Consider the following 49,232-nt stretch of genomic DNA (forward strand, 5'->3'; position numbering starts at 1 on the left):
GTTCGCGCCGCAACGCAGCCCGCGTCCGAGTTTCCAAACGGGCTCTCACGACCGGCGTCCAGCCCACACGCTGCGGCGCGGACGCAGGACTCGGCGCCGCCGGACCGGGATCGGCGAAAGCGATCGACGATCCGTCGTCGGCCTGGCCGGTGCGGCTTCCGGATGCTCCTCCGGAGCCCGCGCGTCGATATGGTCGCACGCATTTTGTGCGCCCGTATTTTGTCGGCCCGTATTTTGTTGCGGCGCCGGGATGTCGCGACGAACGCGATGTCGCAAGGAATGCGATGTCGCAAGGACTGCGATGTCGCAAGGACTGCGACGTCGCAACGCGGATGTCGCAACGACAGTCATGAGCTCGCTCGCGAGGCCTCGCCGGTCTCGCGCGCGAGCTTTTGTTCGTCCGTCTATCGTCCGTCGTGTCGCCCGAACCCGTGCGTCGGAACGTCCGGCGGCCGAGCGAACCCTCAGCGGACGGTCTTCACCGTGACGACCTCGGTGCAGTTGGTGCCGACCACGCCGGCCGGCGCGCATTTGCGGCTGGTCTCGTAGACGGTGACGGGCGCGGCCGGCGGCACCACCGACGGCTCGGCCGGCGCCGCCGCGGCGGTGGCGGTCGCGGGGGTCTTGCCGGCCAGGGCGGCCTGCTTGGAGGCGGTCGGGAATTTTCCGTAATAGGCGAGACCGGCCAGAACGGCGACGAAGACGATCAACAGAGCGCGCATGACGTCTCTCCAATGAGGGCGTCCGGCCAGCTCGAGGCAGCGACGAGGTTCGTTCGGCCGACCGCCAAAACCAAAAATGAGCAGTGCAGCAATTCCCACATCTGGCGGTAGCGAGAGACACCGGCCGGGTCAAGGGGCAAAGCGGCGGTCGCTTGCGGTTTTCGTGCGCCCGCGCGAGCCCGCCGCGCTCCGGTGCGCGCTCCCGTGCCGGTGGTGGCGATCGGAACCACACTCCGAAAACCCCGTTGTCCCGGAAGCGCTCCGCCTGCGCGCCGTCCGCGCGCGCCGAGTGCGACCCGCAGCCGACAATCCGAGGAGATCGACATGCAGATGCGACCCCTGGCCGTGCTCACCGGGGTGGTGGCCGGCGCCATCGTCCTGACGCTGCTGTGGCCGTTCCTGGCCGACGACCGCGGTCCGGCGCCGCAATCGACCCGGGTGGCCGATGCCGGCGGCACCACCGTGCCGCAGGGCGCGAGCACGTCGGACGCCACCACCGGCGCCGGCGGTGCCGGTGGTGCCGGCGACACCGCGGCGGCGCCGCAGCAGAACGCCTCGCAGCCGAACGCCTCGCAGCAGAGCGGCTCCCAGCAGAGCGGCTCGCAGCCGAACACTTCGCAGCAGACCACTTCGCGGCAGAACACGTCCCAGCAGGGCGGCTCGCAGCAGAGCGCGCAATCGAACGCCCCGGTGACGGAAGGCACCGGCGCCGCGACCGCCGCGCCGGGTGACTCCCAGCCGGTGGTGATGACGCCCGACGGACGGCGCACCGCGCTGGCGCCGATCGTGACGGCAGTGCCGCCCGGCCTCGCCGCCACCGCCGCCCGCTCGACGCCCGGCGAGCGCCGCCTCGGCCTGCACACCGGCACCGCCGAGCTGGCGCGGCAGTCGGCGACCGGCCCGGCTCCCACCGCGCCGCCGCCGGAGGAGTACATGGCCGCGCAGCGGGCCCAGCAGGCCCAGAACCAGCAGGCTCAGAACCAGCAGGCGCAGAATCAGCAGGGGCAGCCGCAGAACCAGCAGGCGCAGAACGGCCAGTCCGGCTCGAACCAGGGCGGCATGATCGGCACCCCGCTCGGCGCCACCGACGGCCAGCCGACCACCACCGGTCAGGCCTCGCCGCTGTCGATGCCGCCGATGGCCGACAGCGACAAGCAGGCGGTGCGGTTCAAGACGGGCCTCGCGTGCTCGCGCTTCCTGGCGGCGTACACCTGCACGGTGACCTACACCCGCATCTGACGCGCAAGCGGCTGGCCTGCACCGGCTCGCCGCAAGCGCCTCGCAGCGGCGAGACGACACGCACGGTCGGGCGGCTCGCCCGATCGTGCGAGCCGGATCGAGAAATCCGGATCGAGAAATCCGGATCGTGCGACTCTGAAAAAATCCCGGCGGCTCCGCTGGGATTTTTTTGCCGTTGCGCAAGGCCGTCGCGCGCGGCCTCAGCTCGCGGAAAACTTCAGCAGCTTGATCGCGTCGAAGTCCTGCACGCCGCCGCCGACCCGCTTGGTGGTGTAGAACAGCACATAGGGCTTCGCCGTGTAGGGATCGCGCAAGACCCGCACGCCCGCCCGGTCGACCACCAGATAGCCGCGACGAAAATCGCCGAAGGCGACCGCGAGCGCGTTCGCGCCGATGTCCGGCATGTTGTCGTCGGAGACCACCGGGAAGCCGAGCAGCGTCGCCGGCGCGCCGGCCTGCAGGCCGGGGCTCCACAGATACTGTCCGGTGGTCGCATCCTTGAACTTGCGGATCACGCTCTCGGTCTTGCGGTTCATCACGAAGGTCGCGTTGTGGCGATAGCCGGCCCGCAGCGCATAGACGAGATCGATCAGCACGTCGGCCGCGTGCTCGGCCGGAAAGGTCGCGCCGCCGGCGGTGACGTGGCCGAGCTTGCCCCATTCCCAGGCGGAGTTGGCGACCGTGGCGTAGGTGAGAAAGCCCTTCGGGCAGGCGACGCCGTCGCCCGTGACGAAGGCGGTGCCTTCCTGCTCGGCAAACACCTGGTCGACCTCGGAGGCGAGCCACTGGTCGACGTCGATCATCGCGTCGTCGAGCAGCGTCGAGGTCGCCGCAGGCATGGCGTAGAGCTCCATGGTGGGGAAGCTCAGCTCGGTCAGCGCCGGGGTGTCGGTCTGCGGGCGGGCGTCGGCCTCGCCGACCCAACCGACCGCCGGACCCGAGGTCATGAACGGCTTCTTGTAGACGCTGCCGCTGACCACCCGGTTGCCGGCGATCGCCCGGATCGGCGACACGTCGGCGAGCCGGCGGCCGATCTCGCGCTCGACCTCGGGCGGCACCAGATAGCCGCCGTCGCCGGACGGGCCGCCGCTCACCGGATCGACCGACAGCGCCTTGGTCTCGGCGGCGTGCAGGGCGCCGGCGTCGCCGCGGCGGAGATAGACGTCGAACGCCGCCTTGTGCTCGCGCGCGGCGGGGTCGATCTCCTCGCCGCGGCCGAGCGAGGGGCGCAGGCCCTTCAGCGCGATCTCGTCGACCCGCCGGCGCTGGCCGTCGAGAGCCGCGTCGATCCGGGCGAGCCGCTCGTCGACCAGCGGATCGCCGCCGCCGCGCTGCATCAAGCCCTCGAGGCGGGCGTCGTTCACCGCCTTGTACTCCTCGAAGCTGCGCATCAGCGCGTCGATCTTGCCGCCGACGTCGGGACCGGCCTTGGTCTCGGGCGAAGCCGGGACGCGGTCGATGAAATCGATGTCCATGGTTGCTCCTCGGGATGACGAAAGAGGGATCAGGGGTGGTTCGACTGCGAGCGCCGCCGTTCTCGCACGGCCGTCGGGGGACGTGATTTTCCGGCGGCCCGCACACGGGCGCCGGCGAGCAGCGGGAAGGTGACGATCGAGATCTCCCAAAGATCGATCGCCTCGAGTTTTCGCACCCGCGTGCGCGGGTCGACGCGACCTTTGACGGTCCGAAAACCGATCGACAGACCGTCGATCGCGCCCTCGCGGACGAGTGCCAACACCTCGCGGGCGCGCAACACCTCGGGGATCAGGCGGCCACGGGCGCGCAGCCCGCGAAAATCCTCCTGGAGGTCGAGCCACACGCCGATCGGCTCGGACGGATCGTGCTGGAACAGCATCGGGATGCGGCGCAGGCCGCGGGTCCGCAGCGTCTGCGCGAAGGCGCCGGGCATCACCATGTCGCGGGCCTGGTCGATCTCGCAGAACAGCGAGGCGTAGCCTTCGACGGTGCCGTCGTGCTCGATGGTGGCGAGCGGGCGCAACGAGGGAGCGAGCATGGCTTTTCGGTCCGCGACGTGATGTCGTGAGTAGGAAGACGGCCGGACGGCACGGTCCGGACCCCATCCTTCGAGACGGCCGCTTCGCGGCCCCTCGGGATGAGAACGGAGCCCGTTGCCGCGGCATCACTTGTCGCGGCGGCGGCGCGGCCTGGTGCGCTTGGCGATCGTGATCACGTGGCGCCGCTCGAGCCGGTCGGCCCGGTCGAGCCGGTCGATGAAGTCGCGAAACACCTCGGTGTGATCCGGGCGCGAGCGGGTGTCGCTGCGCAGGCTGCGCAGCACGGCGTGCAGCGTGTCCATCAGTGGAGCCTCCGGTTCCGATGCCGGTCGTTGAAGCGCGAAAGCGCCTGGACGAACTCGTCGAAGCGGCGGTTGGCGGCGGCGAGCTCGCGCAGCGCGACCACCAGAAGCGCGCTCGACGACGACGCCCACAGGAAGAGGGCGAGATGGGCGAGGTCGCCCCGCTCGATGACGGATTTCAGCGGATCGATCATTCGTCGCCGCGGTCGTCGGGCCGCTCGTCATACGAGGCGGCACCGGTCTGCCCCTCGGCGAAGTGATCCGCCGGGCCGAAGCCGACCATCGCCCGCTTCTCGTCGGTGGTGAGGAACGAGGCGCCGGCCACCCGCTCCCACAGCGCGGCGCGGTCGTCGGCGAGCGCGTCCACGCGATCGGTGTCGATCTCGAGCCGCAGCGAGGTGGAAAAGCTCGGGGCGAGCCATTGCGCGAGCGCGGCCGCGATGCGGCTCGCCAGCGGCAGCACCGTGTGGCGCCACAGCGCGCGGTTCGCCTCGTGATAATTCGCATACGTGTTGTCGCCCGGAATGCCGAGCAGCATCGGCGGCACGCCGAAGGCGAGCGCGATTTCGCGCGCGGCGCTGTTCTTCGCTTCCAGGAAATCCATGTCCTTCGGCGACAGCGACATCGCCTTCCAGTCGAGCCCGCCCTCGAGAAGCAGCGGACGGCCGGCATTCACCGCGCCCTGATAGCTCGTCTCGAGTTCACGCTTGAGCCGTTCGTACTGATCCTCGGCGAGCACCGCGCCGTCCGGCCCCGCATAGACCAGCGCGCCGGAGGGGCGCGCGGCGTTGTCGAGCAAGGCCTTGTTCCAGCGTGCCGCGGCATTGTGGATGTCGACCGCGACGGCGGCGGCCTCGAGCGCGCCGAGCCCGTAATGATCGTCGAGCGGGTTGAACTGCGCGAGATGCAGGATCGGCGGCACCTCGCCCGTCTGCTCGAACCGCACCGTGCGGCCGCACACCGTGTAGTCGTAGGCCCGCGCCCAGCCGTCCGGCCCCGGCACCACCCGCATGCGATCGGGCCGGAGCGCGAACAGCTCGCGCACCGCGCCGTCGAGCAGCACCGCCTCGACATAGGCGTTGCCGGAAATGATCAGATGCGCGGTGACGGCTTCGAGAAACGCCGCGCCGTCCTGACGCGGGTTCGGCCGGGCGATGAGATCGGTCAGCGGATGGCGGTCGTGCGGCGTGCCGTCCTCGTAGACGAGGAGCGGCAGCGCGGCGACGTTCTCGGCCACCAGCTTCACCGCACGGTGCACCACGGCGTTGCGGGAAAAGCCCTCGCGGGCGAGCGCGGTGTAGTCGCGCGTGGTCCAGCGTGCGAACCCCGCCCCCTCGATACGGATCATGCGGGCGGCGCGCGAGGCCTTCTGCTCGCGCGCCCACAGGCGGGAGAGTCGCTGCAGCATGACGATGTCCGATTGATGCGCGAACGCGGGAGCGGTGTGCCGAACGGCAAAAAAAGACCCGCCGGGCGTGTTTCACCCGCCGGGTCGTGGTCGGTCGTCGTGACGTCTCACCGGCCGGCGGAGGCACCGCCGGCCGCTCGAAACGATCAGCCGAACATCCAGAGATAGACCAGCGCCATCGCGATGGCGCCGAGGCCGACGCCGAAATAGAGCACGTAGCGCACATTGTGCCCGGTGGTGCCCTGGCGGGCCTCCGGAGTGCTCTTCACGATCACGGGCTCGTCGGTCGATCGGTCCATGATTTACCAGCCGGTCGGAGTTTTTGTTGTCGGAGTTTTCTCGCACGTCCCGTCGCCCTCGCGGCGGCCACCGCGAAGCGGGGTGACGCGCGCGCAAAAGCCGGCGGTGGCCGAGTGTCGCGGGTCAACGCCGCGGCGACGACGACGTTCCTTGCCGGAGGTTTGCCGGGGCCCAGGGAGAAGAGCGGTTCGGGCCGCTGCGGCGGCCCGCCGTCTCGACGCAATTTCGGAGCGTGCCGAAACCTTACCCGAGGAGCGTCACGCTGTCAAGGATCAAAATCCGTTTCGAGGATTTTTTTCTGGTGAGCGCACCCTCCCCGCGGTACCCCGCCGCGAATCGGCCTCGTCGCCGATCGGCGGTTGGCGCCGGCGAAGCCGCGGCGCCGGGCACGATCGGCAGGCGGTCGCGGCGCGATCCACAGAAATCGCGAAATTTTTCTCGACCACCGACCGACCCTGCGCCGGCCTCGAATTCCCGCAACACGTGTGGTCGCCAGATCACCCGGCCGGCGAGACTAGCCGTTCGCGCGTCACCCGCCGCCGCCGCCGCGGAGCCGGCGCAAGCCACTGTGCTGCGGGAGTTTCCGCAGCCGTTCGGCGCATGCACACGGTTCCGTGAGTATAGCCCGCCGCCGCGACTTCGCGAATACGCATCGTATTCGACGAAAAACCAGTGAAACCGAAACGTTCAGTTGCTTCTTGTCAAATCGGCATTTGGGCAAGGAGCGTCACTAACATGACACCCCGGTCGCACGCTCTGCGCCGCAGATGGCACGTTGTCCTCCGCCGGCGTGTCGCGGCCACCCCCGACGAGACCCAGATGACCGAGAGATGTCAGATCAGCACTTCGTCACACCCATGCGTCGCCGCTTCGGCCGCCGACGCATGACGCCGCACGCCGGCATCGCGACCGCCGAGCCGCATGCCCGCGCGTTTCTCTGCGAGACGCTCGCCGAGCTGGGGTTCGTCGTGCACGCCTGCGCCGACGCCCACGACGTCGCCACCGAGAACGCCGCGGTGCCGTTCGATCTCGTGGTGCTGCCGCTCGCCGGCGAGGCCCGGCCCGCCGCCGAGGTGCTGCGCGTGCTCGCGAGCGCCCACAGCGAGGCCGCGGTGCTGCTGATCGGCGGCCGTCACGCGCTGCCGCTGGCGGCGGCGTTCTCGCTCGGCGAGGAGCTGAAGCTGTCGATGCTGCCGCCGCTGACGGCGCCGTTCCGGGTCGACGAGCTGGCCGCGCGGGTCGCCCACATCTGCCCGCCACGGGCGCCGCTGCAGGCGCCGGTCGATCTCGACGAGGCGCTCGCCAGCGGCTGGCTCGAGCTGTGGTATCAGGCCAAGGTCGACCTCAAATCGATGCTGCCGCAGGGCGCCGAGGCCTTGTGCCGGCTGCGCCATCCGCATTGGGGCATCGTCGAGCCGGCGAGCTTCTTGCCGAACGGCGCCGATCCGCCGATGCGGGCGCTGTCGGAGTTCGTGGTCGAGCGGGCGATGGCCGACTGGCTGACCTTCGCCCGGCAGGACACCCCGCTCGCGCTCGCCGTCAACGTGCCGCTCGCGATCCTGCGCGAGCCCGACTTCGTGCGCTTCCTGTGGAGCCGGGTGCCGGCCCATCCGCAGTTCGGCGGCCTGCTGATCGAGGTGAACGCGAGCGAGATGGTGCGCGACCTGGACGGCGCGCGGGCGGTCGCCCGGCAGCTGCGCTTCGCCAATATCGGCCTGTCGATCGACGATCTCGGGCCGGAATGGCGCGAGTTCGCCGCCCTGCCCGACTTTCCGTTCGTCGAGATCAAGGTCGACGCCGCGGTGGCGAGCGGCTGCGCGGTCGATCCCGAGAAGCGCGCGGTGTGCAGCGGCATCGTCGAGCTCGCCGCCCGCCACGGCGTGCCGACGGTCGCCGAGGGCATCGAGTCCGCCGAGGATTTTTATGCCACCCGCGAGCTCGGCTTCGATCTGCTGCAGGGCTTCGTCTGCGCCCGGCCGATGGAGCCGCGAAAATTCGTCAAGACGCTGCCCCGCCTGCCGATCGAGGTGACGCCGAACGGCCCGCGCTGACCCGGATGGTCCGCGGCGATCAGGGCCGCGGCGATCAGGGCCGCGCCGAGCGTCGCGCCCGCGCCGGGATGCGGGTCGGCCAGGTGACGATCCGGTCCTCGAGCTCGTCGGCGCCCATGTCGTCCTCCGACAACCCGACCCGCCCGCGCACCGAGACACCGGCGGCGTGCACCGTCTCGGGGTCGCCCGACACCAGCGGATGCCACCAATAGAGGTCGCGCCCCTCGGCGATCAGGCGATAGCCGCAGGTCTTCGGCAGCCATTTCAGGCGCGGCACGTTGGCGGGGGTCAGGCGGTCGCAATTGTCCACCTGCGCCTGCCGGTTCGGATAGTCGCGGCAGCGGCAGCTGTCGCCGTCGAGCAGGCGGCAGCCGACGTCGGTGTAGTAGATCTCGCCGGTATCCTCGTCCTCGAGCTTGTTGAGGCAGCAGCGCCCGCAGCCGTCGCACAGGCTCTCCCACTCCCCCGCGGTCATCTCGGCGAGGGCCTTGCGCTTCCAGAACGGGAGATCGGCGGGCGCCGGATCGGCAGGCGGGGAGGCAACCGGGGAGGCGGGCATCGAGGCTCCTTCGGGGGCGGCCGGTTCGGCCGGGGCCGGCAGCGCTGGCGCCAGCGCTGAGATGTCACCGGATCGTGCCCGACGCAACCACCCGACGGCCGTCGCGGCGCGGAACGGGCCGCAGGCGCGGCCGTTGCGCCCTGGAGGTCCACCCCGGAGGGTGGAGCACGCCGGCCGGGCCGGCATCCCGAAAACGGAGCACGACATGTCGAATACGCTTCCCGTGACGATCGCCGCGGCCCTCCTGCTCGCCGTCGCCGGCCACTCCCCGGTGCGGGCCGACAATGCCGGCGGCATGTCGGCGACCTCGAGCGGCACCACCGACGAGGGCTCGACCGACGCCTCCCGTGCCGGCCCGGGACGCGCCGGCACCGGAGGCGATCAGAACCCCGGCGCGCGGGCACCGGCGAGCGCAGCGAGCCAGAGCGGCCCCGGCACCACCGATCCTGGCACCACCGGCGCGGCCACCGGCGGACGCATCGGCCCGCCCGCCTCCGGCAAAGGCCCCGGCGGCACCGGCTCGAACGCGGCGACCTCCGGCACGCCGGCCGCCGGCTCGACCTCCGGCACCCGCTGACCCGGCACCCCGACCCGGCACCGCCGACCCGGCCGGCGCGAGCGCGACGGCGGCCCGTGCGGCGGGCCGCCGTCACATCTGCACGAGGCGGGTGGCCTCGGCGAAGGCTTCGCGGTAGAACGCGTCCAATCGGCCCGAAACGCGCTGCTTGCCGGTCGGAACCCGCACCGACCGGGGCACGCCGGGCGACTGTCGCCACGCCAGGTTCTCCGAGGTTCTCCCATGCCGCAGTATCGCTCTCGCACGACGACTCACGGTCGCAACATGGCAGGGGCCCGCGGGCTGTGGCGCGCCACCGGCATGAAGGACGGCGACTTCGGCAAGCCGATCATCGCGGTGGTGAACTCGTTCACGCAGTTCGTGCCGGGCCACGTCCACCTGAAGGATCTCGGCCAGCTGGTCGCCGCCGAGATCGTCAAGGCGGGCGGCGTGGCGAAGGAGTTCAATACCATCGCGGTCGACGACGGCATCGCGATGGGCCACGACGGCATGCTCTACTCGCTGCCGTCCCGCGAGATCATCGCCGACTCGGTGGAGTACATGGTCAACGCGCACTGCGCCGACGCCATGGTGTGCATCTCCAACTGCGACAAGATCACCCCCGGCATGCTGATGGCGGCGCTGCGGCTGAACATCCCGGCGGTGTTCGTGTCCGGCGGGCCGATGGAGGCCGGCAAGGTGAAGCTCCGCGGCAAGACCCGGTCGGTCGACCTGATCGACGCCATGGTGATGGCCGCCGACGACCGCGAGACCGATGCCGACGTGACGGCGATGGAGCGCTCGGCCTGCCCGACCTGCGGCTCGTGCTCCGGCATGTTCACGGCGAACTCGATGAACTGCCTCACCGAGGCGCTCGGCCTGTCGCTGCCCGGCAACGGCACGCTGGTCGCCACCCACGCCGACCGCAAGCGGCTGTTCGTCGAAGCCGGCCATCTGATCGTCGATCTGTGCCACCGCTATTACGAGCAGGACGACGCCTCGGTGCTGCCGCGCGCGGTCGCGAATTTCGCGTCGTTCTCGAACGCGATGACGCTCGACATCGCGATGGGCGGCTCGACCAACACGGTGCTGCATCTGCTCGCCGCCGCGCAGGAAGCCGAGCTCGACTTCACCATGGAGCACATCGACGCTTTGTCGCGAAAAGTGCCGGTGCTGTGCAAGGTCGCCCCCTCGGTGCCGGACGTCCATGTCGAGGACGTGCATCGTGCCGGCGGCATCATGGCGATCCTCGGCCAGCTCGACCGGGCCGGCCTGATCGACGGCAGCGTCTCGACGGTGCACACGAAAACGCTCGCCGAGGCGCTCGACCGCTGGGACGTCGCCCGCACCAACAGCGAGGCGGTGCAGACGCTGTTTCGCGCCGGGCCGGGCGGCGTGCCGAGCCAGACCGCGTTCAGCCAGGACCGCCGATGGGAGGCGCTCGACCTCGATCGCCAGAAGGGCGTGATCCGCGACTCCGACCACGCCTTCATGAAGGACGGCGGGCTCGCGGTGCTGGCGGGCAACATCGCCACCGACGGCTGCATCGTGAAGACCGCGGGCGTCGACGCCTCGATCCTGACATTCTCCGGCCCGGCAAAAGTGTACGAGAGCCAGGACGCGGCGGTGGAGGGCATTCTCGGCGGCAAGGTTTTGCCGGGCGACGTGGTGGTGATCCGCTACGAAGGCCCGCGCGGCGGCCCCGGCATGCAGGAGATGCTGTACCCGACCAGCTACCTCAAGTCGAAGGGGCTCGGCAAGGTGTGCGCGCTGGTCACCGACGGGCGGTTCTCCGGCGGCTCCTCGGGGCTGTCGATCGGCCACGTCTCGCCGGAGGCGGCCGAGGGCGGCGCGATCGGGCTGGTGGAGAACGGCGACACGATCGAGATCGACATCCCGAGCCGCAGCATCCGCCTCGCGATCTCCGACGAGGAACTTTCGCGCCGCCGCGACGCGATGATCGCCAAAGGCGACAAGGCGTGGCAGCCGGAAAACCGCAACCGCAAGGTCTCGAAGGCGCTGCAGGCCTATGCCGCGTTCGCCACCTCCGCCTCGCGCGGCGCGGTGCGCGAGGTGCGCCCGGTGGCGCGATGAGGGCCTCGGCCCTATAGGCCCGTAGCCCGTAGGGTGGACAGAGGCGAGCAAAAGCTCGCCGTGCCCACCATTGTCGGCACACGATCGTCCGTCACCGGTGCGCACGCTTCGCCGTGCGCACCCTACGGTCTCGCCGGGCCCACCATCGCCCACCGAAGCTTCCCCTCACCCGGAGGCCTCGCCCCGCTCGGCCTCCGACCTCGCCCCGCAAGCGGGGCGAGGTGAAAAGAAGAGATCGGTGCAACTGCCCTTCACCTCTCCTCGCATGCGGGGCGAGGTGACGAGAGACGCGGCACGGCGCCGGGTCTCCCTCTCCCCGCACGCGGAGAGAGGGTCGGGGTGAGGGGCATTTTCCTCCGTGATCCGTCGCCGACGTGATCACACGAGAGACGTGATCACACGAGAGCAGCGCCTCAAATCTCCAGCTGGGTGCCGAGCTCCACCACCCGCTCGGTCGGGATCTTGAAGAACACCGTCGCGCGCGTCGCGTTGAGCGCCATGAAGGCGAACAGCCGCTCGCGCCACAGCTGCATGCCGGGATAGAGGCTCGGCACGATCGTCTCGCGCGACAGGAAGAACGACGTCCTCATCAGATCGATGTCGAGGCCGAACGCCTTGCAGGCGGCGAGCGCGGCCGGCACGTCGGGCGTCTCCATGAAGCCGTAGCGCACCGTCAGCCGATAGAAGCCGCTGCCGAGATCGGCGAGCGCCAGCCGTTCGGCCGGGGCGACATAGGGCGTGTCGGCGGTCTTGATGGTGGCCAGCAGCACGCGCTCGTGGACGGTCTGGTTGTGCTTGACGTTGTGCAGCAGCGCGGGCGGCACGCCGTCGGGCGAGGCGGTGAGAAACACCGCGGTGCCGCGCGCCCGCGAAATGTCGGGGCCGAGCGAGCGCAGCACCGAGTCGAGCGGCACCGACTGGCGATTGAGCTGCTTGCGCACCAGCTCGCGCCCGCGCTTCCAGGTGGTCAGCACGGTGAACGACAGGAAGGCGATGAACAGCGAGAACCAGCCGCCATGGGTGATTTTCAGGAAGTTGGCGGAGAAGAAGGCGAAGTCGACCACCAGCAGCACGCCGACCAGCGCGATAACCAGCGCGCGCGGCCAATGCCAGGCGAGCACCATCACGAAGGCGACCAGAATGGTGTCGATCATCATGGTGCCGGTGACGGCGATGCCATAGGCCGCGGCGAGATTGCTCGACGACTGGAAGCCGACCACCAGCGCGATCACCGAGAGAAACAGCGTCCAGTTGGTGAAGGGCACGTAGATCTGCCCCGCCTCGTCGCCCGAGGTGTGGACGATCACCATGCGCGGCAGCAGGCCGAGCTGCACCGCCTGACGGGCGACCGAGAAGGCGCCGGAGATCACCGCCTGCGAGGCGATCACGGTCGCGAGCGTCGCCAGCACCACCATGCCCGGCACCAGCCAGGCCGGAAACAGCCGGTAGAAGGGATTTTCCACCGCCGTGGGGTTCTGCAGCAAGAGCGCGCCTTGGCCGAAATAGTTCAGCATCAGCGCCGGCAACACGAAGCAGAACCAGGTGAGGCGGATCGGCAGGCGGCCGAAATGGCCCATGTCGGTATAGAGCGCCTCGCCGCCGGTGACGGCGAGCACCACCGCGCCGAGCGCGAAGAAGGCGAGCAGCGGATCGCCGGCGATGAAGGCGACCGCCCAGCGCGGATCGAGCGCGGCCAGCACGTCCGGCGTCGCGACGATGGCGTTGAGCCCGGAGACCGCGAGCGTCGCGAACCACACCAGCATCACCGGGCCGAACACGAGGCCGACCATCCCGGTGCCCTTGCGCTGGACGAGAAACAAGGCGCTCAGCACGACGGCCGTCACCGGCACGATGTAGGGCCCGAGCTCGGGGGTGATCACCTCGAGGCCTTCGACGGCCGAGAGCACCGAGATCGCCGGGGTGATCATGCTGTCGCCGTAAAACAGCGCGGCGGCGAAGATGCCGAGCAGCGTCAGCGGCACCGAGACGCGGTAACCGCGGGTGAGGTCGGTCACCAGCGCGAGCAGCGCCAGGCTGCCGCCCTCGCCGTGATTGTCCGCCCGCATGATGATGGTGACGTACTTGACGGTGACCAGCAGCATCACCGTCCAAAAGACCAGCGAGAGCACGCCGAACACGCTGTCGGCGGTCACCGCGATCGGGTGGTGTCCGGCAAATGTTTCGCGCAGCGCATAGAGCGGGCTGGTGCCGATGTCGCCGTAGACGACGCCGAGCGCGCTGACCAAGAGCCCGGCGAGCTTTTGCTGCTGCTTCTGTTCCGCCATGCCGCGGTCCCCCGGAGGCTGCCCCGCAGGCCATGGCGCCAGAATTCGCCGCCGCCACCTTGACGTGCGTCAAGCCGATGCTGCGCCGCATCGAAACAGGATGAAGGGGACGTGGACGGACGTATTTTTTTCCACCGGCCGTCCAGCGGCCCAGGTCGCGGCCGTCTGGAACCGGACCGGGGAGGCTCTAAACCTTCGGCGCGCTGGCAGGAGCCTTCCAGCGGGCGGCAGCGGTGTCGTCGTGATCCTTGGCCTCGACCCAGCCGGCGGAGGTGCCGTCCAAGCCCTCCTCCTTCTTCCAGAAGGGCGCCTCGGTCTTCAGAAAATCCATCAGGAACTCGGCCGCCTCGAAGGCGGCGGCGCGGTGCGAGGAGGTGGTCACCACCAGCACGATGAGGTCGCCCGGCTCCAACCGGCCGTAGCGATGAATCACCGTGACACCCATCAGCGGCCAGCGCGCCTCGGCCTCGGCGACCCAGCGGCCGATCTCGGCCTCGGCCATGCCGGGATAATGCTCGAGCGTCATCGCGGCGACCGCGCGGCCGTCGTCGGCGCCACGGCACAGGCCGGTGAAGGTGACGACGGCGCCGATGTCGGTGCGCCCGCGCGTGAGGGCCGCGACCTCGGCCGCGGTGTCGAACGGCTCGCGCTGGATGCGGACGGTCATGGCGAATGGGTCATGGCAAATGGGTCATGGGAGTGGGTCATGGGAGGTGGATCATGAGAGGAAATTCGTCTCCTCTGGCCGCTCGTCCCCGCGCAAGCGGCGACCCAGTAAAGCCAAGAGCCTGGGTTCCCGCTTCCGCGGGAACGAGCGGAGTATTCCTTGCTCCTCGATCCCGGCGAATCGAACCGCGGTCGATTGCACCGAGACGTCACCCCCCCGTCATCGGCGGGAAGAAGGCGATCTCGCGCGCACCGGCGATCGCGGTGTCGGGCTTCACATGGGTGCGGTCGATCGCCGCGCGGATGGTCTTGCGGCTCTCGAAGGCGTGGGCATAGGCCTCGTCGCGGCCGGCGAGCCAGTCCATCAGCGCGCCGACGGTGGTCACCCCCTCCGGCGGCTCGACCGTCTCCTCGGTCTTGCCGACCCGCTCGCGCACCCAGGCGAAATACAGCACCTTCACGGCCATTCCGGCTCTCACTCCTCGGTCAGATGCAGAATTCCGGCGCGGAAATAGTCGTAGCCGGTATAGAGCGTCAGCAGCGCCGACACCCACAAGAGCACCAGCCCGGTGTCGGTCACCAGCGGGAAGCCGAGATAGGAGCGCGTCATCACCAGCTCGTCCCCGGCAAAGCCGGCGAGCAGGAAGCCGATCGCGACCAGCTGCACCGAGGTCTTCCACTTGGCGAGCCGGGTCACCGGCACGCTGACTTGAAGCTCGGCCAAGTACTCACGCAGGCCGGAGACCAGGATCTCGCGGCACAGGATGACGATCGCCGCCCACAGCGACCAGCCGACGATGGTGCCGTCCGCCGCCAGCATCAACAGGCAGGAGGACACCAAGAGCTTGTCGGCAATCGGGTCGAGCATGCGCCCGAAGCTCGACTGCTGGCCCCAGCTGCGGGCGAGCCAGCCGTCGAGGAAATCGGTGATGCCGGCGGCAATGAACAGCGCCACCGCCACCCAGCGCAGCCAAATCCCCCCTTCGAGGACGATCTGCCCGTACATGCAGCCGACCACCAGCGGCACCGCGACGATCCGCCCATAGGTGAGCAGATTGGGCAGCGAATAGGGCCGGGCCGGCAGCGGGCGGGAACTCACGATCTCCATGGACGCCAAGATAACCGTTACGAGGGCTCTCTAACAGTCTCCGCCGCGCACGAGACGCATTCAGCGGGGCTGATCGTGAAAATAGTCGTAGATCCGCCGCGCCGTCTCGTCGCTGACGCCCGGCACATGGGCGAGATCGGCGAGCGAGGCACGCTCGATCGCCTTGAGGGTGCCGAAATGCCGCAGCAGCGCGCGCTTGCGCGCCGGCCCGACGCCCGGGATTTCCTGCAGACCCGCCTCACGGATGTCGCGCTTGCGCCGCGCCCGATGCGACCCCACCGCGAACCGGTGCGCCTCGTCGCGCAGCCGCTGCACGAAATAGAGCACCGGGTCTCGCAGCGGCAGCCGGAACGGCTCGCGGCCCGGCACGTAGAATGTCTCCCGCCCGGCGTCGCGGTCGGGCCCCTTGGCGATGCCGACCAGCGGCACCCCCGCAACGCCCATCTCGCGCAGCATCTCCTGCACCGCCGCCAGCTGCCCCGGCCCGCCGTCGATCAGCACCAGATCCGGCCACGGCGATTCGGCAGACTCGTCTGCACTGTTTTGGTCGGTCGTGGAAACGTCGGTTCCGTCTTCCCGTCTCTCGTCGTCCGGAGGGGCCTCTCCCCTCGTCTCTTCCACCTCTCCCCGCTTGCGGGGAGAGGTCGGATTCGATGCCGCAGGCATCGAATCCGGGTGAGGGGGCGTCTCCTCCGACACCGAAGCGCCGCCACCCCTCGGCCCGACCCTCTCCCCGCCAGCGGGGAGAGGGAGAGCCGGCGCCTCTCCCGTGGCCGAGGCCGAGTCGGCCCCCGAAAAAGATCCCCCCTCCTCCAGCAAGCGCTTGAAGCGGCGCTGAAACACCTCGCGCATCATGCCGAAGTCGTCGCCCGGGGCGATGTCGGTCGAGCGGATGTTGAATTTTCGGTACTGGCTCTTGCGGAACCCGTCCGGCCCGGCGACCACCATCACCCCGACCGGGTTCGAGCCCTGGATGTGGCTGTTGTCGTAGATCTCCACCCGGCGCGGCGGGCGCGGCAGCCCGAACGCCGCGGCGAGCGCCTCCAGAAGCCGCTGCTGCGACGCCGTCTCGGCGAGCTTGCGGCCCAAGGCTTCGCGCGCGTTGGCGAGCGCGTGGTCGACCAGCTCCTTCTTCTCGCCGCGCCGCGGCACCGCGACCTCGACCTTGTGCCCGCTCTTGAGCGACAGCGCGTCGGCGAGCAGGCGGCACTCCTCGATGTCGTGCGACAGCAGGAGGAGCCGCGGGCACGGCTTGTCGTCGTAGAACTGGGCGAGGAAGGCGGCGAGCACCGCCTCCGGCGCGAGCGTGCGGTCGGCCTTCGGATAATAGGCGCGGTTGCCCCAGTTCTGCCCGGCGCGGAAGAAGAAGACCTCGACGCAGACGAAGCCGCCCTCCTGGTGGAGCGCGAAGACGTCGGCCTCCTCGACGCCGCGCGGATTGATGCCCTGGTGCGACTGCACCATCGCGAGCGCCGCGAGCCGGTCGCGCAGCACGGCGGCGCGCTCGAAGTCGAGCGTTTCGGCGGCGGCGTCCATTTCGCGCGCGAGCTCCTCCTTCACCGCCCGGCTCTTGCCGGACAAGAAGGCCTTCGCCTCGGCGACCAGCCCGGCATAGTCGGCCTCGGAGATTTCGCCGGTGCAGGGCGCCGCGCACCGCTTGATCTGGTGCAGCAGGCACGGCCGGGTGCGGCTCTCGTAGACGGAGTCCGCGCACGAGCGCAGCAGGAAAGCGCGCTGCAGCGCGGTGATGGTGCGGCCGACGGCGCTCACCGCCGCGAACGGCCCGAAATAGGCGCCGGCCCGGTTGCGCGCGCCGCGGTGCTTGACGATCTGGGCCGGCAGGCCGTCGTCGCTGATCAGGATGTAGGGAAACGACTTGTCGTCGCGCAGCAGCACGTTGAAGCGCGGCCGCAAACGCTTGATGAGGTTCGCCTCGAGCAGCAGCGCCTCGGTCTCGGTCGCGGTGGTGACGAACTCGAGCGAGACGGTCGCCGCCACCATCCGGGCGATGCGGGTCGAGAGGCCGTTCGGCCGGGCATAAGACGTCACCCGCCGGCGGATGTCCTTGGCCTTGCCGACATACAGAACCTCGCCATCGGCGCCGAACATGCGGTAGACGCCGGGCGCGGTCGGCGCGAGCCGGGCATGCCGCAGGATCACCGCCCGCCCCGCCCCCAGGCTGCCCGGCGCCACCGGCGCGTCGAGATCGACGTCGGACAACTCGGGCAGGCCGGCGGCCACATCCTCGGTCTCGTCCTCGGTCCCCTCTTCGATCCCGTCCTCGGTCTCGGGAGCGGGCGCGGTCTCGTCCGCCGAAACGGTCGGGTCCGGGATGTCGGTCGGCTTCTGCATGGGCGTCATATGGCATGGCCGGGCGCGCGTTGCGACGGGGTTCGTGCCGAACGTTCGCGCAGCGAGGCCGACCGCACCGGCAGCGCATTACCACCCGGCAAATGCCCGCTCGCGAGTCGGAACGGCGGTTTCGGGCCCGCGTTGAGTCGGCGTTGTTCACGGAGTACCCCGCCATGGCCCCGCGTGCGAACTGGAAAGGTCATCTCCGCCTGTCGCTGGTCTCGTGCCCGGTGGCGCTCTATCCCGCAACCTCCGACAGCCAAAAGGTGCGTTTCCACCTGATCGATCGCGAGACCGGCCACCGCATCCGCATGCAGAAGGTCGATGCCGAGACCGGCGACCCGGTCGAGCCCGGCGACATCGTGCGCGGCTACGAGACCGACGACGGGTTCGTCGAGATCACCGACGAGGATTTGTCCTCGATCGCGCTGGACAGCTCGCGCACCATCGACATCACCCGCTTCGTGCCGCGCAGCGAGATCGACGACCTCTACAATGTGCGGCCCTATTACATCGTGCCGGACGGTGCGGTGGGCCAGCAGGCCTTTGCGGTGATCCGCGAGGCGATCCGGCAGCACGACATGGTGGCGCTCGGCCGCGTGGTCTTGTCCACCCGCGAGCACGTCATCGCGCTCGAGCCGCGCGGCAAGGGTTTGCTCGGCACGCTGCTGCGCTACCCCTACGAGGTGCGCGACGAGCGCGACTATTTCGACGACATCCCCGAGGAGAAGACGCCGAAGGAGATGATCGCGCTGGCCGGCCACATCATCGAGACGATGAAGGGCGACTTCTCACCCGACGAGCTCGAGGACCGCTACGAGACGGCGCTGCGCGAGCTGATCGAGCGGAAGGCGGGCGGCGAGACGATCACCCCGCAAAAGAGCGAGCAGCCGGCCAAGGTGGTGAGCTTGATGGATGCGCTCAAGCGCAGCATCGCCGCGCAGGACGACGGCGGATCGGGCTCTTCGGGATCGGGATCCCGGGAGGCCGGCTCCGGCGGGCGGAGCAAGGCGCCGGCATCCCGCAGCGCGTCGGGCTCACGGGCGAAATCGTCGCGCGGCCGCGCGTCGTCCCGCTCCGGCCAGACCCGGCGCAAGGCCGGGTGAGCCGGGTGATATGACGGGCGCCGCGGGGAAACGCTCCTGGGCATGGACTCCCGGGTCCCCGCTTTCGCGGGGACGAGCGGAGCCAATGCACTTGCGCGGCGGAGCCGATGGCTCGTGTGCCGCGCCGCCGTACTGCGCTACTTCGCCGCCTGAAACAGCTCGGTGGTCTCTTCGAGCTTCGCCGTCTGGTAGCTGCGGCCCGACGAATCGCGGTGATAGGCCTCGATCCGCTCCACCTCCTCGCGCGATCCGAAGATCAGCGCGATGCGCTGGTGCAGTTTTGTCGGCTTCACCTCCATGATGCGGTCCTGGCCGGTGGTGGCGATGCCGCCCGCCTGCTCGGCGATCATGGCAATCGGGTTCGCCTCGTACATCAGCCGCAGCTTGCCCGGCTTGCCGGGGTCGCGGGTGTCGCGCGGATACATGAACACGCCGCCGCGAATCAGGATTCGGTGACAGTCGGCGACCAGCGAGGCGATCCACCGCATGTTGAAGTCCTTGCCACGCGGACCCGGCTTGCCCTGCAGGCACTCGTCGACATAGCGCTTCACCGCCGGCTCCCAGAACCGCGCGTTGGAGGCGTTGATGGCGAATTCCTGGGTGGTCGGCGGCATCTTGATGCGCGGGTGCGTCAGCACGAACTCGCCGAGCACCGGATCGAGCGTGAAGCCGTGAACCCCGGTTCCGACCGTGATGACCAGCATGGTCGAGGGTCCGTAGATCGCGTAGCCGGCGCATACCTGCTTGACGCCCGGCTGGAGGAAATCCTCCGGCCGCGGCTCGACGCCCGGATTGGGCGCGCGCAGAATCGAGAAGATGCTGCCGACCGGCGCGTTGACGTCGATATTGGAGGAGCCGTCGAGCGGATCGAACAGCAGGAGATATTTTCCGCGGGGATAGCGCGCCGGGATCGCCCACGGCACGTCCATCTCCTCGGACGCCATGCCGGCGAGCTGGCCGCCCCACTCGTTCGCCTTGACGAACAGCTCGTTGGCGATGACGTCGAGCTTCTGCTGCTGCTCGCCCTGCACGTTGATGCTGCCGGCGGCGCCGAGCGCCCCGCCGAGCGCGCCGTTCGAGACCCGCCGGGCGATCGCCTTGCAGGCGAGACCGACGTCGATGATCAGCGCGCTGAAATCACCGGTCGCCTCCGGAAACCGGCGGCGCTCCTCGATCAAGAATTGTGAAAGCGTCGTGTGATCGGCGAGCATCGGTCTCTCCTGATCGAAACTGGAACGAGCGCCGTGCGGCGGGGTGCCGTTCCCCTTCGCGCCAGCGCCCCAACTCACTGCGGTACGAAGCACATTCTCCATGCGAACCGGTCCATTTCGCGACGAGAAGGCGCTCCTCCAATCCACGACGAGCAGGCTGCACGGGGGGAAAGCCGAGGGGGCATCATTGCTGCCGCCACGCGGACCGTGGTCGGCTTCGCTCGCTCGCGTTCGTGAATTTATAGTCCCGGGATCGCACGAAAACCACGATGATATTTGATCACGATCAAAAATGGTCTCGCTCGCCGGATCGTGACCGCAAGTAGGCCTCGGCCCTGCAGCGCGAGGCCGAGGCGGCAGAGGCGGTCGGCGACCGCCTCCGGCCGAAAGACGCCCGAAGGATGCGGGCGCAGACCGCCGATCAGGCGGTGGCGCCGGCCTCGCCGGGGCTTTTCGCCGCACCGTCGCCGCCCCGCTCGCCGGTCCGCCCGGCCTCGCCCGCCGGCGCGCGGGCCTCGCCGGTCTCGCCGGTCTCGCGCGCCTCGCCCGCGTCCGAGATCGCCGCGTGTGATTCCGCGAGGCCACTCCAGAACTCGCGATGCGTGCGGAAGAACTCGTCCGCCACCTCGAACTGCGGGAAGGCGCCGGTCGGATACACCTTCATGGTCCAGTTCGGCCGCGACTTCAGGATGCGCGCATAGGAGAAGTCGGTGAAGTCGCCGCGCACGCCGTGCGTCATCAGCACCGGCACGCGAAGCTGCTCGTAGACGCGGGTGATGTCCTTGCTGAACAGATAGCCGCCGACGAAGTAAAACGGCGCGTGCTCGGCTCCCGGCTGGTGCGAGGTGAGGTAACAATAGTCCCACAAGCCCTCGTCGATGGCCTTCGACCCCCAGGTCTTCTCGAGATAGTAGCGGGCCGAGACGCGGGTGTTGAGGAGATCGAACACCGCCCGTCCCCACACCGGGAAGGAGAACGCCCCGTACAGCACCGGCATGCCGCGGTTGCTCTCCGGCGCTCCGTAATACGGCCCGCGCGAATCGAGCCCGGTGGGGCTGACGAGGGCGATGCTGCGGAACTCGCCGGGCGCCTCGACCGCGGCGCGGGCGAGGAACTCCGACGACAGCGACAGCGCCAGCGCGTCGATCGGCCCGTCGCCGTGGATGCGGCGGATCTCGTCGATCATCGTGTGGATGGCGTCGGTCATCAGCCGCGGCGTGTAGTCGCGCGGGCTGCGCTCGGAAAAGCCGAAGCCCGGCAGCTCGAGCGCGTAGACGGTGCGCTCGCGCATCGCCCGCTCGTAGATCGGCTTCACCTCGTAGGCGGAGGCCGCGGCGTTGATGCTGTGGATCAGCAGGAGCGGCGGCAGCGTCTCGCCGGCGCGCTTCGCCGCGGCGTCGCCGGCGGCCGGGCCGGCCGTGTAGTAGGACAGCCGGCCGGCGATGCCGTCCATGTCGCGCTGGTCGCCCGGCAGGGCGGGCGGCAGGCGCAGCTTGTGCGGGATGAACAGCGCGCTCGCGCCGATCCAGCCGAGCGCGGCCACCGCCGGCGCCACCGCGAGGCCGCGCAACAGCCCGCTGCCCGAGCCGCGTGCGTCACGCCGTGAAGAGGTTCGTCGATCGATCATCGTGTGGGCAACCCTGTCGAGACGGCGCGGAACGCGCCCGGAGATCACCGCCTCAACGTCCGTCGCCGGCGATTGGTTCACCTTCGGGAACTTTTGCGGGAGCGGGCGCCCCGAGCACAGGCTGCTCCCTCTCCCCGGCTACGGGCCGCTCGCGGGAGAGGCGACACGCAGAACGCCGAAGTGTTTCGACCGGCACCGCCCCACACTCCGCTCGTTCCCGCGCAAGCGGGAATCCAGGATCCTTTCCGTAGAACTCTGGGTCCCCGCTTTCGCGCTACGGCATGCACACAAGAGCAAAAAAGCGCGGGATTGCGGTGAGAAAGGTGGAATTCGCCAAGAACTCCGCCGTCATCGCCGGGCTTCGACCCGGCGATCCATCACATTGAATTAAAAACTGTTTTCTGATTTTTGATGGATGCGCGGGTCGAGCCCGCGCATGACGGACGCATGTAATAGAGGTGACGGTCCGCCGGACCGGCAACCGCGTCGAACAACCGTCTCAGGAGGCGTAGAGGTCCTTGTTCTGCTCGCGAAGGACGTTCTTCTGCACCTTGCCCATGGTGTTGCGCGGCAGCTCGTCGACGAACAGCACCCGCTTCGGCAGCTTGAATTTCGCCAGCCGCCCGTCGAGCGCCGACAGGATCTCGGATTCGGTCACCGTGGCATCCGGCGCCTTCACCACCACCGCGGTGACGCCCTCGCCGAAATCGGCGTGCGGGCAGCCGATCACCGCCGATTCCACCACGCCCGGAAGGACGTCGATCTCGCTCTCGACCTCCTTGGGATAGACGTTGAAGCCGCCGGTGATGATGAGATCCTTCGCCCGCCCGACGATGTGGACATAGCCGGCGAGATCGATTTTTCCGACGTCGCCGGTGATGAAGAAGCCGTCGGGGCGGAATTCCGCCGCGGTCTTCTCCGGCATCCGCCAATAGCCGGCAAACACGTTCGGGCCCTTCACCTCGAGCACGCCGATCTCGCCCTGCGGCACCGGCTGGCCGGTCTCGGCATCGGCGACCCGCACCTCGATCTCCGGCAGCGGGAACCCCACCGTGCCCGGGACACGGTCGCCGTCATAGGGGTTCGAGGTGTTCATGCCGGTCTCGGTCATGCCGTAGCGCTCGAGGATGGCGTGGCCGGTGCGCTCCCGAAACGCCTCGTGGGTCTCGGCCAAGAGCGGCGCCGAGCCGGAGGTGAACAGCCGCATGTGCGCCGTGAGTTTCTTGTCGAACTTCGGATGCGTCAGCAGGCGCACGTAAAAGGTCGGCACGCCCATCATGGTGGTGACGCGCGGCAGCGCCGCGACCACCTGATCGGCGTCGAACTTCTGCATCCACAACATCGAGCCGCCGGCCAGCATCAGCACCAGCGCCGCGGTGAACAGGCCGTGCGTGTGATAGATCGGCAGCGCGTGCAGCAGCACGTCGTCCTTGGTGAAGCGCCAGTACTTCACCAGCGTGTCGGCATTGGAGACGAGATTGCGATGCGTCAGCATCGCCCCCTTGGAGCGGCCGGTGGTGCCCGAGGTGTAGAGAATGGCGGCGAGGTCGGTCGGCTCGCGGACGACGTCGGTGAAGCTCGTGGTCGCCTGCGCGGCGAGCGCCATCAGCGAGCCCCCGCCTTTGGCGTCGAGCGTCTCGAGTGTTGCGCCGTGCGCCGCCGCGACGGGGGCGAGGTTTTCGCGCTTTGCCGGATCGCACACCACCAGCCGCGGCTCGGCATCGCCGATGAAATAATCCAGCTCGGGCACCGTGTAGGCGGTGTTGAGCGGCAGATAGACCGCGCCGGCGCGCGCCACCGCGAGAAACAGCATCAGATTGTCGGGCGACTTCTCGACCTGCACCGCCACCCGGTCGCCCGGCACCACGCCGAGCCGCACCAGCGCATTGGCGAGCCGGGCGGTGCGCGCCAGCATGTCGCCATAGGTGATCCGCTCGCCGGCGGGGGTCTCGATCAGCGTCTTGCCGGGAGAGGGAATGCGGGCACGGACGAGAGAGAACAGGTTTCCGGACATTTGCGAGTTCCGAGGTTTCTTGCACGACACGACGGACGGCGGAATGAACGACGGGCGCGGCGGCGCCGCGTCCGGCATCATGGCGGGACGCCGCCCGGCGATCCATCCTGCAAGCCTCGCACGGGGTTCTTTTCCCGCGCAACACATGTCGGAGAGCGGTCCGGCGTCGGACCACGGCCACGCGGGAGGCTTTCACCTCGGACGCGCGAGGTTTTATGATGCTGCCGTCCCGACCGAGCGAGGGGTACCGAGCGAGGATTCGTGCACACACCCGGCAAATATCCGAGATCGTCGCACGAACGGGGCGGCCGCCCGGCCCGTGCCGGCCTCGACGACGAGGCGGCCGCGGTCGCCTCGCTGCTGGCCGCAGCGCCCGGAGCCCGCTCCGATCCCGCCGCCACCGAGGCCGCGGTGATGGAGGCGCTCGCGCTCGCCCCGGAAAACGTCGAGGCGCGGCTCGCCGCCTACCGGTTCTATTTCTTCGACCACCGGTTCGCCGAAGCCTTGCCGCATGCGGCGGCGCTCGTCGTCGCGATGGCGCGGCGGCTCAATGTCGCGACCGACTGGCGGGAGGTCCGGCCCGCGGACGCGGAGTTCTCCGCGGTCGAGGAGACGCCGAGCCTTTATCTGCAGGCGCTGGTCGCCTTCGGCTACGGCAATCTGCGGCTCGGCCGCACGGCGGAAGGGATCGAGGCGCTGGAGAAGGTGAAGGACCTCGATCCGACCGACCGCTTCGCCGCCCGCCGCTTGCTCGCGCTGGTCGCCGCGGGTGCGCCGGGCGACGACGACTGACGCCGACCTCGCACGAACGCTACGGCATGCACACAAGGGCAAAAAAGCGTGGGATTGCGATGAGAAAGGTGGAACTCGCCAAGAACTCCGCCGTCATCGCCGGGCTTCGACCCGGCGATCCATCGTATTGAATTTAAAATTGTTTTTTATTTTTGATGGATGCGCGGGTCGAGCCCGCGCATGACGGACGCATGCAATAGAGGTGATGTGTGCATGCCGTGGCGCACGAACGGGCAGAGAGTTCGACCTCGTCCAGAGGAGCACTCCGCAGGAGTGCGTCTCGAAGGACGAGGGCACGGAGGCTGGCGCGGTATGGACCTCATCCTTCGATGACGGCCGCTTCGCGGCCCCTCGGGATGAGGTCGTAGTGTCCCACCGACGGCCTCACCGGGCCGTCTGGGTCTCCGCCGCCGCCCTGCCCGACACGGATTTGCCGATCTCGGCTTTCGCAGCATCGGCTTTCGCAGCGTCGGCTTTCGCAGGCGCGGCCGTGCCGGCATCGCGCGTCGCAGGCTCGCCCCCGACGCCTCCGGTCTTGCCGAGATCCGCCTTGCCCGCCTCGGCCCCGCCGGCGGCCGCATCCGCGCCGTCCCCGACCACCGGTGCCGGCGCGGCGATCGCCTTCGACGCGGGCGCCGCCAGCGCCGGCGTCTCCGCCCTGCCCTTGTCCTTGCCCTTGCCCGGTGCGGCGCCGTCCTTGTCCTTGCCCTTGTCCGCCTTTCCGGTGGCGACCAGCGCCTTGCTCGGGCGGGCGAGCTTGCGCACCGGGTTCGCGGCGATCACCACCCGCGTCTCGGCATAGGCCTCGTGGTTCTGCTCGATGTCGCCGAGGTCGTAGAGATAGTTGACCATCAGCCCGAACGACTGGGCGCGGCCGCGCTCGGAGAGGTCGGCCGGCCAGTTCACCCGCTCGAGCCTGGCGCCGTTGCCGAGATGGAAGCGGGCGACCGAATCGGCCGGCCGGCCCTTGCGGTCGCGGGCGTTCATGTAGAAGGTCGCGCCGGCCCGCATCATCGGCTCGCGCAGCTCGTCGAGCGTGGGCTTGCTCTCCCACCAGCCGTCCTCGTCGAGCCGGGCGAGCGCCACCCGGTCGGCCTCCGAGAAGCTCTGCGACTCCGGGTTCGCCCGCTCGCGCTTCAGCCACGCACCGAAATTCGGCGCCGGCGACAGCGTGACGAAGGTGGTGAGGCGCGGAAAGTCGCGGGTGATCTCCGACACCACCTGCTTGATCAGGAAGCTGCCGAACGAGATGCTGGCGAGCCCGCGCTGGCAGTTGGAGATCGAGTAGAACACCGCGGTGGTCGCCCGCTCCGGGTCGATCGGCTCGCGCTCGGCGGCGAGGATCGGCCCGATCGCGCCGGGAATTTCGCGGGTCAGCGCCACCTCGACGAAGATCAGCGGCTCGTCGACCAACGCCGGATGGAAGAAGGCGTAGCAGCGCCGGTCCGGCGGATCGACCCGGGCGTGCAGGTCGCTCCAGTCGCGGATCTGGTGCACCGCCTCGTAGCGGATGATCTTCTCCAGCACCGCCGCCGGGGTCGACCAGTCGATCCGCCGCAGCACGAGAAAACCGCGGTTGAACCACGAGGCGAACAGGTGCCGGAAGTCGGCGTCGATCGGGTCGAGATCGGGCCGGCGTGCCATCGCCGCGAGCAGGTGCTCGCGCATCTTGACGAGCGACGCGGTGCCGTGCGGCGCGAGGTTGAGGCGGCGAAAGAGCTCCTGGCGGCGTGGCTCGGCGGCGAGGTGCAACTCGTGCGAGGTGGCGTCGGTCTGCGCCACCGCCCAGGCGGCGATCGCTGCCTCGAGGCGGGCCCGGTCGGGGCCGAAGCGCTCCAGCAGCGCCTCGAAGAAGGCGATCCGCGGGCCGGTCTTGAGCTCCTCGTAACGCTGGAGAATTTCGCGTGCGAGGGCGGTGCCGGAGGCCTCGCCGCGGCCCGACAGCAGGCTGTCGCAGAGGTCCACCAGGGTCTCGGAGCGGGTCTGGCTCGGCGGCTCCCGCCGGCGCTCCAGAAGCGAGCGCCCGCGCTCGCTGATGGTGGTCAGCAGCTCGCCGAAGAAGGAGGTGTTCATCGTCCTGGTCCCATCAGAGTATCCGGTAACCACGTGGCGATCTCCGGGACGATGCACAAGATCACCAGCCCGACCACCATGCACGCCACATACGGCAGCGCACCGAGAAGGATGGTGCGGGTCGGCACGTCCGGCGCGATCGCGTTCACGACGAACAAATTGAGCCCGACCGGCGGCGTGATCAAGCCGATCTCCATGTTGAGGGTGACGATCACCCCGAACCACACCGGGTCGAACCCGGCGTCCTTGATGATCGGCAGCAGGATCGGGCTGGTCATCAAGATGATGCCGGCGGGCGGGATGAAACAGCCGGCGACCACCAGGAAGACGTTGATCAGCCCCATCAGCACCCAGCGATTGACCTCGAGCGCGGCGATCGACTGGGCGAGCGACTGGGTGATGTAGAGCGAGCTCAGCATGTAGCCGAACAGCACCGAGGTGCCGATGATCATCAGGATCATCACCGACTCGCGGGTGGTGTCGCGCAAAATGCGCCACCAGTCGGCCGGCCGCCACATGCGGTAGATGACGAGCGCCAGCACGACGCACATGGCGGCGCCGACACCGGCGGCCTCCGAGGGCGTCGCCACCCCGCCGTACAGCACGTACATCACGCCGCCGACGATCGCCATGAAGGGCAGCACCTTCGGCAGCGCCGCCAGCTTGTCGCGCATCACGTAGCGCCGCGAGAACTCGCGCCGGCGCGGCGCCCAGCGCCAGACGTAGAAGATCGTCCAGGCCATGAAGAGCGTGGTCAGCATCAGCCCCGGCAGGACGCCGGCAAGAAACAGCCGGCCGATCGAGGTCTCGGTGGCGATGCCGTAGAGGATCAGCGTGATCGACGGCGGGATGAGAATGCCGAGCGTGCCGCCGGCGCAGATCGAGCCGGTCGCGACCTCGTCCGGATAGCCGCGCTTGCGCATCTCCGGAATGCCCATCTTGCCGATCGCCGCGCAGGTGGCGGGCGAGGAGCCGGTGAGCGCGGCGAACAGCGCGCAGGCGCCGAGATTGGAGACCACGAGCCCGCCCGGCACCCGATAGAGCCAGCGGTCGAGCGCCTCGTAGAGGTCGCGGCCGGCGGGCGAGGAGCCGATCGCCGCCCCCATCATGATGAACATCGGAATCGACACCAGCGTGAAGTCGTGCAGCCCCGAATAGATCGTCTCGGCGACGACCAGGAGCGAGTCGATCCCCTGGAACGCGATCAGCCCGCCGATGCCGACCACGCCGAGCGCGAAGGCGACCGGCGCGCCGGTGAGCAGCACGGCGACGGTGGCGACCAGGACGATCAGGCCTTGCATGGCGATGCTCAAATTCCGCCTCCCTGGGCCGGATCGATGCCGAACGGCTCGTCCCGCCCGGTGACGAGCGCGACGAGATCGGCGACGTATTGCAGCGTCAGCAGGCCGAGGCCGATCGGCATCGCCGCATAGGGAATCCACAGGCGCACCCGCCACATCGATTCCGATTCCCAGCCGCCCGCCCACGCCTCGTGCCACAGGTCGTAGGCCAGCACGGTGACGGTCGCGGTGAAGGCGAGCGACAGCACCGTCGCCACCAGCGCCAGCCAGAACCGCGCTCTCCCCGCGATCATCAGCGGCACCAGATCGACCGCGACGTGGCCCTTGGTCATCAGCACGTAGGGCGCGCCGACGAAGGTCGCGCCGACCAGGCCGAAGGTGACGAAATCGGTCTGCCAGATGGTCGTCTCGCCGAGCACGTAGCGGACGAACACCATCTGACACACGACCACCACGGCGGCGACGATCAGCGCCGCGGCGGCGATCCCGCTCGCCAGCGAGAGCGCCCGCACCGCGGACAGGAACACATCGAGGGGGCGTCCTCGGTCGAGGCGGGGTGTCATGCGTCGTCGTCTTCCGTGTCACGGCCGCCGCGGTCCGGGTCCGCCGCCTCCCCGCGACGGGAGACGGAGCGGCTGCGGCGTCCGGTGATCGCGACGAGGGAAAAAAGCCCCGGCTCGGAGGCGAGCCGACGCCAACAGTTGCAGACGCCATCCTTCGCAGATGCGCCCCTTGCAGACGCGGAGCCTCGCAGGCACCGCCCCTTGCAGATGCGGTGGAGGCCCGGCTCGTGCGGCCCCTCCCCGCTCCTGCCGGAGCGGATCAGGGAGAGCGACATCCCGCACGAGCCCGCCCCGCAGGGCAAGCGCGCCGCAGGCCCGGCGGCCTACTTCACCGCCAGCGCCTGCTCGATCAGCTGCTTGCCGTCCGGCACCTCGTCGGCGAACTGCTCGTAGGAGCTCTCCTTGGCGACCTTCAGCCAAGCGTCGTACTCCTCCGGCGTCAGCGTCACGACCTCGACGCCGTTCTCCTTGAAGGCGTCGACCATCTTGTCGTCGAACTCCGAGCTCGCCTTGCGGAAATAGGCCTCGGCCTTCTTGCCGGCGGCCTTCACCGCCTTCTGCTGCGCCTCGTTCAGCTTGTCGAAGTTGCGCTTCGACATCAGCACCGGCTCGTACATGAACCACAGTGCGTTGTCGCCCGGCGCGGTGATGCATTTGAGCTGCTCGTAGAGACGGAACGAGACGAAGCTCGAGGTCGAGGTGTCGGTGGCGTCGGCGACGCCGGTCTGCAGCGCGTTGTAGGTCTCGCTGCTCGGGATCGTCACGATCGAGGCACCGGCCTTCTGCCACATCGCCGCGAACGTCTTGCCGGCCGAGCGGAACTTCAGGCCGGCGACGTCCTCCGGCTTGCGGATGCAGCCGTTCTTGCCGCCGAACGCGCCGGCGAGCCAGGCGTCGGCCAGCACGATCACGCCGGCGTCCTCGATCTTCTTGCGGATCGAATCCATGAAGGGCGAGGCGTCGAGCCGTTCCGCCCGCGCGTGGTTGCGCACCAGGCCCGGCATCAGCGTGGCGCCGAAGGCGCGCACCTTGCCGCTCGCATAGTCGAGCGGCAGCGAGCTGATGTCGAGCTGGCCGCGCACCATCGCGTTCCACTGGTCGTGCGGCTTGAACAGCGAGGCGCCGGGATAGACCTGCATGTCGAGCCCGACATCGGCGGCCTTCACCTCGCGGGCGATCAGCTGCACCATTTCGTCCCGCGCGTCGCCCTTGCCGCCGGGAAATTGGTGCGACGCACGCAGCGTCACCGTCTCGGCCTGCGCCGCGCGCGGCGCGCCCCCGAGCACGAGCGCGACCGCTGCCGCGGCCGCGAACACTCCGAGCCTGTCCATTCCGTCCTCCTTCGCGTTTCCTCGCCGTTCGGTTTTGTTTTTTGCCGGCGCACCTATGGAAGGGCATCGCGGCGCTCTTGTCGAGGCTCTTGTCAAACGGCGGCAAACGCGGAACACAGGAGGTCCCGGCCGGGCTTTCGGGTGCTCGCCGGCACGACCGCAGGGCGCGGCGGTGCGCCGCCCGGCCCGCATCCCCCGCACCGAAAACGACAACACCGACAGCGAGAGCGAGACCCGCGCCATGAAGGCGTCCCCTTCCGAGAGCGAACCGTCCGGCACCGCCCGGCTCCTCCAGGCCGGCGTGCTGCTGTGGCTCGCCGGCATCGGCCTGCGGCTGACCATTCTGGCGGTGCCGCCGGTGATCCCGCTGATCCGCGACGACCTCTCGCTGTCGGCCACCGAGATCGGCGTGCTCACCGGCATCCCGGCGGTGCTGTTCGCGCTCGCGGCGATTCCCGGCTCGCTTTTGATCGCCCGCTTCGGCGCGCTGACGACGCTGCTCGTCGGGCTGCTCGCGACCGCGGCGGGCTCGGCCTTTCGCGGCATCGCCCCCGACATCTGGTTCCTCTATGCGGCGACCGTCGTGACCGGCTTCGGCGTCGCGGTGATGCAGCCGGCGCTGCCGCCGCTGGTGCGCGCCTGGATGCCGCAGAAAATCGGCTTCGGCACCGCGGTCTATGCCAACGGGCTTCTGATCGGCGAGGTGTTGCCGGTCGCGCTGACGCTGCCGCTGATCGTGCCGCTGACCGACGGCGGCTGGCGCGGCCCGTTCCTCGCCTGGGCGGCGCCGTGCGTGGTGTTCGCGGTCGTGATCCTGCTGTTCGCGCCGGGCCGGCGGGCGGCGGCGGGCGCCAGCGGCTTCGCCAGCAACCGCAAATGGTGGCCGGACTGGAACAGCGGCCTTCTTTGGCGGATCGGCATCATGTTCGGCACCGTCAACGCGATGTACTTCACCATCAACGCCTTCGTGCCCGACATCCTGGCCCGCACCGGGCGCGACGATCTGATCAGCATCACGCTGACCGCGCTCAATGTCGGCCAGCTGCCGGCCTCGCTGCTCCTCCTCGTGTTCGCCGGCCGGCTGGTGCGCAAGGTGTGGCCCTACGTCGCCTGCGGCGTCGGCGCGGTGGTCGCCATTCTCGGCATCATGTTCGGCCCGCCGAGCGTGGTGATCGCCTGCGCCCTCCTCAACGGCTTCGTCGATGCCGGCGTGCTGATCCTGATCTTCGCGCTGCCGCCGCTGCTCGCGAAACCCGAGGACGTGCATCGGCTCGCCGCCGGCATGTTCACCATCAGCTATTCCTGCGCGGTGATCACGCCGATCCTGTCCGGCCTCGCCTGGGATTTGTCCGGCGAGCCGCTCGCGGCCTTCGTGCCGGTGCTGCTCGGCGGCGTGGTGCTGATCGTGCTCGCGCCCGGCATCGGCGGGGTGGCGCGGGCGAGCCGGGACGTCCACGCCTGAGGCGGCGCGCCGTGGCCGGGGTTTTTCGCTTCGCGCCGAGCCCGAACGGGCTTCTGCATCTCGGCCACGCGCTGTCGGCGCTCCTCAACGCCGACCTCGCGGAGAGATCCTGCGGCCGGCTGCTGCTGCGGATCGAGGACATCGACCGCACGCGCTGCCGGCCCGAGCTGGAGGCGGCGATCTTTTCCGACCTCGGTTGGCTCGGCACCGCCTGGGAGACGCCGGTGCGGCGCCAGTCCGAGCATTTCTCCGACTACCGGCAAGCGCTGCAAAAGCTCGACGCGATGGGGCTCGTCTATCCGAGCTTCGAGAGCCGCGCCGAGATCGCCAGACTGGTTTTCGCCCGCGACACTGAAGGAGATTGGCCGCGCGATCCGGACGGCACGCCGCTCTATCCGGGCGACGCCAAGAGCCTGTCGCGCGCCGAGCGGGAAGCCCGCATCGCCTCGGGCGCCCCCTATGCGCTGCGGCTCGACATGGCGGCCGCCCTCGCCCGGCTCGGCGAGACCGGAAAAACCCTGTCCTGGCGCGAGCGCGGCGAGGCGGAGGACGACACCGTCAGCGAGGTTCCGGCAAATCCGGCGGCATGGGGCGACGTGGTGCTCGCCCGCAAGGACGTTCCGACCAGCTACCACCTCGCGGTGGTGGTCGACGACGCCGCCCAAGGCGTCACCGAGGTGGTGCGCGGCCGCGACCTCTTCCACGCGACCAGCGTGCACCGGCTGCTGCAAGCGCTGCTCGGCCTGCCCGCGCCGAATTATCGTCACCACCGGCTGATCTCGGACGCGGACGGCAAGAAGCTGTCGAAATCGACCGGCGCCACCGCGCTCCGTGCGCTGCGCGAGGCCGGCGCCACCCCTGCCGACATACGCCGGCGGGTCGGGCTCGGCGACGGTTCGTAGCCCGCTCTTGAACGATCATCGAACGCGTGCAGGATGTCGGGGCACGACCTTTCGTCTCCCGCGTCCGAACCCTGCGAGGCGATCATGCGATGTCATCCCGCGTCCCTTTTCGACCCCGTGCCGCGTGCTCCTGCCCGAGCCCCCGGCCGTCCGGCGAAACGGACCCGCTCCGCCACCGTTGCCGCCCTCGCCCTGGCCCTGCCGCTCGTGGGCGTGGCGAACAATCCGGCGGCGGCGGACCCGACCTACAACGGCATGGCGGTGTCGGTGGTGAAGGCCGAGCGCCAGTGCTTCGCCGACACGGTCCGGCTCGCCGGCACCGTGGTGGCGCGCGAGCAGTCGCAGGTGCGACCCGACATCGAGGGCGTGCGGGTGTCGCAAATCCTGGTCGAGCCGGGCGACACGGTGGCCGCGGGGCAGGTGCTGGCCAGGCTCGCCAAGGTCGAGGGGATGAACGCGCCCGCCGCGAGCTTCGTCGTCCAGGCCCCCGTCGCCGGCACGGTCGGGCGGGTGATGACCCGGGTCGGCGCGCTGGTGTCGGTCGCCGGGCCGCCGATGTTCGTGCTGATCGTCGGCGGCGCCTTCGACCTCGAGGTGGCGATCCCCTCCACCCGGATGAGCAGGATCGCGGTCGGCCAGCCGGCCGAGGTCGACGTGATCGGCCAGGACGTGGTGAAGGGCCGGGTGCGCACCGTCGCGCCGGAGATCGACCCGAAGACCCAGACCGGCAAGGCGCGCATCGCCCTCGAGGTCGACCGCCGCATCGACATCGGCACCTTCGGCCGCGCCACCGTGCAGACCGGCAGGAGCTGCGGCACCAGCGTGCCCTTGTCGGCAGTGCTGTTCGGCCCGCTCGGGCCGGTGGTCCAGGTGGTGCGCGACAATCGGGTGGAGACGCGGCCGGTGCCGATCGGCCTCCTCTCGCGCGGAAACGTCGAGATCCGCCAGGGCCTCGACGAGGGCGACCTGGTGGTGCGCCGCGCCGGCACGTTTCTCCGCGAGGGCGACCGGGTGCGCCCGGTGCTCGACGAGACCGCGACCGCGGAGAAGTGACCGCGGAGAGGTGACGCCGCGGCGGCGGCGCGGGAGCCGGACGCCAGCGCGGCGCGGGAACCGGGCGCGGCGCGGGAGCCGGACGAGGAAGCCGGACGCGGGCCGAGAGAAAAAGCTCAGGCGGCCCGCACGTTGTCCAAGAACTTCTCGACCTCGAGCCGGAGGCGGTTGCTCTCGCCGGCGAGCTGGCCGGCGGCGTTCAGCACCTCACCGGAGGCGGCCCCGGTCTCCTCGGCACCGCGGCTCACCTCGCCGATGTGCGCGGCGACCTGGGTGGTGCCGGTGGCGGCCTGCTGGATGTTGCGCGAAATCTCCGACGTCGCGGCGCCCTGCTCCTCCACCGCGGCGGCGATGGCGGCGGCGATCTCGGCGATCTTGCCGATCGTCTCGCCGATCTCCTTGATCGCTGCGACCGATTCCTGGGTGGCCGACTGCATGCCGGCGATCTGGGCGGAGATCTCGCCGGTCGCCTTGCCGGTCTGGGCGGCCAGCGCCTTCACCTCCTGCGCCACCACCGCGAACCCCTTGCCGGCCTCGCCGGCGCGGGCCGCCTCGATCGTCGCATTCAAGGCCAACAAGTTGGTCTGCTCGGCGATGGCGGTGATCAGCTGCACGACGTCGCCGATCCGCGAGGCCGCCTGCGACAGCGCGGTGACGCGCGCGTCGGTCTTCTCGGCCTGCCGCACCGCCTCGTCGGCGATCCGGCTCGACGCCTGCACCTGCCGGCCGATCTCGCCGATCGAGGAGGTCATCTCGTCGGTCGCCGCCGCCACCGCCTGCACGTTGGTCGAGGCCTCGTCGGAGGCGGTGGTCACCGTGCCGGCCATCTGGCGGGTGAGGTCGGCGGTGCGGGTGAGCGTGCCGGCGGTCGCCTCCAGCTCGGTCGCGGCCGACGACACGGTGCCGACGATGCCGCCGACCGCCGCCTCGAAGTCGTGCGCGAGCTTGTGCATGTCGTCGCGGCGCTGCGCGGCGGCGCGCGCCTCGGTCTCCTTCTGCTCGGCCTCGAGCCGGGCGCGGGCGACCGCGTTGGTCTTGAACACCTCGACCGCGTCGGCCATCTCGCCGACCTCGTCGTGGCGCCCGACCCCCGGCACCTCGACGTCGAGCCGGCCGCCGGCCAGCGCCTTCATCGCTTCGGTCATCCGGTGCAGCGGCTTGGTGATGCCGCGCGCCATGATCACAGACACCACCACCGTGATCAGCAGCACGATCGCCGCGGCGATCAGCGAGAAGGTGGTGGCGCTCCATGTCTGCGCATCGAGGTCGTCGATATAGACGCCGGTGGTGACCACCCAGCCCCACGGGGCGAACGCACCGGCATAGGACATCTTCGGCATCGGCTGCGCGACGCCGGGCTTCGGCCAGATGTATTCGAGAAAGCCGCTGCCGTTCTTGCGGGCGAGATCGACCAGCTCGGCGACGATCTTCACGCCGTTCGGATCGGTGAGGCCCGACAAATCCTTGCCGACCAGCTCCGGCTGCATCGGATGCATCAGCATCCGGTTCGACATGTCGGTGATGAAGAAGTAGTCGCCGTTGCCGTAGCGCAGGCCGCGCACCCGCGCCTCGGCGCGACGCTTGGCCTCGTCGAGCGTGATCGTGCCGCGATCGGCGGCCGCCGCCTCCTCCTGCACGAGCGTGAGCACCACCTCGGTGACGTGGGAGAGCTCGATCCGCTTCTGGTCGCGAAGCCCGGATGCGAGCTGATGAGAACCGAGCAAGGCGATTCCGACGAGGCCGAGAAAGCCGAGACCGATCAGAATGTAGATCCGGGTTCCGATCGTCAGCCGAAGCATTGCGGGCATGGTCCCTCCGGGAAAGCATCGAACAGAGACAACGGCGCCGTCCGGTCGCGGACCAGGTTTCATGCGATTTCCGGAATGCGAGAAGAATGTGACGTAGATGATTTAATTGTCCCTTAAATGGACCGCATGATACCTTCACCGCTTTACGAGCCGAAGCGGCTAGCTCTCACCAGGAAAGGCGAGAACGACCCCCTTTTTCGGGCGAGAGTCCGTGCCGGACGGTGCCGGGGCGGCACGCGACGAGAATTCTTCGTCTTTCGTCGAACCCGGCCGCCGGTCGCATGCACGAATCGTCGTTACCGAACGGTTTCACCATCCCGGTGGATCGTATCGGTCCGGACCGTGCACCTGTCTCGAGGAGACCTCCGCATGGACAATCCGATGGGATCGGGCGAGCTCGACCACGAGAAGCCGCCGAAAGCGCCGGCACCGCCGCAGACCGGCTCGGGCACGCCCCAAGTCGGGTCCGGCACCCCGCAGATCGGCTCAGGAACGCCGAACGTGGGCTCGGGCACGCCGAACGTGGGCTCGGGCACCGCGACGCCCAAATCGGGCGGCTGACGCCGGGCGTCGACGTCGGACAACCGACGTCGGACATCCGATGATCGCCCAGGACGACGAAGGCTCGCCCGCCGGCCGGCGGACGAGCCCTTTTTTCGTTTCTCTGCCGACCGTCTTCCGTCAGGCTTCAGACTGTCGTCCGGCCTTCGCCGGCACCCCGACGGCGGCTTCCCGAATGTCAGGGAAACAGCGCGACCTGGCGCAGCCCGGTGTCTTCCGGAAAGCCGAGCATCAGATTCATGTTCTGCACCGCCTGGCCGGACGCGCCCTTGACCAGATTGTCGAGCGCCGCGCCGACGATCGCCCGTCCCGGCACGCGGTCGCGGGCGACCCCGATGAAGGTGAGGTTGGAGCCGCGCACGTGGCGGGTCTGCGGCATCTCGCCGAACGGCAGCACATGGACGAACGGCTCGTCGGCATAGGCGTCGGTGAGGATCGCATAAAGCTCCTCCGCCCCGCGCCCCTCGGTGCCGCGCACATAGATCGTCGAGAGGATGCCGCGGTTCATCGGCACGAGATGCGGCGTGAAGGTCGGCACCACCTTGCGGCCGGCGGCCTTGGAGAACTCCTGATCGAGCTCCGCCATGTGCCGGTGATGGCCGACGCCGTAGGCGTGAAAGCCCTCCGACACCTCGGAGAACAGCATCGCCTCCTTGGCCGAGCGGCCGGCGCCGGTCATGCCCGACTTCGCGTCGATCACGATGGCGTCGAGGTCGATCGCCTTGGCCCGGATCAGCGGCAGCAGCGGGAGCTGGCCGCAGGTGGTGTAGCAGCCCGGATTGGCGACCAGCCGCGCCCCCTTGATCTTCTCCCGATAAACCTCGACCAGCCCGTACACCGCCTCGCGCTGCAGGTCGGGCGCGCGGTGGGCGTGGCCGTACCAGTATTCGTAGGCCGCCTCGTCGAACAGCCGGAAATCGGCCGAAAGGTCGACCACCTTGGTTCGCGGCGCCGCCGCGAGGAGCGTCTCGATCACCGTCTGCGTGGTGCCGTGCGGGAGCGCGCAGAACACGAGGTCGAGCCCGGCGCTCGGCCAGTCGACGTCGTCGATCGAGACGAGCCGCGGCAGCGCATAGGGCGAGAACTGCGGAAACACGTCGCGCACCGCCTGGCCGGCGCGGCGGTCGGCGGTCAGAAGCGCGATGTCGACGCGCGGATGACAGAGCAGCAGGCGCAGGAGCTCGGAGCCGGTATAGCCCGAGGCCCCGAGAATGCCGATATTCGCCTTGTCCGTCATGACTCCGTCCTTCCGTGCGTCGAATGAGGCGCACATCTAATACCGGACCGTCACGACGGAAAGACGCGTCGGCGGCATTCCGGGTCGGCGGTTTCCGCCGGCCCGGCGCCGCACGGGTCGCCGCACGGGGCCACCGCGGGGGCGCGCTACAGCAGCGGATTCCAGTAGATCGGCACGAAGCGATAGCCGTCGCCGTCCTTCTCGACGTGCCCGGTCGAGGGGAACGGGATGTGGAACCCGTGCAGCTTCAGCCGGTCGGCCGCCGCCATGTCGTAGAGGCGCCGCCGGGCTTTTTCGGCCATCGCGCCGTCCATGTCGAAGCGCACCCGCCAGCCGGGATGGCGGATGAACAGCGCCGGGTGGTTCGACACGTCCCCCTGGATCAGCAGCTGGTCGCTTCCCGAGGCGAGCACGAACGAGGTGTGGCCCGGCGTGTGGCCGAAGGTCGGCATCGCGGTGAGGCCGGGCAGAACCTCCTTGTCCATCGCGAACCGGGTCGGCGGCCTGCCGAGCGCATCGAACACCCGCTTGGCGTTGTCGAACGTGCCTTGCAGCGGCGTGCCCTTGGCCTGCGCCGCATTGCCGTCGTCCATCCAAAAGGCCCATTCGGGCTCGGGGACCAGCACCTCGGCATTCGGAAAGGCCGGCTTGCCGTCGGCGCCGACCAGGCCGTTGATGTGGTCGCCGTGGAAATGCGAGATCACCACCGCGTCGACCTGCTCGGCGGTGAGGCCGGTGACCGCCAGATTGGTGTGGAACTGGCCGACCGCCCCCTTGGACTGGGCAAAGGCGCCCGCCCCGTTGCCGGTGTCGATCACCGCGACGCGCGAGCCGAGATTGACCACCATCGGATTGAACACCAGCGTCAGCTCGTCCGGCGGCATGTAGGCGGCTTCCAGCGCGTCGTTCACCGCGTCCATGTCGGCATTGGTGACGAAGCCCTCCGGCAGCGGCATTTTTCGGGCGCCGTCGGTGACCACGGTGACCACCGCGTCGCCGACCGTGTAGCGGTAGAAGCCCGGCGCCTGGGTGCTCGGCTTCGCCGCCTCGGCATGCGCCGGCAGCGCGGCCCCGGCCGCCCCGGCCGCCGCACCCGCGGCACTGCCGGCCAGCATGGTCCTGCGGGTGAGATCGGTCATCGGCTTCTCCTCCGGTTCTGGGATTTCGTTCACGCGCACGCCACACGTCATATGTTGCGCACTTTCGGATACGCTACCCTCCGTTGAACCATTTCAGCCCCATCGCCCCCGGCACCAGCAGAACCGCCGCCCACAGGAACGCCGAGCCGAAATTGGCGATCTGGAACTGCCACCACGGCATCACGAAAATGCCGGCCGCGAGCGGCACCGAGGCGCGCAGCGGCCCGAAGAACCGCCCGATCACGATCGCCAGCACGCCCCAGCGCCGCACGAACGCCTCGCCCTTGGGCAGCATGTCCGGGTGCCTCGACAGCGGCCAGATGTGCGCCACCTTGTCCTTGAAGGTGACGCCGAACCAGTAGGACAGCCAGTCGCCGAGCGCCGCCCCCACCGCGCCGGCCACCCACACCGGCCAGAACTCGAGGCTGCCGAGCCCGATCAGCGCGCCGATGCCGACCAGCGCCGCCCAGGCCGGCACCAAGAGCGACAGGAAGGCGAGCGATTCCGCAAAGGCCAGCGCCCCGACGATCGGCGCCGCCCAGACCTGGTTGACGCGGACGAACTCGATCACGGCATGGGCGTATTGCTCGAACATGGCGGGTCTCACATGGGGAGGCCGTGTGACGGCCGAAAGACACCGCGCCGGCCCGGCCGACGCGGCAGCGTGACGCGCGAGAGGACTTGGCAGTGGGCGACCCGACCGGTCGCCGGTTTCTTCGGTAACACCGAACCGGTCGACGCACGAGGGACGGGGTGGTACAGGTCGTTGCGTGCTTCGGCTCCCGCGGGTCGCATCGTTGATTCCGGAGAGTTCGTTTCGACGCGTTTTGCCGACGAGTTCTGTGATGCCATCGATCGCCACCGGCCGGCCGGATCGCTCCGTGCCGCGGGGTGGGTTTGTGCTGCCCTTCGTCGTGTTCGCCGTCGCCTTCGTGGTGTTCGCGGTGAGCCCGGTCAAGACTCCGTACGATTCACGCTGGTCGATCCATACGGCGGCGAGCCTGCTGCACGGAGAAGGCGGCTCTCTCGGTGCGTATCGGCCGGTGCTCGCGACCAACGATTTCTATGCCATCACGACCTGCCGGGGCGAGCCACGAACGATCTTTCCGATCGGCGTTTCGGTGCTCGCGACGCCGATGGTGGCGATCGCCTCGTTGGTCGCGCCGTCGTTCGAGGAGCGGCTGGCCACCAGCGTTCCGGCGACGTTCGAGAAGGTCGTCGCCTCCTTCTACGGCGCCCTGGCGGTCGCCTTCTTCTTCATGCTGGTGCAAGCGCGTTTCGGCTCGGTGCCGATCGCCGTCACGTCGGCGGCGGTGCTCGCCTTCGGCACCTCCATGTGGTCGATGGCGACACGCGCGCTGTGGCAGCACGGCCCGCTGATGCTGATGCTGACCGTGACGATGCTGCTGCTCGAGCGGTCGAAGCAGAACCCGAAGCTCGCGGGCTTCGTCGGGCTGCCGCTCGCGGCCGCCTTCATCATCCGGCCGACCGCCGCGATCCCGATCGCCGTGCTCGGTTGCTGGTTACTGATCTACAATCGGCGCGCCCTGATCGGCACCGTGCTCGGCGGCCTCGCCGTCGCAGCCGTGTGGTTCGCCTTCAACATCGCCACCTGCGGCAGCCCGATTCCCGACTACTTCCTTCCGGGACGGCTCGACGGCCAGAGCACCTTCGCGGAGGCTTTGGCCGGAAACCTGGTCAGCCCGGCCCGCGGGCTCCTGGTGTTCTCGCCAGTGCTCCTGTTCGCGATCCCTGGCTTCGTTCGCGCGGTGCGGGCGCGGCAGGACCGCGGCCTCGCCCTCGCCTACGGGCTGATCGTGGTGCTCCACTGGATCGCGGTCTCGCACTTCCCTCACTGGTGGGCCGGCCATTCGTACGGACCGCGGTTGATGTCCGACATTCTCCCGTTTCTGGTATATTTCGTGGCGTTCGCGCTGGCCGGCCTCGCGACGCTGCCGCGCCGGAGCCGACGAGCCGCAGCTGCGTGCTTCGGCGTGCTGATGCTCGCGAGCGTGGCCGTCCACCTCGACGGCGCGACCCGCTACGCGGGGTGGAGCTGGAACGTCTTGCCCGAGAACGTCGACGCCGCGCCCGCCCGGCTGTGGGACTGGCGCGATCCGCCGTTTCTGCGGTAGCAAGGCACGCAACCGAATTAATATTCACTTCATCGTCCCGGCAGCACCCGCCCGGGATGCCACATCTTCGCCCGGCGGCGTGGCATAGTGCCGGCACCGATTCGAGAGGTCCGACACAGCCGATGGCCAAGAGCGCATCCAAGAGCAAGAAAGAGTCTCCCGACGACCTTTTTGCCGCCGGCACCGGCGCCGCCCCGCAGGGCGCCGCCCCTTCCGGCCGGGCCGCGGCCCGCGCACAGGGCGAGGCCGCACTGGCGGCGCGCCGCAACGCGGCCGAAGGCACCTACACGGCGCAGGACATCGAGGTTCTCGAAGGGCTCGAGCCGGTGCGCCGCCGACCCGGCATGTATATCGGCGGCACCGACGAGCGCGCGCTGCACCACCTCTTCGCCGAGGTGATCGACAACTGCATGGACGAAGCTTTGGCCGGATTCGCCACCTTCATCGAGGTGTCGATGGAGCCGGACGGCTGGCTGACGGTGACCGACAACGGCCGCGGCATCCCGGTCGACCCGCACCCGAAATTCCCCAAAAAATCCGCGCTCGAAGTCATCATGTGCATGCTGCACGCGGGCGGCAAGTTCGATTCGAAAGTCTACGAGACCTCGGGCGGCCTGCACGGCGTCGGCATCTCGGTGGTCAACGCGCTGTCGGAAACCCTCGAGGTCGAGGTCGCCCGCCAGGGCCAGCTCTACCGCCAGACCTTTTCGCGAGGAAAGCCCACCTCGGGCCTCGAAAAGCCCGGAAAGATCAACAACCGCCGCGGCACGCGGGTGCGCTTCAAGCCGGACGCCCAGATCTTCGGCAAGGCGAAGTTCAGCCCCAAGCGCCTGTTCACGATGACGCGGGCGAAGGCCTATCTGTTCGGGGGCGTCGAGCTGCGCTGGAAGTGCGACCCGAGCCTCGTCGCCGGGCTCGACGGCGTGCCGGCGGAAGAGACCTTCCACTTTCCGGGCGGCCTCAAGGACTATCTCGCCGGCGCGCTCGAGGGCCAGACGCTGGTGCATCCCGACATGTTCACCGGCCAGTCCGGCCGGCCGGGCCAGAACGGCGCGGTCGAATGGGCGGTCGCCTGGACGGCGGACGGCGACGGCTTCCTCGGCTCCTACTGCAACACCATCCCGACCCCCGAGGGCGGCACCCACGAGGCGGGTTTGCGCGCGGCGCTCCTACGCGGGCTGAAGGACCATGCCGAGCGCATCGGCCAGGGCAAGCGCGCCCAGCCGGTCGGCTCCGACGATCTGATGACCGGCGCCGGCGCCATGCTGTCGGTGTTCGTGCGCGAGCCGGAATTCCAGGGCCAGACGAAGGACCGGCTCGCCACCGGCGAGGCGCACCGCATCGTCGAGAGCGCGGTGAAGGACCAGTTCGACCACTGGCTCGCCGGCAACCCGACACAGGCCAACAAGCTTTTGGACTGGGTGATCGAGCGCGCCGAGGAGCGCTTGCGTCGCCGCCAGGAGAAGGAGGTCGCCCGCAAGTCGGCGGTGAAGAAGCTGCGGCTGCCGGGCAAGCTCGCCGACTGCACGCTGTCGGCCGCGCAGGGCTCGGAGATCTTCATCGTCGAGGGCGATTCGGCCGGCGGCTCGGCCAAGCAGGCGCGTGATCGCGCGTCCCAGGCCGTGCTCCCGTTGCGTGGAAAAATCCTCAACGTGGCGAGCGCCGGCAAGGACAAGCTCGCCCAGAACCAGCAGCTCTCCGACCTGATGCAGGCGCTCGGCTGCGGCACCGGCGAGCGCTATCGTGACGACGACCTGCGCTACGAGAAGGTGATCGTGATGACCGACGCCGACGTCGACGGCGCGCACATCGCCTCGCTCCTGATCACCTTCTTCTACCGCCAGATGCGGCCGCTGATCGAGAACGGTCACCTCTATCTCGCGGTGCCGCCGCTCTACCGCCTCTCGCACGGCGGCAAGACCTTTTATGCCCGCGACGACGCCCACAAGGACGAGATCATGCGGAAGGAATTCCGCGCCAATGCGAACGTCGAGATCGGCCGCTTCAAAGGTCTCGGCGAGATGCTCCCGGGTCAGCTCAAAGAGACCACCATGAGCCCCAAGACCCGCACGCTCCTGCGGGTGAAGCTCGTCACCGAGGAGCGCGCCGACACCGCAAAGACGGTCGAGCGGCTGATGGGCACCAAGGCCGAAACCCGCTTCGCCTTCATCCAGGAGCGCGCCGAGTTCGCGAGCGACGAGATGCTGGACGTTTAGCGGGCTGCGCCCCGCGGGGACATCGTAGCAAGCGTAGCCCGGGTGGAAGGTAGCCCGAGTGGAGCACAGCGAAACCCGGGTCCCGGGCGGTCCGCATGCTGTCCCGGATCTCGCTTCGCTCGATCCGGGCGACGGCGACTGCGCTATTCCACCCTACGACCTACGCGCTGGACGGTGAAGGAGAAACAAGGAGCCGAACGTGCCGACCGTTTTGCGGGAAGCCGGGTACAGGTTCTTCTTCTACAGCCTCGAAGGCGGTGAGCCGCCCCATATCCACGTCGAAAGTGGTGACAACGTCGCCAAGTTCTGGCTCGATCCGGTCGAGCTCGCAGACGCTCACGGGTTCCGGTCCCACGAGCTGAAGCGGATACGGCTTCTCGTGATCGAGCATCGCTTGGTGTTCCTGGAGGCATGGAATGCCCATTTCGGCCATCGCGCGTGATCCGACCGCCGTCGAGGTCACCGTCACCGACGACCGCCTCGTGGTCGTGCTGGCGGACGGCCGCGAGATCGCCGCACCGCTGGTGTGGTTCCCGCGGTTGATCGAGGCGAGCGCCGAGGCGCGCGGCAACTGGCGCCTGATCGGCCGCGGCCAAGGCATTCATTGGCCCGACATCGACGAGGACGTCTCGGTCGCGAGCCTTTTGAAGGCGAGCTGATCGCGATAGCCCGGGCGCCCTCTTCGTCCGGAAACACGCCCCACCCTCCGCTCATTCCCGCGCAAGCAAGTGTAGCCCGGGTAGAGCGCAGCGAAACCCGGGTTCCGGGCGATCGGCATCCTGCCCGGATCTCGCTTCGCTCGATCCGGGCTACGACTTCACGCACCGCCGACCCGGAACGAGGCCTCCGACACGGCGTTGGACTGAAACCGACGCGAGATCGCCACGACCGGCACGCCCTGGAGCCCGCATGCTCGACACCGGACCCGGCCCCGACACGTCGCGCTCGGGTGCGCCCCGCCATGCCGGCGATCGCTGACCTCCCGCTCTGGGCGGTCGTCGGCGTGTTCGTCGCCAGTGCGGCGGCGATCGCGCTCGCCGGGAGCAAGCTGTCCGGGATCGCCGACGCGCTCGCCGATCGCACCGGCATGGGAGAGGTCGTCGCCGGCGCGCTGTTCGTGGGCGCGGCGACGTCGCTTCCGGGGGCCATCACGTCGGTCACCACCGCCGCCCAGGGCGCGGCCGGGCTCGCCATCGGCAACGCGCTCGGCGGGCTGACGGCCCAGACCGCCTTCATCGCGATCGCCGATCTCTTCTACCGCCGCGCCAACCTCGAGCATGCCGCCGCGAGCGCGACCGGGCTCGCCCAGGGCGTGCTCCTCGTCGCGCTCCTCGCGATGCCCCTGATCGCCGCCGCCGAGCCTCCGGTCACGGTCTTCGGAGTTCATCCGGTCTCGCTCCTGATCCCGCTCGCCTACGGCTTCGGTCTGAAGCTCCTGTCCCGCATCCAGACCGCTCCGATGTGGAAGCCGGTCGAAACCGAGGAGACCCGCGAGGCGATCTCCGAGCCCGACGAGGGCGACGGCGCGGTGACGGATCGCTCCCTCTGGCTTCGCTTTCTGCTCTTTGCGGGGATCACGGCCGTCGCGGGGTACGCGATCGGCCGGGCGAGCATCGGGATCGTCGGCGCGACGGCGCTGTCGGAAACCGCAGTGGGCACGATCTTCTCCGCGATCGCCAACTCGCTGCCGGAGCTGGTCACGGCGATCGCCGCGGTGCGGCTCGGCGCGGTGAGCCTCGCGGTCGGCGACGTGATCGGCGGCAACGCGTTCGAGGTGATGTTCCTGAGCGCGGCCGATCTGTTCTACGACGGCTCGATCTACGCGGCGATGACCGAGCAGGACCGGACCACCGGCCTGATCGCCATGCTGATGACGGCCGTGCTGCTGCTCGGCATGATCCGCCGCCAGAAATCCGGGCCGGGCAATATCGGCTTCGAGAGTGCGCTCGTTCTCCTGCTCTACGCCGGCTCGGTCGTCCTGATCTTCCTGTAGGGCGCCGACCTGCAGCACGCGCCATGCACGACGTCCCGGCCTCCCCCCTTCCGTGAATCACCGCGGTAGCATCGTCCGTCGGCGCGCGTTAGCAAGCGTAGCGAGCGGAGCCGGGTGGAGCGCAGCGAAACCCGGGCCCCGGGCGGTCCGCATCCTGTCCCGGATCTCGCTTCGCTCGATCCGGGCTACGACGGCTACGACGCTACGACGGTGCCAACGCGACGATGGCCACGCGGCTCGCGCCCGCGTATGACGAGCAATCGATTTTCAGGCGATCATTGCATGCTCACCATCGACATCCCGGGCCGAAACCCGCTCGCGCTCCAAAATCTCGTGCTCGATTACAACGGCACGATCGCCTGCGACGGCGCGCTCCTGCCGGGCGTGGCGCCGGCGGTGGAAGAGCTTCGGCAGGTGCTCGCGGTCCACGTCCTCACCGCCGACACCTTCGGCAGCGCGGGCGCCCAGCTCGCGCCGCTCGGGGTGGCGCTGGCGCTGATCCCGCCGGGCGGCCAGGCCGAGGCCAAGGCGGCGTTCGTGGAAAAGCTCGGGGCCGATACGGTGGTCGCGATCGGCAACGGCGCGAACGACGCGGCAATGCTCGCGCGGGCGGCGCTCGGCATCGCGGTGATCGAAGGCGAAGGCGCGGCGGGCGCGGCGCTCCGCGCGGCCGACGTCGTCGTCACCGACATCCGCCACGCCTTCGACCTGTTGCTGAAGCCGCTCCGGCTGAAAGCGACCCTGCGCACCTGACCGGCTCGCCTGCCCTGCCCCGGCTCGCCGGCCCCCTGCCCCCTCCTGCGCCCCGCGCAATCCGCCCGCCGGCCCCGAAAGCCCCGGGCGGGGAGCCCTGCACGCCTGCGTCGCCGACGGCCTCCGGAAGATCCCCGCGGTAGCATCGTCCGCCGTCGCGCTGTAGTTTACCGTCGTCTACAACGCAACCGCCCAGGGACACTTCGAAATGGCAGAACAAAAAATCGGAAACCCGGCCGTCGTCGGGCTGGCCGGCTTCGGCCTGACCACCATGGTGCTGCAGTTCCACAATGTCGGCTGGATGGGCCTCGGCCCGGTGATCTGGCTCGGCCTGATTTTCGGCGGGCTCGCCCAGATGATCGCCGGCCTGCAGGAAATGAAGACCGGCAACAATTTCGGCTACTGCGCCTTCACCGCCTATGGCTGCTTCTGGATCGCGCTCGCGCTCCTGCTGGTCGGCAATCACTACAACCTTTACGTGTCGAGCCGCACCGATATCGGCTGGTTCCTGATCGCCTGGACGCTGTTCACCGCCATCCTGTGGGTCGGGTCGCTGCGCATCTCGAGCGCCCTCGCCCTCACCTTCACGCTGCTGCTCGCCGGCTTCGTGCTGCTCGACCTCGCGCATTTCGGCTATCCGGAGCTGACCGTCGTGGCCGGCTACGAGCTGATGGCCTGCGCGGCGATGGCTTGGTACGTGATGGCGCACCTGATCTTCGCCGACGTCTTCGGCCGCGACGTTCTGCCGGTCGGCCGGCCATGGCTGCGCGGCCCGAGCGCCCCGGCGCCGACGCCGCTCAAGGTGGCGGCGGCCAAGGCCTGACCGGCCCAAACGGCCATCGAGCAAGCAGAACCAAGCGAAAAACGATCGGAGGAAGACATGCGTGCCACTCTGACGGCCATCGTGCTGGTCGCCGCGCTCGCGGCGGGCGGCGTGTCCCCCGGCGCCGCCGGCGAGACTGCGGCCACCGGGGCGACGACCACCGGGGCGACGACCACCGAGAGCGCGACGTCCGAGAGCGCGACACCCCAGGAGGTCGTCGCAAAAGTGTGGGCCGCGTCGCGGTTCCTCGGCGAGAAGGGCGCGTCGGGCTATGCGGCGTTCAACAGCAAGGACGGACCGTGGGTGTGGAAGGACTCCTACGTGTTCGTCTACGACTGCCGGCTCGACCGGATGGTCGCCCATCCGCTGCGGCCGGATTTGGTCGGGCGGCCGGTGAAGCAGATCGTCGACAACAACGGCAAGCACATCTTCGTAGACCTGTGCGACACCGGCCGGCAGAAGGGCGGCGGCTGGGTCGAGTATCTGTGGACCAAGCCGGGCGCCGGCAGCGTCTCGCGAAAGATCTCCTACGCGCTCGGCGCCGACATCGCCTTCGCGAGCGGCATCCAGGTGGCGGCCGGCGTCTACGACGACGACGTCTCCACCGCCGACCTCGCCACGCTGACCGACCGGATGGCCGACCCGACCAAGTATCCGGCGCACTGACGCCGGCTTTCCGGCGCCCGCGGCTCGCCCGTCCGAGCCTCGCCTCCTCCCTCCGGCCTCCGGGCCGGGGGACCGCGCGAGTGCGGCGACGTGCGGTGTTTCGGCGTGCTCCCGCAGGCTGCCGCCGGAACCATTTGCGCCGACCGGCGTCGTCCCGGCATCGTCACCATGATGCCGTCGCACCGGGCCGCCGCGGGGGGTTGCCGGCGACGCGCACCGGTGAAAAGAACATCCGACCTCACGGAGACATCATGCCCGCAAGCACCACGGCGCGCCCGACTTTGTTCGAGCGCTACACCTCCCTCGTCGCGTCCGCCCTCGGGCTCGAGCCGGGCACCGGCACGGCCGGCGGTTCCGCGCGCGGCGCGTTCACGCTGCCGCCCCTGCCCTATGCGACCAGCGCGCTCGCGCCGGTGATCGACACGCGGACGATGGAGCTGCACCACGGCAAGCACCACCGCGCCTATGTCGACAAGCTCGATGCCGCGCTGAAAAACCACCGGAGCCTCGCGGCGAAGCCGCTGCACACGCTGCTCGAGTCGCTCGACACGCTGCCCGCCGCGATCCGCAAGGCGGTGCGCGACAATGGCGGCGGCCACGCCAACCACTCGATGCTCTGGGAGATCATGGGGCCGCCCGGCGAAGGTTCGCAGGCGCCGACCGGCGCGCTCGCCGAGGCGATCGCCAAGAGCTTCGGCTCGCTCGACAAGATGAAGGCGGCGGTGGAGGCGGAAGGCGCCGGGCAGTTCGGCTCCGGCTGGGTGTTCGTGCTGGTCGCGCCCGACGGCGGGCTGTCGATCGAGACCCGGCCGAACCAGGATTCGCCGCTGATGGACGGCAAGCGCCCGCTGCTCGGCAACGACCTGTGGGAGCACGCCTACTATCTCACCTACGAGAACCGCCGGGCGGACTATCTGAAGGCGTGGTGGGCGGTGGTGAACTGGGACGCGGTCGCCCGCCGCTACGACGCCGCCCGCGCCGGCACGCTGACGGTGTGAGGCGACGATCCGCGACCTCGTAAACCGAAGCATCCTCCCGAGCGCGACGAAACCCCGGCTTTGAGGGTATCCTGCCGCGGCTCGCGCGAATCACCCCGGCCCGGCACACTTTCGGCCGGGAACCGTCGCGCGGGATCGAGGTTTTGGATGGCGACATCGCGGTCGAAGAGGCATCCCTCGCCGGGCACGGCGAACGGGCGCGAAAAACGTCCGCCGCCGCGGCCGGAGGTTCTTCGCGCGGTCGCGCTCCAGAACGCCGGGAAGATCGCCGAGGCGGAACAGCTGTTCGTCGCGGTGCTGCGGGCCGACCCGCACGACTTTCACGCGCTCCATCAGCTCGGGCTGATCTGCTACGGCCGCGACCAGCACGCCGAGGCGGTGCTTTTGTTCGCCACCGCCGCCGAGCAGCGGCCGGACTCGCCCGAAGCTCTCTCCAATCTCGGCCTCGCGCTGCACGGGCTGAAGCGCTTCGAGGAGGCGGTCGCCGCCTACGACGCCGCCCTCGTCGCCGACCCGCGGCACGGAAAAGCCCATTACAATCGCGGCAACGCGCTGACAGAGCTCGGCCGCCACGAAGAGGCGCTGCAATCGCTCGAGCGGGCGCTGGCGCTGCAGCCGGGCGACCCGGACGTGCTCTATGTGCGCGGGAACGCGCTGCGCGAGCTGCGCCGGCACGACGACGCGATGGCCGCCTACGACCGGGCCCTGGCGCTCGATCCCGGCCGGGTCGACGTGCATTTCAACCAAGCGCTCACCCTGCTGCGGCTCGGCCGGCTGAGGGAAGGTTTCGCCGCCTACGAGTGGCGCTGCGAAAAACCGGAATTTTCCGCGGTGAAGGCGCGCTTCCCTGCCCCGCCCTGGCGCGGCGAGGAGCCGGTCGCGGGAAAAACGCTGCTGCTGCATCCCGAGCAGGGGCTCGGCGACGTCGTGCAGTTTTTGCGCTACGTTCCGGTGCTCGCGGAAAAAGGGGCAAAGGTGATAGCCGCGGTGCCGCCGCCTCTGTTGCCGCTGGTCGAGGACGCGCTGCCGGGGGCTGCCGAGATTTACGGCTGGGGGACCAAGCCGCCACCCGGCTTCGACCTCCACACCACCTATCCGAGCCTGCCGCACGCGATGGGCACCACGCTGGAGACGATCCCGGCACATGTGCCGTATCTGACGGTGCCCGAGGCGCAACGCGCCGCCGAGACGGCGCGGCTCGGCGGGCTGCCGACCCCACGGATCGGGCTCGTCTGGGCCGGCAACCCGGAGCACGGCAACGACCACAACCGCTCGGTCCCGCTCGCGACCCTCGCCCCCCTCATCGATCTGCCCGGCGTCTCGTTCGTGAGCCTTCAGAAGGTGTTGCGGCCGGGCGACGAAGCCTTTTTGCAGGCGCGGCCGGGCATTTTGCGACGCGGCGAAGCCTTTTCGGACTTCGCTGAAACCGCCGCCGCCATATCCTTGCTGGATCTGGTGATCTCGGTCGACACCTCGGTCGCCCACCTGGCCGGGGCGCTCGGCAAGCCGACGTGGATCCTGCTGCCCTGGTCGCCCGACTGGCGCTGGCTGCTCGATCGCGACGACACCCCCTGGTACCCGACCGCAAGGCTCTTCCGCCAGCCGAAGCTCGGTGACTGGGACGGCGTGGTCGCACGCCTCCGCGACGAGGTGGCGAACCTCGCCGCCGGCACGCCGTTGGCTTAGGCTCGAGAAGAACATCTGTCGCGAACGACCCGCGAGGACCCGATGGCAAAGTCTCGTCTCATACCACCGGCGGAAGACTATGACCTCATCCTGAGGGGCCGCGAAGCGGCCGTCTCGAAGGATGA

Annotated in this window: 45 protein-coding genes; 21 read left to right on the top strand and 24 right to left on the bottom strand. The window is 69.4% G+C overall.

The genetic code is table 11. The features are described from left to right. Window positions 1-353, top strand: a 353-nt coding sequence (locus tag A33M_RS25075; RefSeq protein ID WP_237718419.1) for a hypothetical protein, incomplete at its 5' end; no start/stop codon positions are given. Window positions 354-464: 111 nt separating this feature from the next. Here the strand turns inward: A33M_RS25075 and A33M_RS18740 are convergent. Continuing rightward, window positions 465-722: a hypothetical protein gene (locus A33M_RS18740; RefSeq protein ID WP_008390497.1), complete on the bottom strand. Its 258-nt coding sequence runs from the start codon at window positions 720-722 to the stop codon at window positions 465-467. Between the two features lie 324 nt (window positions 723-1,046). On the opposite strand from A33M_RS18740, the gene A33M_RS18745 reads away from it, so the two are divergent. After that, window positions 1,047-1,961 (top strand): hypothetical protein, encoded by a 915-nt coding sequence (locus A33M_RS18745; protein WP_008390501.1) that lies wholly within the window; start codon window positions 1,047-1,049, stop codon window positions 1,959-1,961. A gap of 200 nt (window positions 1,962-2,161) precedes the next feature. On the opposite strand, the gene A33M_RS18750 is transcribed toward A33M_RS18745, so the two are convergent. The 6 genes from A33M_RS18750 to A33M_RS24500 all read right to left on the bottom strand — a co-directional run bounded on the left by A33M_RS18750 (window position 2,162) and on the right by A33M_RS24500 (window position 5,985). After that, window positions 2,162-3,436, bottom strand: a complete 1,275-nt coding sequence (locus tag A33M_RS18750; RefSeq protein ID WP_008390503.1) for a phage major capsid protein — start codon at window positions 3,434-3,436, stop codon at window positions 2,162-2,164. 29 nt (window positions 3,437-3,465) lie between these two features. Then, window positions 3,466-3,975, bottom strand: a complete 510-nt coding sequence (locus A33M_RS18755; RefSeq protein ID WP_008390505.1) for an HK97 family phage prohead protease — start codon at window positions 3,973-3,975, stop codon at window positions 3,466-3,468. 126 nt (window positions 3,976-4,101) lie between these two features. Beyond that, window positions 4,102-4,278: a hypothetical protein gene (locus A33M_RS24215; RefSeq protein WP_008390507.1), complete on the bottom strand. Its 177-nt coding sequence runs from the start codon at window positions 4,276-4,278 to the stop codon at window positions 4,102-4,104. Then, on the bottom strand, window positions 4,278-4,472 hold the full coding sequence (locus A33M_RS18760) for a hypothetical protein (protein WP_008390509.1): 195 nt from the start codon (window positions 4,470-4,472) through the stop codon (window positions 4,278-4,280). Before A33M_RS18760 ends, A33M_RS24215 begins: the two co-directional genes overlap by 1 nt. Next, on the bottom strand, window positions 4,469-5,686 hold the full coding sequence (locus A33M_RS18765; protein ID WP_008390511.1) for a phage portal protein: 1,218 nt from the start codon (window positions 5,684-5,686) through the stop codon (window positions 4,469-4,471). Before A33M_RS18765 ends, A33M_RS18760 begins: the two co-directional genes overlap by 4 nt. A 146-nt stretch (window positions 5,687-5,832) precedes the next feature. After that, entirely contained in the window at window positions 5,833-5,985 is a 153-nt protein-coding gene (locus A33M_RS24500; protein WP_008390514.1) for a hypothetical protein, read from the bottom strand. Window positions 5,986-6,870: 885 nt separating this feature from the next. On the opposite strand from A33M_RS24500, the gene A33M_RS18770 reads away from it, so the two are divergent. Further along, window positions 6,871-8,037: an EAL domain-containing response regulator gene (locus A33M_RS18770; RefSeq protein ID WP_157223560.1), complete on the top strand. Its 1,167-nt coding sequence runs from the start codon at window positions 6,871-6,873 to the stop codon at window positions 8,035-8,037. A gap of 34 nt (window positions 8,038-8,071) precedes the next feature. Here the strand turns inward: A33M_RS18770 and A33M_RS18775 are convergent, their stop codons facing one another. Next, window positions 8,072-8,596: a YcgN family cysteine cluster protein gene (locus A33M_RS18775; protein ID WP_008390518.1), complete on the bottom strand. Its 525-nt coding sequence runs from the start codon at window positions 8,594-8,596 to the stop codon at window positions 8,072-8,074. A gap of 205 nt (window positions 8,597-8,801) precedes the next feature. Here A33M_RS18775 and A33M_RS22570 point away from each other — a divergent pair, with 205 nt between their 5' ends. Together A33M_RS22570 and ilvD are read left to right on the top strand one after the other, a co-directional pair. Continuing rightward, window positions 8,802-9,173 carry a hypothetical protein gene (locus A33M_RS22570; protein WP_157223561.1) on the top strand — a complete coding sequence of 124 codons (372 nt, stop codon included), beginning with the start codon at window positions 8,802-8,804 and terminating at the stop codon, window positions 9,171-9,173. A gap of 222 nt (window positions 9,174-9,395) precedes the next feature. After that, window positions 9,396-11,246 carry a dihydroxy-acid dehydratase gene (ilvD, locus tag A33M_RS18785; RefSeq protein ID WP_008390523.1) on the top strand — a complete coding sequence of 617 codons (1,851 nt, stop codon included), beginning with the start codon at window positions 9,396-9,398 and terminating at the stop codon, window positions 11,244-11,246. A gap of 413 nt (window positions 11,247-11,659) precedes the next feature. Here the strand turns inward: ilvD and A33M_RS18790 are convergent, their stop codons facing one another. The 5 genes from A33M_RS18790 to uvrC form a co-directional block, all read right to left on the bottom strand. After that, entirely contained in the window at window positions 11,660-13,531 is a 1,872-nt protein-coding gene (locus A33M_RS18790; protein WP_008390524.1) for a potassium transporter Kup, read from the bottom strand. A gap of 187 nt (window positions 13,532-13,718) precedes the next feature. Beyond that, window positions 13,719-14,198 (bottom strand): molybdenum cofactor biosynthesis protein MoaE, encoded by a 480-nt coding sequence (locus A33M_RS18795; RefSeq protein WP_008390525.1) that lies wholly within the window; start codon window positions 14,196-14,198, stop codon window positions 13,719-13,721. Between the two features lie 208 nt (window positions 14,199-14,406). Continuing rightward, window positions 14,407-14,664 (bottom strand): molybdopterin converting factor subunit 1, encoded by a 258-nt coding sequence (moaD, locus tag A33M_RS18800; protein WP_008390527.1) that lies wholly within the window; start codon window positions 14,662-14,664, stop codon window positions 14,407-14,409. An 8-nt stretch (window positions 14,665-14,672) separates the two neighbouring features. Then, the gene (pgsA, locus tag A33M_RS18805; protein ID WP_008390528.1) at window positions 14,673-15,305 is read right to left on the bottom strand and encodes a CDP-diacylglycerol--glycerol-3-phosphate 3-phosphatidyltransferase; all 633 of its coding nucleotides are present in this window, start codon (window positions 15,303-15,305) and stop codon (window positions 14,673-14,675) included. A 60-nt stretch (window positions 15,306-15,365) separates the two neighbouring features. Further along, window positions 15,366-17,657, bottom strand: a complete 2,292-nt coding sequence (gene uvrC, locus A33M_RS18810) for an excinuclease ABC subunit UvrC (RefSeq protein WP_008390530.1) — start codon at window positions 17,655-17,657, stop codon at window positions 15,366-15,368. Between the two features lie 173 nt (window positions 17,658-17,830). Here uvrC and ku point away from each other — a divergent pair, with 173 nt between their 5' ends. Continuing rightward, window positions 17,831-18,763, top strand: coding sequence for a non-homologous end joining protein Ku (ku, locus tag A33M_RS18815; protein WP_083850554.1), 933 nt, complete (start codon window positions 17,831-17,833; stop codon window positions 18,761-18,763). 137 nt (window positions 18,764-18,900) lie between these two features. On the opposite strand, the gene A33M_RS18820 is transcribed toward ku, so the two are convergent. The 3 genes from A33M_RS18820 to A33M_RS18830 all read right to left on the bottom strand — a co-directional run bounded on the left by A33M_RS18820 (window position 18,901) and on the right by A33M_RS18830 (window position 23,615). Next, entirely contained in the window at window positions 18,901-19,974 is a 1,074-nt protein-coding gene (locus A33M_RS18820; protein WP_008390538.1) for a class 1 fructose-bisphosphatase, read from the bottom strand. 421 nt (window positions 19,975-20,395) lie between these two features. After that, window positions 20,396-21,601: an alpha/beta fold hydrolase gene (locus A33M_RS18825; protein ID WP_008390540.1), complete on the bottom strand. Its 1,206-nt coding sequence runs from the start codon at window positions 21,599-21,601 to the stop codon at window positions 20,396-20,398. A 499-nt stretch (window positions 21,602-22,100) separates the two neighbouring features. Further along, on the bottom strand, window positions 22,101-23,615 hold the full coding sequence (locus A33M_RS18830; protein WP_008390542.1) for a malonate--CoA ligase: 1,515 nt from the start codon (window positions 23,613-23,615) through the stop codon (window positions 22,101-22,103). Window positions 23,616-23,876: 261 nt separating this feature from the next. Here A33M_RS18830 and A33M_RS18835 point away from each other — a divergent pair, with 261 nt between their 5' ends. Next, window positions 23,877-24,407, top strand: a complete 531-nt coding sequence (locus A33M_RS18835) for a hypothetical protein (RefSeq protein ID WP_008390547.1) — start codon at window positions 23,877-23,879, stop codon at window positions 24,405-24,407. 384 nt (window positions 24,408-24,791) lie between these two features. Here the strand turns inward: A33M_RS18835 and A33M_RS18840 are convergent, their stop codons facing one another. The 4 genes from A33M_RS18840 to dctP all read right to left on the bottom strand — a co-directional run bounded on the left by A33M_RS18840 (window position 24,792) and on the right by dctP (window position 29,675). Then, complete coding sequence (locus A33M_RS18840; protein WP_008390550.1) at window positions 24,792-26,480, bottom strand: malonyl-CoA decarboxylase; 1,689 nt, start codon at window positions 26,478-26,480, stop codon at window positions 24,792-24,794. After that, a complete protein-coding gene (locus A33M_RS18845) occupies window positions 26,477-27,793 on the bottom strand; it encodes a TRAP transporter large permease (protein ID WP_008390551.1) in 1,317 nt (438 codons plus the stop codon). The genes A33M_RS18840 and A33M_RS18845 overlap by 4 nt, the downstream gene beginning before the upstream one ends. Further along, the gene (locus A33M_RS18850; RefSeq protein ID WP_008390553.1) at window positions 27,790-28,308 is read right to left on the bottom strand and encodes a TRAP transporter small permease; all 519 of its coding nucleotides are present in this window, start codon (window positions 28,306-28,308) and stop codon (window positions 27,790-27,792) included. The genes A33M_RS18845 and A33M_RS18850 overlap by 4 nt, the downstream gene beginning before the upstream one ends. Window positions 28,309-28,667: 359 nt before the next feature. Beyond that, window positions 28,668-29,675, bottom strand: coding sequence for a TRAP transporter substrate-binding protein DctP (gene dctP / locus A33M_RS18855; protein WP_008390557.1), 1,008 nt, complete (start codon window positions 29,673-29,675; stop codon window positions 28,668-28,670). Window positions 29,676-29,916: 241 nt separating this feature from the next. Between dctP and A33M_RS25080 the strand changes: the two genes are divergently transcribed. The 3 genes from A33M_RS25080 (at window position 29,917) to A33M_RS18870 (ending at window position 33,092) form a co-directional block, all read left to right on the top strand. Then, on the top strand, window positions 29,917-31,137 hold the full coding sequence (locus A33M_RS25080) for an MFS transporter (RefSeq protein ID WP_052027131.1): 1,221 nt from the start codon (window positions 29,917-29,919) through the stop codon (window positions 31,135-31,137). Window positions 31,138-31,148: 11 nt separating this feature from the next. After that, window positions 31,149-32,039, top strand: coding sequence for a tRNA glutamyl-Q(34) synthetase GluQRS (gluQRS, locus tag A33M_RS25085; protein ID WP_008390561.1), 891 nt, complete (start codon window positions 31,149-31,151; stop codon window positions 32,037-32,039). A 213-nt stretch (window positions 32,040-32,252) separates the two neighbouring features. Then, a complete protein-coding gene (locus tag A33M_RS18870) occupies window positions 32,253-33,092 on the top strand; it encodes an efflux RND transporter periplasmic adaptor subunit (RefSeq protein ID WP_157223563.1) in 840 nt (279 codons plus the stop codon). Between the two features lie 116 nt (window positions 33,093-33,208). On the opposite strand, the gene A33M_RS18875 is transcribed toward A33M_RS18870, so the two are convergent. Then, window positions 33,209-34,891, bottom strand: a complete 1,683-nt coding sequence (locus A33M_RS18875) for a methyl-accepting chemotaxis protein (RefSeq protein WP_008390566.1) — start codon at window positions 34,889-34,891, stop codon at window positions 33,209-33,211. Window positions 34,892-35,269: 378 nt separating this feature from the next. Here A33M_RS18875 and A33M_RS18880 point away from each other — a divergent pair, with 378 nt between their 5' ends. After that, window positions 35,270-35,461: a hypothetical protein gene (locus A33M_RS18880; RefSeq protein ID WP_008390568.1), complete on the top strand. Its 192-nt coding sequence runs from the start codon at window positions 35,270-35,272 to the stop codon at window positions 35,459-35,461. A gap of 178 nt (window positions 35,462-35,639) precedes the next feature. On the opposite strand, the gene argC is transcribed toward A33M_RS18880, so the two are convergent. From argC to A33M_RS18895, 3 genes are all read right to left on the bottom strand, one after another. Further along, entirely contained in the window at window positions 35,640-36,698 is a 1,059-nt protein-coding gene (argC, locus tag A33M_RS18885) for an N-acetyl-gamma-glutamyl-phosphate reductase (protein WP_008390570.1), read from the bottom strand. 146 nt (window positions 36,699-36,844) lie between these two features. Beyond that, a complete protein-coding gene (locus A33M_RS18890) occupies window positions 36,845-37,837 on the bottom strand; it encodes an MBL fold metallo-hydrolase (protein ID WP_040621759.1) in 993 nt (330 codons plus the stop codon). A gap of 73 nt (window positions 37,838-37,910) precedes the next feature. Continuing rightward, window positions 37,911-38,432, bottom strand: a complete 522-nt coding sequence (locus tag A33M_RS18895; protein ID WP_008390574.1) for a DedA family protein — start codon at window positions 38,430-38,432, stop codon at window positions 37,911-37,913. Between the two features lie 304 nt (window positions 38,433-38,736). Here A33M_RS18895 and A33M_RS18900 point away from each other — a divergent pair, with 304 nt between their 5' ends. The 10 genes from A33M_RS18900 (at window position 38,737) to A33M_RS18945 (ending at window position 49,107) form a co-directional block, all read left to right on the top strand. Then, the gene (locus A33M_RS18900) at window positions 38,737-39,972 is read left to right on the top strand and encodes a hypothetical protein (RefSeq protein ID WP_157223564.1); all 1,236 of its coding nucleotides are present in this window, start codon (window positions 38,737-38,739) and stop codon (window positions 39,970-39,972) included. A 122-nt stretch (window positions 39,973-40,094) separates the two neighbouring features. Continuing rightward, complete coding sequence (parE, locus tag A33M_RS18905) at window positions 40,095-42,188, top strand: DNA topoisomerase IV subunit B (protein WP_008390579.1); 2,094 nt, start codon at window positions 40,095-40,097, stop codon at window positions 42,186-42,188. Between the two features lie 199 nt (window positions 42,189-42,387). Continuing rightward, on the top strand, window positions 42,388-42,630 hold the full coding sequence (locus A33M_RS18910; RefSeq protein WP_008390580.1) for a DUF4160 domain-containing protein: 243 nt from the start codon (window positions 42,388-42,390) through the stop codon (window positions 42,628-42,630). After that, window positions 42,605-42,847 (top strand): DUF2442 domain-containing protein, encoded by a 243-nt coding sequence (locus tag A33M_RS18915; RefSeq protein WP_008390583.1) that lies wholly within the window; start codon window positions 42,605-42,607, stop codon window positions 42,845-42,847. Before A33M_RS18910 ends, A33M_RS18915 begins: the two co-directional genes overlap by 26 nt. A gap of 302 nt (window positions 42,848-43,149) precedes the next feature. Continuing rightward, window positions 43,150-44,181, top strand: coding sequence for a sodium:calcium antiporter (locus A33M_RS18920; RefSeq protein ID WP_040621762.1), 1,032 nt, complete (start codon window positions 43,150-43,152; stop codon window positions 44,179-44,181). Window positions 44,182-44,295: 114 nt separating this feature from the next. After that, window positions 44,296-44,934 (top strand): HAD family hydrolase, encoded by a 639-nt coding sequence (locus A33M_RS18925; RefSeq protein ID WP_202801955.1) that lies wholly within the window; start codon window positions 44,296-44,298, stop codon window positions 44,932-44,934. A 208-nt stretch (window positions 44,935-45,142) separates the two neighbouring features. Then, window positions 45,143-45,757, top strand: coding sequence for an acetate uptake transporter (locus A33M_RS18930; protein ID WP_008390590.1), 615 nt, complete (start codon window positions 45,143-45,145; stop codon window positions 45,755-45,757). Between the two features lie 57 nt (window positions 45,758-45,814). After that, window positions 45,815-46,423: a cache domain-containing protein gene (locus tag A33M_RS18935; RefSeq protein ID WP_008390592.1), complete on the top strand. Its 609-nt coding sequence runs from the start codon at window positions 45,815-45,817 to the stop codon at window positions 46,421-46,423. A gap of 251 nt (window positions 46,424-46,674) precedes the next feature. Then, window positions 46,675-47,421, top strand: coding sequence for a superoxide dismutase (locus tag A33M_RS18940; protein ID WP_008390594.1), 747 nt, complete (start codon window positions 46,675-46,677; stop codon window positions 47,419-47,421). 147 nt (window positions 47,422-47,568) lie between these two features. Beyond that, a complete protein-coding gene (locus A33M_RS18945) occupies window positions 47,569-49,107 on the top strand; it encodes a tetratricopeptide repeat protein (RefSeq protein WP_008390596.1) in 1,539 nt (512 codons plus the stop codon). The last annotated feature ends 125 nt before the right edge of the window (window positions 49,108-49,232 follow it).

Origin of the sequence: Rhodovulum sp. PH10, assembly GCF_000293785.1 — a bacterium.
Taxonomy (GTDB): Bacteria; Pseudomonadota; Alphaproteobacteria; order Rhizobiales; family Xanthobacteraceae; genus Rhodoplanes.

What these genes read in the sequence shown, in the direction of transcription:
- A33M_RS18740 (WP_008390497.1), bottom strand. Translation starts at nt 722, where the DNA reads ATGCGCGCTCTGTTGATCGTCTTCGTCGCCGTTCTGGCCGGTCTCGCC.
- A33M_RS18745 (WP_008390501.1), top strand. Translation starts at nt 1,047, where the DNA reads ATGCAGATGCGACCCCTGGCCGTGCTCACCGGGGTGGTGGCCGGCGCC.
- A33M_RS18750 (WP_008390503.1), bottom strand. Translation starts at nt 3,436, where the DNA reads ATGGACATCGATTTCATCGACCGCGTCCCGGCTTCGCCCGAGACCAAG.
- A33M_RS18755 (WP_008390505.1), bottom strand. Translation starts at nt 3,975, where the DNA reads ATGCTCGCTCCCTCGTTGCGCCCGCTCGCCACCATCGAGCACGACGGC.
- A33M_RS24215 (WP_008390507.1), bottom strand. Translation starts at nt 4,278, where the DNA reads ATGGACACGCTGCACGCCGTGCTGCGCAGCCTGCGCAGCGACACCCGC.
- A33M_RS18760 (WP_008390509.1), bottom strand. Translation starts at nt 4,472, where the DNA reads ATGATCGATCCGCTGAAATCCGTCATCGAGCGGGGCGACCTCGCCCAT.
- A33M_RS18765 (WP_008390511.1), bottom strand. Translation starts at nt 5,686, where the DNA reads ATGCTGCAGCGACTCTCCCGCCTGTGGGCGCGCGAGCAGAAGGCCTCG.
- A33M_RS24500 (WP_008390514.1), bottom strand. Translation starts at nt 5,985, where the DNA reads ATGGACCGATCGACCGACGAGCCCGTGATCGTGAAGAGCACTCCGGAG.
- A33M_RS18770 (WP_157223560.1), top strand. Translation starts at nt 6,871, where the DNA reads ATGACGCCGCACGCCGGCATCGCGACCGCCGAGCCGCATGCCCGCGCG.
- A33M_RS18775 (WP_008390518.1), bottom strand. Translation starts at nt 8,596, where the DNA reads ATGCCCGCCTCCCCGGTTGCCTCCCCGCCTGCCGATCCGGCGCCCGCC.
- A33M_RS22570 (WP_157223561.1), top strand. Translation starts at nt 8,802, where the DNA reads ATGTCGAATACGCTTCCCGTGACGATCGCCGCGGCCCTCCTGCTCGCC.
- ilvD (WP_008390523.1), top strand. Translation starts at nt 9,396, where the DNA reads ATGCCGCAGTATCGCTCTCGCACGACGACTCACGGTCGCAACATGGCA.
- A33M_RS18790 (WP_008390524.1), bottom strand. Translation starts at nt 13,531, where the DNA reads ATGGCGGAACAGAAGCAGCAGCAAAAGCTCGCCGGGCTCTTGGTCAGC.
- A33M_RS18795 (WP_008390525.1), bottom strand. Translation starts at nt 14,198, where the DNA reads ATGACCGTCCGCATCCAGCGCGAGCCGTTCGACACCGCGGCCGAGGTC.
- moaD (WP_008390527.1), bottom strand. Translation starts at nt 14,664, where the DNA reads ATGGCCGTGAAGGTGCTGTATTTCGCCTGGGTGCGCGAGCGGGTCGGC.
- pgsA (WP_008390528.1), bottom strand. Translation starts at nt 15,305, where the DNA reads ATGGAGATCGTGAGTTCCCGCCCGCTGCCGGCCCGGCCCTATTCGCTG.
- uvrC (WP_008390530.1), bottom strand. Translation starts at nt 17,657, where the DNA reads ATGCAGAAGCCGACCGACATCCCGGACCCGACCGTTTCGGCGGACGAG.
- ku (WP_083850554.1), top strand. Translation starts at nt 17,831, where the DNA reads ATGGCCCCGCGTGCGAACTGGAAAGGTCATCTCCGCCTGTCGCTGGTC.
- A33M_RS18820 (WP_008390538.1), bottom strand. Translation starts at nt 19,974, where the DNA reads ATGCTCGCCGATCACACGACGCTTTCACAATTCTTGATCGAGGAGCGC.
- A33M_RS18825 (WP_008390540.1), bottom strand. Translation starts at nt 21,601, where the DNA reads ATGATCGATCGACGAACCTCTTCACGGCGTGACGCACGCGGCTCGGGC.
- A33M_RS18830 (WP_008390542.1), bottom strand. Translation starts at nt 23,615, where the DNA reads ATGTCCGGAAACCTGTTCTCTCTCGTCCGTGCCCGCATTCCCTCTCCC.
- A33M_RS18840 (WP_008390550.1), bottom strand. Translation starts at nt 26,480, where the DNA reads ATGAACACCTCCTTCTTCGGCGAGCTGCTGACCACCATCAGCGAGCGC.
- dctP (WP_008390557.1), bottom strand. Translation starts at nt 29,675, where the DNA reads ATGGACAGGCTCGGAGTGTTCGCGGCCGCGGCAGCGGTCGCGCTCGTG.
- A33M_RS25080 (WP_052027131.1), top strand. Translation starts at nt 29,917, where the DNA reads ATGAAGGCGTCCCCTTCCGAGAGCGAACCGTCCGGCACCGCCCGGCTC.
- A33M_RS18875 (WP_008390566.1), bottom strand. Translation starts at nt 34,891, where the DNA reads ATGCTTCGGCTGACGATCGGAACCCGGATCTACATTCTGATCGGTCTC.
- A33M_RS18880 (WP_008390568.1), top strand. Translation starts at nt 35,270, where the DNA reads ATGGACAATCCGATGGGATCGGGCGAGCTCGACCACGAGAAGCCGCCG.
- argC (WP_008390570.1), bottom strand. Translation starts at nt 36,698, where the DNA reads ATGACGGACAAGGCGAATATCGGCATTCTCGGGGCCTCGGGCTATACC.
- A33M_RS18890 (WP_040621759.1), bottom strand. Translation starts at nt 37,837, where the DNA reads ATGACCGATCTCACCCGCAGGACCATGCTGGCCGGCAGTGCCGCGGGT.
- A33M_RS18895 (WP_008390574.1), bottom strand. Translation starts at nt 38,432, where the DNA reads ATGTTCGAGCAATACGCCCATGCCGTGATCGAGTTCGTCCGCGTCAAC.
- parE (WP_008390579.1), top strand. Translation starts at nt 40,095, where the DNA reads ATGGCCAAGAGCGCATCCAAGAGCAAGAAAGAGTCTCCCGACGACCTT.
- A33M_RS18915 (WP_008390583.1), top strand. Translation starts at nt 42,605, where the DNA reads ATGCCCATTTCGGCCATCGCGCGTGATCCGACCGCCGTCGAGGTCACC.
- A33M_RS18920 (WP_040621762.1), top strand. Translation starts at nt 43,150, where the DNA reads ATGCCGGCGATCGCTGACCTCCCGCTCTGGGCGGTCGTCGGCGTGTTC.
- A33M_RS18930 (WP_008390590.1), top strand. Translation starts at nt 45,143, where the DNA reads ATGGCAGAACAAAAAATCGGAAACCCGGCCGTCGTCGGGCTGGCCGGC.
- A33M_RS18935 (WP_008390592.1), top strand. Translation starts at nt 45,815, where the DNA reads ATGCGTGCCACTCTGACGGCCATCGTGCTGGTCGCCGCGCTCGCGGCG.
- A33M_RS18940 (WP_008390594.1), top strand. Translation starts at nt 46,675, where the DNA reads ATGCCCGCAAGCACCACGGCGCGCCCGACTTTGTTCGAGCGCTACACC.
- A33M_RS18945 (WP_008390596.1), top strand. Translation starts at nt 47,569, where the DNA reads ATGGCGACATCGCGGTCGAAGAGGCATCCCTCGCCGGGCACGGCGAAC.